General features: G+C 69.9%; 40 protein-coding genes (1 of these 40 running past the window's edge). 23 read left to right on the forward strand and 17 right to left on the reverse strand.

Annotation, left to right across the window (positions count from 1 at the left end; genetic code table 11):
* From ENSA5_RS38030 to ENSA5_RS22260, 7 genes are all read left to right on the forward strand, one after another.
* Positions 1–325 (forward strand): hypothetical protein (locus tag ENSA5_RS38030; protein WP_181198030.1); only part of this gene is annotated, 325 nt, incomplete at its 5' end.
* A 30-nt stretch (positions 326–355) separates the two neighbouring features.
* A complete protein-coding gene (locus ENSA5_RS22235) occupies positions 356–700 on the forward strand; it encodes a hypothetical protein (RefSeq protein ID WP_258182965.1) in 345 nt (114 codons plus the stop codon).
* A 320-nt stretch (positions 701–1020) separates the two neighbouring features.
* Positions 1021–1263: an acyl carrier protein gene (locus tag ENSA5_RS22240; RefSeq protein ID WP_106393700.1), complete on the forward strand. Its 243-nt coding sequence runs from the start codon at positions 1021–1023 to the stop codon at positions 1261–1263.
* A gap of 10 nt (positions 1264–1273) precedes the next feature.
* Positions 1274–2209, forward strand: a complete 936-nt coding sequence (locus ENSA5_RS22245; protein ID WP_106393701.1) for a sulfotransferase family protein — start codon at positions 1274–1276, stop codon at positions 2207–2209.
* Between the two features lie 140 nt (positions 2210–2349).
* Positions 2350–3939, forward strand: a complete 1590-nt coding sequence (locus ENSA5_RS22250) for a hypothetical protein (protein ID WP_106393702.1) — start codon at positions 2350–2352, stop codon at positions 3937–3939.
* A gap of 57 nt (positions 3940–3996) precedes the next feature.
* Positions 3997–5700 (forward strand): ABC1 kinase family protein, encoded by a 1704-nt coding sequence (locus ENSA5_RS22255; RefSeq protein WP_106393703.1) that lies wholly within the window; start codon positions 3997–3999, stop codon positions 5698–5700.
* Positions 5693–6511, forward strand: coding sequence for an alpha/beta fold hydrolase (locus ENSA5_RS22260; RefSeq protein ID WP_106393704.1), 819 nt, complete (start codon positions 5693–5695; stop codon positions 6509–6511). Before ENSA5_RS22255 ends, ENSA5_RS22260 begins: the two co-directional genes overlap by 8 nt.
* A gap of 415 nt (positions 6512–6926) precedes the next feature.
* Here the strand turns inward: ENSA5_RS22260 and ENSA5_RS22265 are convergent, their stop codons facing one another.
* The 6 genes from ENSA5_RS22265 to ENSA5_RS22290 form a co-directional block, all read right to left on the reverse strand.
* Positions 6927–7307: a hypothetical protein gene (locus ENSA5_RS22265; RefSeq protein WP_146155989.1), complete on the reverse strand. Its 381-nt coding sequence runs from the start codon at positions 7305–7307 to the stop codon at positions 6927–6929.
* A 543-nt stretch (positions 7308–7850) separates the two neighbouring features.
* A complete protein-coding gene (locus tag ENSA5_RS22270; RefSeq protein WP_106393706.1) occupies positions 7851–10241 on the reverse strand; it encodes an FG-GAP repeat protein in 2391 nt (796 codons plus the stop codon).
* Between the two features lie 153 nt (positions 10242–10394).
* Positions 10395–11672 (reverse strand): RCC1 domain-containing protein, encoded by a 1278-nt coding sequence (locus ENSA5_RS22275; protein WP_106393707.1) that lies wholly within the window; start codon positions 11670–11672, stop codon positions 10395–10397.
* Between the two features lie 153 nt (positions 11673–11825).
* On the reverse strand, positions 11826–13103 hold the full coding sequence (locus ENSA5_RS22280) for an RCC1 domain-containing protein (RefSeq protein WP_106393708.1): 1278 nt from the start codon (positions 13101–13103) through the stop codon (positions 11826–11828).
* Positions 13104–13430: 327 nt separating this feature from the next.
* Positions 13431–14234, reverse strand: a complete 804-nt coding sequence (locus ENSA5_RS22285) for a M23 family metallopeptidase (protein ID WP_106393709.1) — start codon at positions 14232–14234, stop codon at positions 13431–13433.
* Between the two features lie 863 nt (positions 14235–15097).
* A complete protein-coding gene (locus ENSA5_RS22290; protein ID WP_106393710.1) occupies positions 15098–17332 on the reverse strand; it encodes a CapA family protein in 2235 nt (744 codons plus the stop codon).
* 302 nt (positions 17333–17634) lie between these two features.
* Here ENSA5_RS22290 and ENSA5_RS22295 point away from each other — a divergent pair, with 302 nt between their 5' ends.
* Genes ENSA5_RS22295 through ENSA5_RS22310 form a run of 5 tightly spaced genes read left to right on the forward strand, consistent with a single transcriptional unit; the run spans position 17635 to position 22800 of the window.
* The gene (locus ENSA5_RS22295; RefSeq protein ID WP_106393711.1) at positions 17635–19086 is read left to right on the forward strand and encodes a flavin-containing monooxygenase; all 1452 of its coding nucleotides are present in this window, start codon (positions 17635–17637) and stop codon (positions 19084–19086) included.
* Entirely contained in the window at positions 19083–20702 is a 1620-nt protein-coding gene (locus tag ENSA5_RS22300) for an ABC-F family ATP-binding cassette domain-containing protein (protein WP_106393712.1), read from the forward strand. The genes ENSA5_RS22295 and ENSA5_RS22300 overlap by 4 nt, the downstream gene beginning before the upstream one ends.
* A gap of 57 nt (positions 20703–20759) precedes the next feature.
* A complete protein-coding gene (locus ENSA5_RS36250; RefSeq protein ID WP_146155990.1) occupies positions 20760–21395 on the forward strand; it encodes a hypothetical protein in 636 nt (211 codons plus the stop codon).
* The gene (gene ttcA / locus ENSA5_RS22305; protein ID WP_106393713.1) at positions 21278–22204 is read left to right on the forward strand and encodes a tRNA 2-thiocytidine(32) synthetase TtcA; all 927 of its coding nucleotides are present in this window, start codon (positions 21278–21280) and stop codon (positions 22202–22204) included. Before ENSA5_RS36250 ends, ttcA begins: the two co-directional genes overlap by 118 nt.
* Before the next feature lie 14 nt (positions 22205–22218).
* Entirely contained in the window at positions 22219–22800 is a 582-nt protein-coding gene (locus ENSA5_RS22310) for a histidine phosphatase family protein (protein ID WP_181198031.1), read from the forward strand.
* A gap of 36 nt (positions 22801–22836) precedes the next feature.
* Here ENSA5_RS22310 and ENSA5_RS22315 read toward each other — a convergent pair whose 3' ends face one another.
* Complete coding sequence (locus tag ENSA5_RS22315) at positions 22837–23316, reverse strand: sterol desaturase family protein (RefSeq protein ID WP_106393715.1); 480 nt, start codon at positions 23314–23316, stop codon at positions 22837–22839.
* A gap of 26 nt (positions 23317–23342) precedes the next feature.
* Here ENSA5_RS22315 and ENSA5_RS22320 point away from each other — a divergent pair, with 26 nt between their 5' ends.
* Positions 23343–23564, forward strand: coding sequence for a hypothetical protein (locus ENSA5_RS22320; RefSeq protein WP_106393716.1), 222 nt, complete (start codon positions 23343–23345; stop codon positions 23562–23564).
* 60 nt (positions 23565–23624) lie between these two features.
* Positions 23625–23852, forward strand: coding sequence for a hypothetical protein (locus tag ENSA5_RS22325; protein WP_106393717.1), 228 nt, complete (start codon positions 23625–23627; stop codon positions 23850–23852).
* Here ENSA5_RS22325 and ENSA5_RS22330 read toward each other — a convergent pair.
* Positions 23839–24549, reverse strand: coding sequence for a hypothetical protein (locus tag ENSA5_RS22330; protein ID WP_106393718.1), 711 nt, complete (start codon positions 24547–24549; stop codon positions 23839–23841). The genes ENSA5_RS22325 and ENSA5_RS22330 overlap by 14 nt on opposite strands.
* A gap of 87 nt (positions 24550–24636) precedes the next feature.
* Between ENSA5_RS22330 and ENSA5_RS22335 the strand changes: the two genes are divergently transcribed.
* The 5 genes from ENSA5_RS22335 (at position 24637) to ENSA5_RS22355 (ending at position 33569) form a co-directional block, all read left to right on the forward strand.
* Positions 24637–26169 carry an OmpP1/FadL family transporter gene (locus ENSA5_RS22335; RefSeq protein WP_181198032.1) on the forward strand — a complete coding sequence of 511 codons (1533 nt, stop codon included), beginning with the start codon at positions 24637–24639 and terminating at the stop codon, positions 26167–26169.
* Between the two features lie 216 nt (positions 26170–26385).
* Positions 26386–28194, forward strand: coding sequence for a hypothetical protein (locus ENSA5_RS22340; RefSeq protein ID WP_106393720.1), 1809 nt, complete (start codon positions 26386–26388; stop codon positions 28192–28194).
* Between the two features lie 12 nt (positions 28195–28206).
* Positions 28207–29952: an acetyltransferase gene (locus tag ENSA5_RS22345; protein ID WP_106393721.1), complete on the forward strand. Its 1746-nt coding sequence runs from the start codon at positions 28207–28209 to the stop codon at positions 29950–29952.
* Between the two features lie 52 nt (positions 29953–30004).
* Complete coding sequence (locus tag ENSA5_RS22350) at positions 30005–32998, forward strand: cupin domain-containing protein (protein ID WP_106393722.1); 2994 nt, start codon at positions 30005–30007, stop codon at positions 32996–32998.
* 88 nt (positions 32999–33086) lie between these two features.
* Entirely contained in the window at positions 33087–33569 is a 483-nt protein-coding gene (locus tag ENSA5_RS22355; protein ID WP_106393723.1) for a hypothetical protein, read from the forward strand.
* Positions 33570–33639: 70 nt separating this feature from the next.
* On the opposite strand, the gene ENSA5_RS36255 is transcribed toward ENSA5_RS22355, so the two are convergent.
* The 3 genes from ENSA5_RS36255 to ENSA5_RS22380 all read right to left on the reverse strand — a co-directional run bounded on the left by ENSA5_RS36255 (position 33640) and on the right by ENSA5_RS22380 (position 41547).
* The gene (locus tag ENSA5_RS36255) at positions 33640–38295 is read right to left on the reverse strand and encodes a VIT domain-containing protein (protein ID WP_146155991.1); all 4656 of its coding nucleotides are present in this window, start codon (positions 38293–38295) and stop codon (positions 33640–33642) included.
* Between the two features lie 143 nt (positions 38296–38438).
* Complete coding sequence (locus ENSA5_RS22375; RefSeq protein WP_106393724.1) at positions 38439–40211, reverse strand: hypothetical protein; 1773 nt, start codon at positions 40209–40211, stop codon at positions 38439–38441.
* A gap of 34 nt (positions 40212–40245) precedes the next feature.
* Positions 40246–41547 (reverse strand): glycosyltransferase family 87 protein, encoded by a 1302-nt coding sequence (locus ENSA5_RS22380; RefSeq protein ID WP_146155992.1) that lies wholly within the window; start codon positions 41545–41547, stop codon positions 40246–40248.
* 52 nt (positions 41548–41599) lie between these two features.
* On the opposite strand from ENSA5_RS22380, the gene ENSA5_RS36260 reads away from it, so the two are divergent.
* Positions 41600–43459, forward strand: a complete 1860-nt coding sequence (locus ENSA5_RS36260) for an LVIVD repeat-containing protein (RefSeq protein WP_146155993.1) — start codon at positions 41600–41602, stop codon at positions 43457–43459.
* Positions 43460–43471: 12 nt separating this feature from the next.
* Here ENSA5_RS36260 and ENSA5_RS22385 read toward each other — a convergent pair whose 3' ends face one another.
* The 4 genes from ENSA5_RS22385 to ENSA5_RS22400 form a co-directional block, all read right to left on the reverse strand.
* A complete protein-coding gene (locus tag ENSA5_RS22385; protein WP_146155994.1) occupies positions 43472–44623 on the reverse strand; it encodes a beta-propeller domain-containing protein in 1152 nt (383 codons plus the stop codon).
* Complete coding sequence (locus tag ENSA5_RS22390; RefSeq protein ID WP_106393745.1) at positions 44620–46344, reverse strand: N-acetylmuramoyl-L-alanine amidase; 1725 nt, start codon at positions 46342–46344, stop codon at positions 44620–44622. Before ENSA5_RS22390 ends, ENSA5_RS22385 begins: the two co-directional genes overlap by 4 nt.
* Before the next feature lie 149 nt (positions 46345–46493).
* Positions 46494–49454 carry a protein kinase domain-containing protein gene (locus ENSA5_RS22395; protein ID WP_106393727.1) on the reverse strand — a complete coding sequence of 987 codons (2961 nt, stop codon included), beginning with the start codon at positions 49452–49454 and terminating at the stop codon, positions 46494–46496.
* A 34-nt stretch (positions 49455–49488) separates the two neighbouring features.
* A complete protein-coding gene (locus ENSA5_RS22400) occupies positions 49489–50520 on the reverse strand; it encodes a M28 family peptidase (protein ID WP_106393728.1) in 1032 nt (343 codons plus the stop codon).
* Positions 50521–50826: 306 nt separating this feature from the next.
* On the opposite strand from ENSA5_RS22400, the gene ENSA5_RS22405 reads away from it, so the two are divergent.
* Both ENSA5_RS22405 and ENSA5_RS22410 read left to right on the forward strand, forming a co-directional pair.
* Positions 50827–52230, forward strand: coding sequence for a cytochrome P450 (locus ENSA5_RS22405; protein WP_106393729.1), 1404 nt, complete (start codon positions 50827–50829; stop codon positions 52228–52230).
* Positions 52231–52457: 227 nt separating this feature from the next.
* Positions 52458–53705, forward strand: a complete 1248-nt coding sequence (locus ENSA5_RS22410; protein WP_106393730.1) for a hypothetical protein — start codon at positions 52458–52460, stop codon at positions 53703–53705.
* A 91-nt stretch (positions 53706–53796) separates the two neighbouring features.
* Here the strand turns inward: ENSA5_RS22410 and ENSA5_RS22415 are convergent, their stop codons facing one another.
* Together ENSA5_RS22415 and ENSA5_RS22420 are read right to left on the reverse strand one after the other, a co-directional pair.
* Entirely contained in the window at positions 53797–55269 is a 1473-nt protein-coding gene (locus tag ENSA5_RS22415; RefSeq protein ID WP_106393731.1) for an MYXO-CTERM sorting domain-containing protein, read from the reverse strand.
* A 79-nt stretch (positions 55270–55348) separates the two neighbouring features.
* A complete protein-coding gene (locus tag ENSA5_RS22420) occupies positions 55349–57007 on the reverse strand; it encodes a zinc metalloprotease (RefSeq protein ID WP_106393732.1) in 1659 nt (552 codons plus the stop codon).
* Between the two features lie 166 nt (positions 57008–57173).
* On the opposite strand from ENSA5_RS22420, the gene ENSA5_RS22425 reads away from it, so the two are divergent.
* Positions 57174–57671: the 5' portion of an SDR family NAD(P)-dependent oxidoreductase gene (locus ENSA5_RS22425; RefSeq protein ID WP_106393733.1), read on the forward strand. 204 nt of this gene lie beyond the right edge of the window; only the first 498 of its 702 coding nucleotides appear in the window; its start codon is at positions 57174–57176; its stop codon lies beyond the right edge, outside the window.

Here is a 57671-nt window from a genome sequence, read left to right on the forward strand (position 1 = left end):
GTCGAGCTGGGGCCAGACGCTCGTGCTTCGGGCCACGATCGAGCAGCCGCAGGGCGACGCCTACGTCGGCCACGGCCTGGCTCCCCTGATCGTGTTCGCCGACCCGGGCGACGGCGACGGCGACGGCCAGTGCACTTACCCCACGGGCGCGGTCGAGCCGATGGCTCTCGGCGAGGTCCTGACGCCCTACTCATGGCCGAGCGCGATCCACGGTGACGGCAGGATCACGTCCCTCGATCTTCAGCACGTCCCGTGCGCGAGCGACGAGGTCATCGACTGGAGCCCGCACGAGGTCCTGGTCTTCATCTCGATACCCGCGTGGTGACCAGCTTGCGTCTCGCACACCAGTTCGGTCGTGCAAGTGGAGCAGCAGATCCTCGACGCGGGCGCAGAGATCGTCTGGGTCCTCGAGCAAGACTCCTTCTTGCAGCCCGGCACCGCCGAGGGCTGCCGGGACTTCCTCGACGGGGCCGGGAGCACCCTGGGTTGGTGCGTGGGCGACAGCGAGACCCAGCCGATGCCGGGCACCTTCGACAACTCACCGTTCAGCGTCGGCCGCGGCTTCGACATCATCGTGCCGCGGCAGACGATGGCGATCGCGTTCACGACCAACCACGGGACGCCGGGCGGCAACGAGAACATCAGCGGCGAAGAGCTGCTGGCCGAGATCATCGCGGTCATCGAGGGCCTCGACCCCTGACCGCGCCCTCTCGCCTCGCAAGACGGCGTGTGCGATCGACGACCGCGGCTCGCGCGGGCCCGGGACGCCGCTGGCGTGGCCCCTGGGTCGCGGAGCTGCGCAGCTTGCTCGGCGCCGCTGACTCCAGGCTCGCGGGGAGGCCCCGCGGGGACGCGGCGAAGCCTCCCAGGCTCGCGGCGAAGCCTCCCAGGCTCGCAGCGAGCCCGCTCAGCTTCGCTCGGGACGACTTCAGGCTCGCGGCGAAGCCCCCCAGCTTCGGCGCCCTGCCCGAGTAGGCGCCGACGACGGTTCCTGCTACGGTCCGCGCGAGGACACCAACTGTGGCGGTCACCCGAGAAGCACTCCTGAAGTACCTGAGCAAGAAGACCCGCGCCGATCTGAGCAAGATCGACGACACCACCGAGCTGTTCTCGAGCGGGATGGTCGACTCCTTCGCGATGGTCGACCTCCTGATGTGGCTCGAGAAGCAGACGGGGGCGCGGGTCAACCCCGACGACGTCAGCATCGACAACCTCGACTCGATCGAGCGCATCCTCGCCTACGCGGCGTCGCGCAAGCGCTGAGCAGGGCCACATGAGCGCAGCCTCAAGCTCCGGCACAGCCCCCGGTATCGTCGTGGTCGGCAGCCCGCGCTCGGGCACGACCTTGCTGCGCCGGGTCCTCGACGCCCACCCCAACATCGCGTGCCCGCCCGAGACCTACCTGTTCGGCGCCGCGGCCCGCTTCCTCCACGCCGACGAGTTCGCGGCCGGGCTGCGCATCGGCGTGGTCGACGGCCTGTCCTTCGCGGGCTTCCCCGAGGACGAGGTGCTCGGGCGCCTGCGTGGGCTGGTGTTCGGCTTCCTCGAGGACTACGCCAAAAAGATCGGCAAGCCGCGCTGGGCCGAGAAGACCGCGTTTGACGCGTTCCACCTCGACGCGATCCGCCGCCTGTGCGAGGGCCACGTCAAGTTCGTGTGCATTCATCGCCACGGCCTCGACGTCGCGCTCTCGCTCGGCGACCTGGTCGCCAAGACCGGCGGCTACGTCGACGAGCTCCACGCCTACATGCGCCGCTACCCCGAGCCGCTCGAGGCCATGGCGCGGGCGTGGGTCGACGCGGCCACCGCCGTGGCCGAGCTCGCCGAGGCCAGCGACGACGCGCTGAGCTTGCGCTACGAAGATCTGACCGCGGCACCCGAGGTCGAGCTGCGCCGGGTGTTCGAGTTCCTCGACGAGCCCTACGACGAGGAGCTCCTCGGTCGGGCGCTCGCGGGCACGGGCGGGGTCGGGTTCGGCGACTGGAAGACCTACGCCCGGGCCAAGGTCGATCGCTCGAGCGTCGGGCGCTGGAAGACCCTCCCGACCCCGGTGCAGGTCAAGCTCGCGGGGATCTGCAATCCCACCCTCGAGCGCCTCGGCTACGAGCCCGTCGAGACCGAAGACGAAGACGCCGAGGAGGCGCGCCGACGCTATGAGCTCGGTCTGCTGCTCAATCGGATGAAGCAAGACAAGGGCGAGGGCGAGTAGCGCCGGGCTCGGCGCTCAGTCCTCAGTCGCCGACGGCGCCGTCGCGAATTTTTCGTCCGCGCGAGGCGCGGGCGTTCCATCGTTGCGTTTTCACGCGCGCGCCATCGACATCATGTTGAGTCTCCTGCCGAGGCGAATGCATGAAGACGTCGATTGTGGTCTCTCTAATTGCCGCCGGGCTCACCGTCTCTTGCTCGACAACTCCCCCTGACGAGTTCAAGACGCCCGAGAGGACCGACGTCCGGGTCAGCGCCGCGGTCCAGGCTGACATCGAGGGGCTCGCGGGCGTGCGCCTCGCGCTCAACCCGACGATGACCTGTGAGGGCCACTGGGACGACGCCCAGGCCGAGGGGGTGGCCACGTGGGCGGAGGTCGTCGAACTCGATCGCATGGTCTGGTCCGACGGCGCGCGGTCGAGCGAGGCGCCCAAGGGCTACACCGAGCTCCTGGCCGAGACCGTGTTCGTCGACGTGGACCCTGGCTGCTACGAGCTCTTCGCCCAGCCGGTTGACGCCGACGGCGAGCTGCTGTCTCGCTGCGTCGACAGCTCGAGCGAGATCACGGTCGAGGACCACGCCTCGCTGGCTCTGAGCCCGCAGATCCTGTGTGGTGAGACCCCGCGCATGGAGCTGAGCCCGGCCGAGGTCGAGGCCAACCTCGCGCCGGAGATCGACGCCCTGAAGGTCGCGTCGGTCGTCTCGCCCTGCGAGATCGTGAAGATCTGTGCGACGGCCCGCGACCCCGACTTCGACATGGTCGAGTTCGCCTGGCCCGAGCCCCTCGGCCTCGACCAGGGCCCGGACGCGGCGTCGTGGCCGACGATCGTCTACCACGCGTTCAACGAAGATCGCTCGGTGACGCAGTGCATCGGGGTCCAGGCCGAGGCGGCCGGATCCTACGACGTGACGGTCAACGTCTACGACCTCGTCCGCCCGCGCGCCGATGAGCGACCGAGCCGGATCGAGGAGATGTACGGCGGTCTGTCGGTCGCGACCGAGTCCGTGGAGGTCGAGGCGAGCCTCGACTGCGCGCCGACCGGACGATCGGCGGTCATCCTCATGACCCTCGCCGACGCACCCAGCGCCCCGACCCTGATTGAGAACACCCTCGCGTGGCTGGTCGAGGACGGCCCCGCGGCGCCGCGGGTGCTCGTGGTCCTCGATGACAACCACCGTGGCGAGGACGAGGGCGAGGGCGAGTTCATCCTCCAGACCCTGCTCGACGCCGGCTACGCCAGCGACTACATGCTCGAGCCGCCGACCGGGCTCGAGTTCGAGAAGCTGAGCGAGATCTACTCCGTCGTGTGGTTGGTCAACCCGAGCCACGGGATGGATGACGTCGACACCCACACCGCGCTGCTGCGCTTTCGTCAGCTCGGCGGCGGCGTGGTCCTGCAAGGCGACGACATCTCTCGCTTCCGGGCCAACCCGCGCTTCATGGAGCCGCTGACCTACCTCCGCTACGAGGGCAACGGGACCGTCGCCTGCGGCGAGTCGATCGAGGAGGGCGGCGAGACCTACCGCGTGAGCTTCTTCGAGACCGAGGGGGCGCACCCGGTGCTCGCGGGCCTCGAGGGCCAGAGCTTCTCCTACGGGGGCGACATCGATCTGACCGAGCCCCGCGACCACGGCGAGCTGGTCCTGGCCTGGGCCAGCTACGAGTCGCCGGGCTGCGTCGTGCGCACGCCAGCGGTCGTCACCCTCGATCCCGACAAGCTGACTCCCTGGTAGCGGCTCGGCTCCGCGTGCTCTCGGCTGGCCCAGCGGCTATCATCGCCGAGCTCGCCCGTGTCCGTCCTTCGTACCATCGTCCACTCCTCGCGCGCGCTCGTGACCACGGCCAAGGACGCCGCGCGCTTCCGCGAGATCGCCCAGGTGTTCATGACCCACGGCTTCGGCTGGGTCGTGGCCCAGCTGCGGCTGCGGCGAGAGCTGCAGGTCGAGCACGAGGGCGAGGATCTCGGCCGCGCGGCGATGACCAGCCCCGACACGGGCAAGCGCCTGGTCAAGGCCCTGACCACGCTCGGGCCGACCTGGGTCAAGTTCGGGCAGATCCTGTCGACCCGGCCCGACGTGCTGCCCGCGGCGATCATCGCCGAGCTCCAGACCCTGCAAGACGACGTCGAGCCGGTGCTCTTCGAGGACATCGACGGGCAGCTCCAGCGTCACCTCGGCAAGGACTGGCGGACCAAGTTCGAGTCCTTCAGCGAAGCGCCGCTGGCGTCGGCGAGCATCGGTCAGGTCCACGAGGCGACGCTCAACGACGGGACCCGCGTGGTCCTCAAGATCCAGCGCCCCGACATCCGCTCGAAGATCGAGAGCGACGTCAACATCCTGCACACGACCGCGGGCTACCTCGAAGAGGCCTTCGAAGAGGCCCACATCATGGACCTGCGCGGGATGGTCCGGGACTTCGCCAAGTCGCTCTCGCAGGAGCTCGACTACCGCGTCGAGGCCAACAACATGGAGCGCTTCCGGCGAAACTTCGCCGACAGCGAGGACGTGCGGGTGCCCGAGATCTACCGCGAGCTCAGCACCGACTCGGTCCTGACCATGGAGTTCATCGAGGGCAAGAAGTTCGACGTCGTGATCGCCGAGGGCGAGGCGCCCGACGAGCTCGCCCGTCGCTACTTCAACGTCGCCTACAAGATGCTGTTCATCGACGGCTTCTTCCACGGCGATCTCCACCCGGGCAACGTGTTGTTGATGGACGACGGGCGCCTCGGCCTGCTCGACTGCGGGATGGTCGGGCGCCTCGCGCCGAGCCGCAAAGACAAGGTCGTCGACATCATCCACGCGGTCATCAACGAAGATCTCGAGCAGCTCACGCGGACCTTCTACCAGCTCGGGATCCCGACCGTGCCCGTCGACTATGCCGCGTTCGAGAACGACTGCGTGGCGATCGCCGAGCAGTACCTGATCGGCGTGCCGCTGTCGCAGATCGAGATCGGCGAGCTGTTTCAGCGCCTCGTCGAGGGCGCGTCGCGGCACTCGCTGCGGATGCCGACCGACTTCACGATGATGTTCAAGGCGATCATCACGACCGAGGGCCTGGCCAAGGCCATCGCCCCCGACGTCGATCCGATCGAGCTCGCCCGGCCCTTCATCACCCAGATGGTGACCGAGCGCTACAGCCCCGAGCGGCTCAAGGCCCAGGCGATCCGCGACCTCGTCGCGTTCTCGGGCATGGCCCGCAGCATCCCCAACACGGTGCCGATGCTGTTCGACGACCTGCAAGGCGGCAAGCTCGCCTTTGGGGTCAACGACAAGACCCTCGAGCTTCAGCACAAGGCCGCGGACTTTCGCGTCGGCCGAGCGATTCGGGCGGCGCTGTCGATCTCACTGTTGGTCTGCGGGACGGTGGTCATCGGCGTCGAGACCCTGCCGATCGCGTTCTCGGGCATCCCGTGGCTGAGCGTGGTGTTCTGGAGCCTGGCGCTGCTGTTCAACGCGACCCTGGTTCGACACAAGGGGCTGTTGCCGCGTGATTGAAGTCGCCAAGGTAAGCGTCGACGGCCTCGAGATTGCCTACCGCGAGTGCGGCGAGGGCCGCCCGGTCCTGCTGATCCACGGCTGGCCGACCTCGTCCTTTCTGTGGCGCAACGTGATGCCGGGCATCGCCGCGCACCGCCGGGTGATTGCGATCGACCTGCCGGGCTTCGGCGACTCGTCGAAGCCGCTCGACCGCAGCTACAGCTTTCGCATGTACGAGCGCGTGCTCGACGGCTTCCTCGACGCGCTCTCGGTCGACGAACTCGGGCTGTGCGTTCACGACCTCGGCGGTCCGATCGGGCTGTACTGGGCGAGCCAAAACAGCGCCCGGATCGAGCGACTGGCGCTCTGCAACACGCTCGCGTACCCGGAGCTGTCGTGGGCCGCGAAGGCCTTCCTGGCCGCGACCGTGACCCCGGGCTTTCGCCGGGCGCTCACGAGCCAGTGGGGCCTCGCCCAGGCCCTGCGCCTCGGCGTCAGCGACCGCTCGCGCCTGCCGCCCGACGCGATCGAGGGCATCCAGCGGCCGTTTCAAACGGCCGCGGCCCGCAAGGCCCTGCTCGCCGCCGGTCGGGGGCTGAGCCAGGACGGGCTCGAGACCATCGCGAGCTGGCTGCCGCGGGTCGACGTACCCGTGCGGATCATCTACGGGGCCCGCGACCGGATCTTGCCCGACATCCGCAAGACCGTGGACCGCCTGGTGCGCGACCTGCCCCAGGCCGAGGTCAGCGTATTCGACGATTGTGGGCACTTCCTTCAGGAGGAGCGGCCCGCAGAGCTCGGTGAGCTGCTCGGTCAATTCTTCGAGTAGGGGCCGCCCCCGCGCTTCGCGGTGGAATATGCTCGACGGACCCGTGCGTCCCGAGTCGAGCCGATGACCGCTGTCCCGCGCAGGTGTTCGGGCTCGGGGTCGAGGATCAGGACACCTTCTCGGCCAAGCTGACCTCGGCGAGGTGAGCCGCTCGGTCCGGCTGACGGCGGGGTTGATCCGCAAGGCCGCGCGCGAGCGTGACGCCCAATTGAAGAAGTTGCTCAAGGCGCAGGCGCGCAAGGGCAAAACGACCCTTTGACCGCGCCACCGTGCGCGGAGGGGTCGGTCCAGGCGTTCGCGAGCAACGCTTGCTTCGCGGCCTGCGACGACGCCCACCCCTGCGCGAGCGGTGTCTGTACGCCGTGGCAAGGCGGCGGCGTGTGCCTGGCTTCGGCCTGAGTCTGGCCCGCCGAGCTCAGGCCGAGTCCGCCAACCACGCCCGGGCTTCGTCGAGGTCGAGGAACACGCGGACCGGGAAGTCGAGGGTTGTCTCGGCGTAGGCCTGGTACATGCGCGAGATGCCGAAGTCGGCGGGCCGGGCGACGACGAGGGCGGTCTGGTCGGTGCCTCGAGCCCCGCGATGGGTGCGAATGAACTCGACGAATTGCTGGACCTCCCCGGGCCTGGGGTCGAGCTGGGCTTTTCTCAGGTCCCACAGGCTGGCCATCGGGGAGTGGTAGCCTGGCTCAGCGTAGAGCGCTGCGAGGGTCTCCCGGCCGATGGTGAGGGTCAGGGGCCCATCGACTCGGACGGTGGTCAGCCTCGCGTCTTCGTCGATGTTCCACTCCACAGGCATCGCCGAGGCTCAGGGCTGGATCGCTCGCAGGTCAGTGTTGAGCACGGAGCCAGGGTACACCATCCGAACCCGGATGAACGTGCCGGACCACACGGACGCCAGGGGAGGGGGCCCCGTGGCCGTCAGTGACTCTGTCACCCCCGGCCGCGAGCGGCCGGCCGGTCGGTCGCGGCGCTCTGTCCCTCGGTGGGCTGAGATGAGCTTCGCAATCGCCTGCGTGGACCCCTGGAAGGGGGCGTTAACGCAGTTTTGTACACCGCGGGCTGCCTGTGCTGAAACATGCACGAGTCGACCCCGACCGTCGTCACCGGATGCCAGCGGGACGCCCAGCAGTCGCAGGCCTCGGCCCAGGTTTGGCCGGGTTTGGCCGGGCACGGCGATCGAGGGCCAACCATCGAGCGAGACCATGGAGTCCCGCGCGACGATCGCCGCGGGACACCAAACAGAGCCACCAGCTGCGTCGTCTTCAAACGATCGCGTCTCATTGAAGAGGCCTGCCGGATCCCTCCGTGCGCCACCGAGGCCGTCGCCAACTCGAGTCACTCACAAGCTCGCCGCGCGACTGATCCGGACCGCGTGCAGTCGGGCGAGCTGCTCGAGGTCCCCCCAGCGCGCGGTCGACATCGACGTCCGCGCGAGCAGCTCGCACTCGCGGGAGCCGCTGCCGTGGTCCAGGCCCGCCTCACCGCCCGCAACCACGTGCCAGACCACGGCGGACTCGCTCCCCAGCTCACACGGCTCATTGGGCGCCAAGATCCGCAGCGCGTCGCCCGAGTCGCCCGGGACGACCTCGAGCCGAGCGCCGAAGCGGTCGTTCGCGCCGGCCAGATCCGTGAAGCCGTCGTGGCTGTGGATCAAGCTGGCGTCCGCGTATTGAGCCAGCCCGGCCGGGGTGCCGTAGAAGACATGAACCTGTCCGGCGTCCTCGGCCGGGCCCTCGTCGTGGTCGGGGACGCCGATCGCCAGGTCGGCGCAGCCGAGGTTGTCGAAGTCGCCCGCGGCGACGCTCGCTCCGAAGTGCCCCTCGGTCTGGACGAGCTCACCGACGCTGGCGCGGCCCTCGAAGTACGCCCCATAAAAGCTGCTCAGGCCGCCCTCGGTCCCGTAGAGCACGTGCACGGTCCCGGCCTCGTGGACCCCGTCGACCGTCGCCCGCGGGCTGCCGATCGCGAGGTCCTCGCGCCCGTCGCAATCGAAGTCGGCGCTGACGAGGGTCTCGGCGAAGAAGCTCCACGGCGCGGTCGCACCGCCGAGCCCGGGGGTATCCAGATCCATGATCTGGTCGCCCGACGCGGTCAGCCCGACGCTCGAGCCGTACAAGATGTGCAAGCTCCCAGCCCCGGCGCTCCCGCTGCGCGCCTCCCCGGGCGCGCTGACGGCGAGGTCGTCGTAGCCGTCACCGTCGAAGTCGCCAACCGCGAGGCCCGCCCCAAAGAAGTCCTCGCAGTCGGCCGCGCCGAGCACCCGGTCCGTGTCCGGCGACCAGATCACTCGCTCGCCTCCGCTGACGACGATCACCCGACCCTTGCCGCAGTCGTGGTCGGGATCCGAGAACACCTCGTCGTCGTACCCGTCGCCGTCGAAGTCCGCGAGCAGCCCGGCGCCGAGGTAGCCGCCGAGCCCCCCGGCCTGAAAGATGTCCGCCAAGAAGGTGTAGGCAGAGTCGAGGTAGGCGGCGTCGTACAGATGAGCCTGGACCGCGTCGACGTCGATCGGATCACCGAAGCTCCCCTGCTCGGCCAGCGCCAAGGCCGGGCCGACGTGGGCCTCGATCGCCGCGAAGCTGACCCAGAGGTGGTTGGGCATCGGGACCAGCCCCGCCGCGACATCGAGAGGTGGGCTCAGCCCCCAGCCGCCGCAGGTCGCCCCGCCGACGCTGTGCGCCGAGCAGCTGTTGGCCCAGTCTCCTCCCCCCGCTTCGTGCACGGAGGTCGGGAGGGCCCCGACACACTCGCCGGTCCAGACCAGCTCGTCCTCGCTGTTGAAGTCGTGGCAGGGCGTCACGTCCCGTTTGGCCTCTCGCTCGATCCAGTGGATGTAGGCCGGAGCCGCCTCGTACAAATTCAAACCGTGGAGGCCGCCGCCGTTGAGGTCGCCCACGACCCTCCAGCTGTCGTCGGGGAGGCGATACATGAGCGGGCCGCCCGAGTCGCCGACCTTGGTCCCGACGCCTGGGATCGGTGTGCCGTCCCACTCGAACTCGGACTGGGTCACGAGCTGTGTCGGGCTGCCCGGCTTCGTCGCACCAAACCCGCCGAGGCCCTCGTTGTCCACCTGCACGTAGAAGGTCGGGTTGAACGAGCGCTTGTGGCCGCTGTACACGCCGGACTCGTAGCCCATGCCGACGGCGGCCGTGTCGAGGCCCGGGTAGGTGTGGTCCAGCGGCGAGCCGATGCTCGGCGCGCAGCCGCTCCGCGACTTGGACTGGATGAGCTCGCAGCTCTCGGCCACCCACAGCTCCTCCCGGATCCAGTCCCGAATGCATCCGGTCGGGGCAATCAGCGGCACCGTCGGCACGCTCGCCAACCTTGGGTAATTGGCGTCGGTCGGGTCCAGCATACAATAGGCGAGGTCGACGCCGGCGTAGTGAGGGATGCTGTTGGCGAGAATGACCGAGTCTCCGTTCGGATGCCGCATACACCCCAATTCCAGGTCGACGCTGACTGTGAACCTGTCGATGTCGGTGTCGGCGTCGCCGAAAGTCACAAAGTTCGTCTTTCCCGGGATCACGCAATGTCCCGCGGTGAGGACGACGCCGTTGCCGAGGTAAGACCCGGTACATTGGGCCGAGACCTTCACCGTAGAAGGAAACGCGCACGTTGGCACCAGCGGCGCCGAGACCGGGTCCATGGCCTCGCAATGATCGGTCGACGCAAGCAAGAACACGACGCTCGACGCGAGCGTGACGACCACGCTACGAAACACACGCAACATGCAGGCAAGCTAGCAGTCAACGCGCGAGCGCCCAGGGGGCGCGCAGATCGAGCCGCCGAGACTTCTTCGCGGCGCAGCCGGGATCAGATCCAAATCGCGGACGACATCGCGCGGCTCGCCTCGCTCGGGTGAGCGGCGCGCCGACCGGCCGGCTCACTCTTCACAGCTGGGCCGAAAGGGCACGTCGACGGGAAAGGCGATGAACAGCGGGCTCGGGTTCGAGGTACCGAGGCCGAGCTGGCCGTAGTTATTGATGCCCCAGCACCGGATCCCTTCGTCGAGCACGGCGCAGGTGTGCGTCCGGCTCAACGCCACGCTGTGCACGGGGCCCCCGACCTCGATGTCTTCGTCCGGCGGGGTGTAGAGGCGCGAGACCGTGGGGCCGTAGCCGAGCTCCCCGGGGCTGCCGTTTCCCCAGCAGCGCAGGCGCCCGCCCGCGAGCAAGACGCAGGTCTTGTGGCCGCCCATGACCACGCGCTCGACCGGCTCGCCGACGGGAACCGGGCCCATGTCCATCGGGGTCTCGTCGTCGCCAAGCCCCTCGATCGCGGTGAAGATGTCGCCGTAGCCGAGCCCGCCGTAGGCGGCGTGCTGTCCCCAGCAGCGCAGGGTCTTGTCTTCCAGCAGCGCGCACTGCGATCCGCGACCGGCGACCAAGCTCGTCGCCCGCCCGCCGAGCGGCACGTCGCCTGCTTGCGCCGGGGTCTCGTCGTCACCGATCACCTCTCCGGTTCCGTAGCCGAGGCTCCTGGAGATGCCCCAGCAGCGGACGCCGCCCGCGGCCAGCAACGCGCAGGTGGAGTAGTCGTCGCTCGCTACGAGCGCGATCGCGGGGCCCCCGAGCTCCACGTCGGGAAGCGTCGTGAGCACCTCGCTCAGCACCTCGCGCTCCCCCCGATCGACGCCGTCCCCATAACCCAACAGCGCCCCCTGTCCCCAGCAGCGAACGACGCCGCCGGCCAAGAGCGCGCAGGCGTGATCGTTGCCGCCGGCGAGCTGAAGGATGTCGCGCTCGGCGGTCAGCGTCGTCCCTTGTCGAGGCAGCAGATCGGTGCCCTCCTGGTATCCCGCGGAGAAGCTCCACCCCCAGCATTGAGCCTGACCCGAGTCGAGGATGGCGCAGCGCTCCCCGTGGCTGATCGAGTACAGCGCGCGGACCGGCGCGCCGATGTCGACGGGGCCCATGTCGCAGGGGTCTTCGTCGTCGCCGATGGGCTCGAGCTCGCCGTAGCCGAGCACGCCCTTGTAGCCGTTTCCCCAGCAGCGCAGCTCGCCGTCGCTGCGGATCGAACAGGTCGAGTAGTCAAAGCCGACGAGCTCGAGCTCGAGTTCGGTCGGGTAGGGGACCTCGTCGTCCGAGCAGCCAACGAGCGCGAGCGCAGCCACGAACACCATGGTTGACCTTCGCAGGTCGCGGCAATCACGCAACATGCAGGCAAGCTAGCAGTCAACGCGCGAGCGCCCAGGGGGCGCGCAGATCGAGCCGCCGATACTTCTTCGCGGCGCAGCCGGGATCAGATCCAAATCGCGGACGACATCGCGCGGCTCGCCTCGCTCGGGTGAGCCGCGCGCCGACCGGCCGGCTCACTCTTCACAGCTGGGCCGAAAGGGCACGTCGACGGGAAAGGCGATGAACAGCGGGCTCGGGTTCGAGGTACCGAGGCCGAACTGACCGTAGTTATTGATGCCCCAGCACCGGATCCCTTCGTCGAGCACGGCGCAGGTGTGCGTCCGGCTCAACGCCACGCTGTGCACGGGGCCCCCGACCTCGATGTCTTCGTCCGGCGGGGCGTAGAGGCGCGAGACCGAGGGGCCGTAGCCGAGCGCCCCGGGGCCGCCGTCTCCCCAGCAGCGCAGGCGCCCGCCCGCGAGCAAGACGCAGGTCTTGAGGTCGCCCATGACCACGCGCTCGATCGGCTCGCCGACGGGAACCGGGCCCATGTCCATCGGGGTCTCGTCGTCGCCGACCGCCTCGAGCGCGGTGAAGATGTCGCCGTAGCCGAGCCCGCCGTAGGCGGCGTGTTCTCCCCAGCAGCGCAGGGTCTTGTCTTCCAGCAGCGCGCACTGCGATCCGCGACCGGCGACCAAGCTCGTCGCCCGCCCGCCGAGCGGCACGTCGCCTGCTTGCGCCGGGGTCTCGTCGTCACCGATCGCCTCGCCGGTGCCGTAGCCGAGGCTCGTGGCGGTGCCCCAGCAGCGGACCCCGCCCGCGGCCAGCAACGCGCAGGTGGAGTGGAAATCGCCCGCGACGATCGCGATCGCGGGGCCCCCGAGCTCCACGTCGGGAAGCGTCGTGAGCACCTCGCTCAGATCCTCGCGCTCCCCCCGATCGACGCCGTCCCCATAACCCAACAGCGCCCCCTGTCCCCAGCAGCGAACGACGCCGCCGGCCAAGAGCGCGCAGGCATGATCGCTGCCGCCGGCGAGCTGAAGGATGTCGCGCTCGGCGGTCAGCGTCGTCCCTTGTCGAGGCAGCAGCTCGGTGCCCTCCTGGTATCCCGCGGAGAAGCCCCGCCCCCAGCATCGCGCCTGACCCGAGTCGAGGATGGCGCAGCGGTCCCCGTGGCTGATCGTGTACAGCGCGCGGACCGGCGCGCCGATGTCGACGGGGCCCACGTCGCAGGGGTCTTCGTCGTCGCCGACGGTCTCGAGCTCGCCGTAGCCGAGCAGGCCCTTGTAGCCGGTTCCCCAGCAGCGCAGCTCGCCGTCGCTGCGGATCGAACAGGTCGAGAGGTCAAAGCCGACGAGCTCGAGCTCGAGTTCGGTCGGGTAGGGGACCTCGTCGTCCGAGCAGCCAACGAGCGCGAGCGCAGCCACGAACACCATGGTTGACCTTCGCAGGCCGCGGCAATCACGCAACATGCAGGCAAGCTAGCAGTCAACGCGTGAGCGCCCAGGGGGCGCGCAGATCGAGCCGGCGCGTCGCGCCCGGACTCGCGCGGGGCGACGGAGGTCGGCGCGCCCACTTTTGAGATGTCCGAATTTTTGGGGCAAGACCACACCACCCCGAAGTTAGTGCAAGGGGCCGTGACGCTGAGCAGGTGACAACGCAAACGACCGCTTCTGCAAGATGGTCGGCGTGCAGCTGTCGCCGCCGAGGGGGGTAGCGCAAGCTCCGCGTCGAGGCGGTTTTCTTGCATGCTGCGCAAGACGAGCATTGCGAGCTCGCAGCGCGTGGACTCCAAGCTGCTAGCGCTTCTCGTCGAGGACGAGCTCGCCGGCGTAGTCCTCGACGATCACCCGCTCGGGCGTGAAGTTGGCGGGGCTGGGGCGCAGCGTCAGCGTGAAGCGGCCCGGGTCGGACTCTCCGATCTCGAGGTGAAGGCCGAACTGTGTCTGGGTATCACGGTCGGGGTTGCCGACCGCGACCACGTCGGCATAGTCGACGGTCCGCGACTCGCCGCCGCCCTCGAGGGTGATCGCCTGGATGGTCATGGGGTGGTCGGGGATGTCGAGCACGACCGCGTTGCCGTTGAACTCGACCCCCGGCGTGGGCATGTCGGCGTGGGGCAGGAGCTCGAGGGGGTTGTGGGCCAGGCTCTCGTCGGCGCCCTTGTGCTCGACGCCGAGCATGTAGTTCATGTGGAGGTGCTCCGAGCTGGAGCCCGTGCTGCCGCTGCGCCCGAGCGTGGTCCCGGCGTTGACGGTGTCGCCAGCGTCGACCGAGATCTTGCTCAGGTGGAGGTACGCGGACTTCTCGCCTCCGCCGTGGTCGATCAGGACCCAGTTGCCGGGGCCGGTCTGGCCGTTCCACTCGACGGTCTTCTCGACGGTCCCGGCCTTGATCGCGCGGACCTTGGTGCCCTCGGGCACGGGGAAGTCGATGCCCGCGTGGAAGTCGTAGCTGCCGCTTTGATCACGGGGGCCGAAGGGGGCGCTGACTTGGTCGGCGTCGGACTCGGCGGAATTGGCGATCGGCCAGACGACCTCTTCGCTGCCGCAGCCGAGCGAGAGGGTCGTGAGGAAGATCGTCGCTGCGAGCTCGAGGCGCATGCTCGCAGGTTATGATACGGCCAGCGCTCGTGCCAGAGGGGAGCCTCGAGGTCCCGCGCGAAACTGGGACCCTCTGTTTTGGGGTTCGCGGTGGGTGAGGCTGAGTCTTGGCCGTTGGGGTCCGCGCATGGCTGGAGGAGGTCCGAGTTCGGGGCGGCGCCTCTCCATCGTTCGTTGATGAGGCTGAGCCTTGGCCGTTGGGGTCCGCGCATGGCTGGAGGAGGTCCGAGTTCGGGGCGTCGCCTCTCCATCTGGGGTGCAGAGGGCTCTTGGTGCGGCATCGCCATGTCGGTCGGGTGGGCGTCGAAGGTGCTTTTCGTACGGCGATACCCCGAACTCGGACCACCTCCAGCCTTTCTTGCGCTCTGCTCATTGCGGGGGGTGACCCCGCTCCGAAGCGCTGGGGGGCATCCGCGGTGGGGAGCTCGGGGTCGTTGATGAGGCTGAGTCTTGGCCGTTGGGGTCCGCGCATGGCTGGAGGAGGTCCGAGTTCGGGGCGTCGCCTCTCCATCTGGGGTGCAGAAGGCTCTTGGTGGGAAACCCCCATGTCGGTCGGGTGGGCGTCGAAGGTGCTTTTCGTACGGCGATACCCCGAACTCGGACCACCTCCAGCCTTTCTTGCGCTCTGCTCATTGCGGGGGGGACCCCGCTCCGAAGCGCTGGGGGGCATCTCGGCGGCCGTGCGTGGCAAAGTTGCAGACGCTTGGGGGCGCTAAAGGAGCCCCCTTTTAGGGGGCCACGGAGACCACGGCGAAGCTCATACCAGCCCACCGAGGGAGGGAGCGCAGCGACCGAGCGACCGGCCGCTTGCGGCCGTGCGTGGCAGAGTCGCAGATAGTCGGGGGGGTCTAAAGGAGCCGGGTCTAAAGGTAGCTCTCGTAGACTCGGTGGGTCAGGTTGAGCTCGAGCGGCCCGTCGGCGGCGGCGCAGCGCACGAAGTCCCAGGCGTTCGGCGTCGCAACGTTCACGCCGCTGCCATCGACTGCGTGGGTGCCGGGGTCCCACTCGATGAAGTTGATGTCGTCGAGGAACAGCTCGCCGTCGCCGCCGCCGGCCGGGGGGTAGTGACGGAAGTAGACCTTGAGCTTGTCGGCGTTGGCGGGGGCCGTGACGTCGATCGTGAACCGCGACCAGTCGAAGTCGCCGTCGAAGTTCTGGTACTGGATCGTGTGGGAGATTGTGGAGCCGCTGCTGGTCATCCAGAGCACGGTCACGCTGAACTCGCCGGCGTTCTCGCCCTTGTGCCAGCCGCTGATCGTCATGTCGCGGCCCGCGTTGATCTCGAGGCTGTTGCCCATCCACAGGCTCGTGCGGCTGGAGTAGGAGTCCTTGCGCAGGAGCACGGCCGCGCCGGTGCCCGTGTGGGTCTCGCTGCCCTGGATGTAGCGGCTGCTCGACTGGACCCACAGATCGCCCTCGAGGTAGGCGTTGTCGACGTCTGGGTCCTCGAAGTCCCCGATCCCGAGCAGATCGCGGCCGAGCTCGCAGGTCGCGGGGGCGTCGCTCGACAGGGCCGCGAGCGCGTCGGTGCTGGTGTAGGGATCGAGGGTCACGAGGCCGGTCGAGCCGTCGACGACGTCGACGTCGCGAGCGTCGAGGAGATCCGTGGTCAAGACCTCGCTCTCGTCAGCGGCGACGACCAGGCGGCCGCCCTCGGCGAAGACGACGGCGCGATCGAAGCCGCTGACCGAAGCCTCGGCGGTCGACAGGTGCGCGACGTGGCGGCCCATGTCGGCGAGCCCGGCACCGACGAGGGGGCGCGGGGCGTAGTCGTCGAGGCGGACCGGGGCGAGCCGAACGCGCTCGACGGCGGGGCCGCTGGGGCCCTCGGCGATGTCGACGATCGCGAGGTAGGACCGAAAGGTCTCGTAGATCTCCTGGTCGAACACGATGTTGCCGAGCGAGCCGAACACGAAGCGCGGTCCGTCGCCCGCGTCGATGACCGAGACCCCGTGGGTCACGTGGGGGTGATGGGCGACGACCAAGCCCGCGCCGTGCTCGACGACCCGCTCGAAGTCCGTGTGCATGCCCGAGCTCTGGGTGAGGGCGTACTCGGTGCCGCCGTGGATGACCGGGATCGCAAACCGGCCCGCGGCGACCTCGGCGTCGACAAAGGCGTCGAGCTCGGACGAGAACGAAGGCAGCGCCCCGCCCTTGAGCGGGGCGGGCCGGGTCACGACCTGCAGCTCGGTCCCGCCGTAGCTGTAGCCGATGAAATTCGAGAAGCCCTGAAGCGAGACCTCGACGCCGTTGATGTTGGGGCGGTGGACGGCGGCGCGGGTGCTGTCGGGGTCCATGCCCGCCCCGTAGGCGGGGAGGCCGATCGTGTCGAGGTGAAACAGGGTCTCGGCCAGGCCGAGATCGAGGTGGTCGTAGATGTGGTTGTTGCCGAGGCTGACCGAGTCGACCCCAACGCCCGGGAGCTCGGCGGCGCTCTCGGAGTGCGCGGCGAACACGTAGCTCTTGCTGGGGTGCGGCGTCGAGAGGTCGTCGGTCACCGGGGTCTCGAGGTTGATCGCCGTGTGATCGTCGGCCTCGAGCAGCGGCTCGATGTAGCGAAACAGCGCCTCGGTGTCTGACTCGAGGCTCTCGAGGTGGAGCAGACCGTCGTCGAACATCCGCCGGTCGAACATCGTGTCGCCCGCGAAGGTCATGCGCGCGCGGCCAAATTGCTCGGCCACGAGCTCGATGTCGCCGAATTCCACGGTGGTTTCGCCGAGCTCGACCTGAAGGTTGACCGGCAAGATCTCGCTGTAGTAGCCGGGCATGCTGACCTCGAGCAGCGCGTTGCGGCGCTCGAGGCCGTTGAGCTCGAAGTCGCCCCCGCTCCACGCCATCGTCGCTTCGCCGTCGTTGGCGATGTTGTCACCCCACGCGATCAAGCGCAGCTGCGCGCCCTCGACCGGCAGGCCCTCGCTGTCGACGACGCGGCCGTGGAGCGCGATCGGCGTGGCCAAGACCAGATCCTGGTAGGCTTGTTCCTCGTCGTCGAATTGGTACGCGTGAACCAGCGGGGCGGCGATCACGGAGGTGAGGGCAGCTGCGGTCAAGCCGATCCAGAAGGGGCAGCTGTGGGGGTAACGAGCGAAAATTGACATGTCGACAATATTTGGAGGTGTTCTGGATTGCTACTGAAACACCCTCCATCCTCAATCAACGATTACCATGGTCTGACCTTTTTTGAATAGTGTGTAGTTTTCATCATGTAAGTGTGCGAAAACGCTGGGGCGCTACGCCACAGTCACGTGGTACTATGCAAATAGTTTGAGGTTTGATGAAATAGGCTGAATGTGGGCGATGACATTACACGCGCGCACATTCCCACATAACAGTCTTGGAGACGATAAAGACAGCCTCGAGGCCGAGTCAGGTCGCGAGTTCCTGCTACCCTCGGCCGCAAGTGACGAGCGAGCACGTTCACATTGCGATCGTCGGCGCGGGGTTCTCGGGGCTCGGCGCGGCCATACGCCTCCGCCAGGCCGGCATCCACGAGTTCGTGATCCTCGAGCGCGACGAGGAGATCGGCGGGGTCTGGCGCGACAACCTCTATCCGGGCTGCGCCTGCGACGTCGAGTCGCCGCTCTATAGCTTCTCGTTCGCGCCGAACCCGGGCTGGTCGCGGATGTACTCCCCGCAGGCGGAGATCCTCGCCTATCTCCGGCGCTGCGCCGACGAACACGGGGTCCGCGCGCACTTGCGCCTTGGCCACGCGGTCAGCGAGGCGGTGTGGGATCCTGACCACAGGCGCTGGGCGCTCGAGACCTCGCGCGGACGCTTCACCGCCGACGTGCTGATCGCCGGGACGGGCGGGTTGAGCGAGCCGCGCGTGCCCGAGCTGCGCGGGCGCGAGCGCTTCGAGGGCCGCGCGTTTCACTCGGCGCGCTGGGACGCGGAGGCGCCGCTGAGCGGTCGCGTCGCGGTCGTCGGGACCGGGGCCTCGGCGGTCCAGATCGTGCCCAACATCGTCGACCGGGTCGGGCAGCTCAAGCTGTTTCAGCGGACCCCCGCGTGGGTGGTCCCGCGCAAGGATCGGGCCTTTAGCAGGCTCGAGCAGCGGATGTTCGCGCTCGCGCCCTTCACCCAGCGGATGCTGCGGGCGCAGCTGTACCTGCGTCACGAGAGCTTCCTGCTCGGGTTTCGCAACCCCGCGCTGATGAGGCTCGTCCAGCGTCGGGCGCTGCGCTACCTCGCCGACCAGGTCCCCGACCGCGAGCTGCGCGCGCGCCTGCGGCCCAACTTCACCTTGGGGTGCAAGCGCATCCTGGTCTCGGACGACTACTACCCGGCGCTCACCCGAGACAAGGTCGAGGTCGTCAGCGCGGGGGTCCGCGAGGTCGTGGGCTCGGGCCTCGTCGACACCGAGGGCCGGACCCACGAGGTGGACACGATCATCTGGGCGACCGGCTTCGAGGTCGCCGAGCCGCCCTTCGCCCGCTACGTGCGCGGGCGCAGCGGCGACAGCCTCGCGCAGGTCTGGCGCGGCAGCCCCAAGGCCTACCTCGGGACCACGGTCGCGGGCTTCCCCAACCTGTTCTTGCTGACCGGGCCGAACACGGGGCTCGGTCACAGCTCGATGCTCCTGATGATCGAGGCCCAGCTCGAGCTGATCCTCGGGGCCGTGCGCGAGCTTGGCCGCGGGGCGGTCACGATCGAGCCGGATCCGCAGGTCCAGGCCCGCTTCGTCGAGGAGATCGAGCGCGGCGGTGCGGGCACGGTGTGGACGGCCGGGGGCTGCTCGAGCTGGTACCTCGACGGGACCGGGCGCAACTCCACGCTGTGGCCGTGGTCAACCTTCTCGTACATGCGCCGGGCGAAGTTCGAGCGCGGCGACTACGTGATTGAGGACGCATGATCACCCTCGACAACATCTCCAAGCGCTACGGCTCGCAGCTGCTCTACGTCGACGCCTCGATGAGCGTGTTCCGGGGCGAGAAGATCGGGCTCGTCGGGCCCAACGGCGCGGGCAAGTCGACGATCTTCCGGTTGATCGTCGGCGAGGACGAGCCCGATGAGGGCGCGGTCTCGGTCGAGCGGGGCCTGACGATCGGCTACTTCGATCAGGACGTCGGCGAGCTCTCGGGCTGCTCGGTCCTGCGCGCGACGATGGCCGGGGCCGGCGAGGTCTCGGCCCTCGCGACCGAGCTCGCCGCGCTCGAGCAGGCCATGGCCGACCCCGCCCGCGGCGACGAGCTCGAGGCCCTCGTCGAGCGCTACGGCGAGGTTCAGCCCCGCTACGACGCGCTCGGCGGCTACGAGCTCGAGCCGCGCGCGCACGCGATCCTGGCCGGGCTCGGCTTCGAGGCCGATCGCGTCGCCGCCGACGTCGGTGAGCTCTCGGGCGGCTGGAAGATGCGCGTGGCCCTCGCGCGGATCCTGCTCATGGGCCCCGACGTCCTGCTGCTCGACGAGCCGACCAACCACCTCGACATCGAGTCGATCCTGTGGCTCGAGGGCTTCTTGCGCGAGTTCTCGGGCGCGGTCGTGATGACCTCGCACGACCGTGAGCTGCTCAACCGCCTCGTGACCAAGATCGTCGAGATCGACGGCGGCGAGCTCACGACCTACACGGGCGACTTCGACTTCTACGAGCAGCAGCGCGAGCTCGCGGCGGCCCAGCACGAGGCCCAGTACGCGCGCCAGGAGGCCGCGCTGGCCAAGGAGCGGGCGTTCATCGCTCGCTTCGCCGCGCGGGCCAGCCACGCCGCCCAGGTCCAGTCGCGGGTCAAGAAGCTCGACAAGATCGAGAAGCTCGATCCGCCGCGCCGCCGCAAGATCGTCGACTTCGAGTTCCCCAAGCCGCCGCGCTCGGGCAACGACGTCGTCCGCTTCGAGGGCGTCGACAAGCGCTACGGGGCCAAGGTGATCTACGAGGGCTTCTCGCTGACCGTGCGTCGGCTCGAGCGCTGGGCGATCATGGGCATCAACGGGGCCGGCAAGTCGACGCTGCTCAAGCTGATCGCCGGGCGCACCCAGGCTGACGCGGGCAGCGTGACGATCGGCGCGAGCGTGACCCTCGGCTACTACGCCCAGCACGCGATGGAGCTGCTCGACCCGACCCAGACCGTGCTCGAGGCGCTGCAGGTCGAGCACCCCCGGGCCTCGCAGGGCTCGCTGCGCAACCTCCTGGGCGCGTTCGGGTTCTCGGGCGACGACGTCGACAAGCCCTGCCGCGTGCTCTCGGGCGGCGAGAAGGCCCGGGTCGCGCTGGCCAAGATGCTCTACGTGCCGCCAAACTTCCTGGTCCTCGACGAGCCGAGCAACCACCTCGATCTCGACACCAAGCAGATGTTGGTCCGGGCGCTGAAAGACTTCGAGGGCACGATGGTGTTCGTGTCGCACGACCGGGCCTTCTTGGCCCAGCTGTCCAACCGCGTGTTGGAGATCGGCCCCGAGGGCGCGCGGAGCTACGGCGGCGGGTACCTCGAGTACGTCGCGCAGACCAGGCGCGAGGCGCCGGGCGCACGCTGAGATCGGCGAGAGTTGCACGAGTAGCCACGGCGCCCAGATTTGCCTAACGTCGAGCAGGTGACCGCCCGACGCCCGCTGATCATCGTGGCCGCGCTGCTGCTCGCGCCGGCCCTCGCCTGTGAGCCGGACGCGGCCAAGGACAGGGCCAAGGACAGGGCCAAGGAGGTCGGTGAGCAGGCCAAGGACAAGGCGGGCGAGCTCGCCGAGGACGCGGTCGACAAGAGCAAGGAGCTGTGGGCCGAGCGCAACGGCGAGCTCAGCGAGGGGGCCAAGAGCATCTTCGCCAAGGGCGCGAGCGCCTCGGGCGAGGGCGTCGAGGCGCTGCTGAGCAAGGGCCAGCAGGTCGCGCCGGTCGCCGTCGAGATCGGCAAGTCGCTCCAGTCGATGATCGACAGCGACGTCGACATCGAGCCGATTGTCCAGAAGCTCGACGATGACGACGCGCAGGCGCAGCTCGACCTGCGCATCAAGGACATGCCCCGGGTCGAGACGATCGACGGCGTCGACGTGGGGTTCAAGGACGTGACCCAGTGGGACTCGGGCGGGCGCGAGACCGAGTCGGCCTACCTGATTTTATGGCGAGCCGACGAGCGCCTCCTCGGCCTGGTCTACCGCTCGCGCAAGCGGATCAACATCGACAAGATGGTCGAAGAGGCGCCGCACCTGCTGAGCCTCGCGCAGGGGGTGCTGTGAGCCTCGAACGCCGACTGCTGCGTCAGATCTCGCGCCTGAACCGGCGGTTCACGCTGATCGAGCCCGGCGACAAGATCATGGTTGCGATCTCGGGCGGCAAGGACTCGTGGGCCATGCTCCACCTCCTGCGCGCCTACGCGCGGATGCTGCCCTTCGACTACGAGCTCGTCGCCGTCAACCTCGACCAGGGCCACCCCGGCTTCCCGGTCGAGGTCCTGCGCGAGCATCTCGACACCCACGGCTTCGCCCACCACCTCGTCGCGCGCGACACCGCGACGGTCGTCAAGGCCAACACCAAGCCGGGCAAGGCCTACTGCTCGCTGTGCTCGCGCCTGCGTCGCGGGATCTTGTACGACGTCGCCGCTTCGCTCGGCGCGACCAAGATCGCCCTCGGCCACCACCGCGACGACGTGATCGAGACCTTGCTGCTCAACATGTTCTACGCCGGTCAGCTCAAGGCGATGCCGGCCAAGCTGCGCTCCGACGACGGGCGCAACGTGATCATCCGGCCGCTCGCGAGCTGCGCCGAGGCCGAGATCGCCGCCTACGCGCAGGAGCAGGCGTTCCCGATCGTGCCCTGCGACCTGTGCGGCTCCCAGGCCCAGCTCAAGCGCCAGGAGGTCAAGCGCCTGCTCGCCACGCTCGAGCGCGACAACCCGCTGTTGCGCAAGAACCTGCTCGCCGCCGTCGGCAACGTCAAACCCTCGCACCTGTGGGATCCGGCGCTCGACCGCGCCGAGGGCGAGGACGAGCCCAACAAGGAGCTCGAGCCCGCGGGGGCCGAGCTCGTCTCGCTGAGGATCGAATGACAGCCTCCCAAACCATGACTCGTCGTCGGCTGCTGGTGGGCGCGCTCGGCATCGCGGGCCTGTTCGCGATCGGCTGCGGGGAGTCCTGCGCCTGCAACAACCCGGTGCCCGAGGCCGCCGAGGTCACGGTCTACGTCGTGCGCCACGCCGAAAAGCAGCAGCTGCCCGGCGACGCGATGGGTGCAAGGGACAAAGACCCGCCCTTGTCGCGCGAGGGGCAGCTGCGGGCGATGAGCCTGACCGAAGACATCCCCGTCAACGAGCTCGACGCCGTCTACGTGACCAAGACCAAGCGCAGCGAGGACACCGCCTCGGCCGTCGTCGCGCTGATCGGCGTCGATCCGATCCACTACCCCCCGCGCGACGTCGAGGGCCTCGTTCAGCGCCTGCGCAAGCGCCACGGACAGAGCGTCCTCGTGGTCGGACACTCGAACACGATCCCGCCGCTGCTGAAGGGCCTCGGGGTCGAGGACGCCGTCGCGATCCCCGAGGATCAGTACGGTGACCTGTGGGTCGTCAAGCTCGCCGGGGGCGAGGCCACGCTCGAGACCCGGAGCTTCGGCGAGTCGGCCGAGCGCTTCGACCCCGGGCGTTGAGCTCGGCGCCAGCGCGAGCCCGAGCCCCGCCCGCGTTCAGGCCGAGGGCTCGGCCGCGTCCGGCTCGGGCGGCCGCCGCCAGAACAAGGGCCGCTCGGTCACCGCTTCGTAGCGCTCGGCGTAGTCCGGGTGGATGGTCCCGAAGATGCGATCCCACCAGGTGAAGTAAGCGGCGAAGTTATAGGCGCCGTCTTCGTGGTGCATGTTGTGAAAGACCGAGGTCCCCAGGTACTTCCCGATGCGGCTGCGCGCGACCCAGCGAGGGAGGATCTCGAAGCCGAGGTGGACGTAGGCCTCGACGAAGGTGAAGAAGAACACGAACACCCACAAGACCACGCGGTTGATCGGCACCACGAGCAACACCAGCGGTAAGTACAGCCCGAGGATCAGGGCCTCGAGGATCGCAAAGCTGTAGCCGGCCAGCGGCGAGGGCTGGGCCGGAGCGAGGTCGCGACGTCGGCGCGGTCGAGCTCCTGCGCGCGAGCGTCGAGCTCGCCGACGCCCAGGTCGAGGCAGCCCGCGAGCACGCGATCAAGGCCAAGGTGATCTGCGAGGTCGAGCTGCTCGAGGCCGGGGAGGGGGGCGATCCCGAGCTGCTCCGGTCGAACCGGCTCGACCTCGGCGACGCGCTCGTGATGCGGGCCGGGCCCGATGACCGCGCGCGGGCGGCGTCGGTCTACGAGGCCGCGCTGGTCGGCTGTGGGGCGGACCCGTCGCTGTGCTCGATCCTCGCAGCGAAGCTCGCGCAGGCGCGCAGTCATTGACCGAACGGCCGTCCCGCGCCACGATGCTGGTATGCAGTGGCCCCGGCGCGCGGAGGATCAATGAGCAGCGATCACGACGGTGGCGTGGGTGAAGCTCCGACAGCCGACCCGGGCGAGGGGGCGATCGCCTTTGTCGACGCGGCGACACGAGTCAGCCGCCCGAGCGCATTTGATGGCTGGTACTACAAGATCGAAGACACGATCGGGCAGGGCACGATCGGGATGGGCGTGTGCTTCATCGTCTTCATGGTGATCTTGCTGGCGGCGATGTGGTTCAGCCCGATTTGAGCTCGGCCCGCCGTCGACACGCGGCCGCCGTCTCTTCGTCGTCGCGGGCCGTGAACACCTGGGCCAGACGCTCCCAATCTTTGGCCTCGAGCGTCAGGTGTTCGCGCTCGAGCTCGTCGACCTCGCGGTAAATTTTGCCGGCCAGGCGGTTCATGCCGCCGTGGAGCGCGAGCGAGATCGCCGAGGCGGCGGCCTTGCGACGCTCGCTCTCGTGCCCCTCCTCGCCCGCGAGGATCCGGGCGATCTCGGCCGGGACGGCGGGCGAGCGCGGGTGCTCTTCAGCCAGGGCGCGGAGCTTGGCCAGCGCGCCGTCGAGGTCGCCGCCCTTGAAGCGACTGCGAGCCTTGGCGATCTCTCCGAGGAGGCCGCCGCTGAGCTCGAGCTTGGTGTACGAGCCGCTGGCGCTGGCCGTCATCAGCGCCGACAACACTTGCATGGCTTGATCAGGCGGAAGCTCGCGGACGTCGGGCGCCGGCGGATCGGCGAGGCGCTCGGCCGAGGCCCGGACCCGGATGATCGTGAACGCCAGGGCACCGATCGCCGCGCCGATCAGCACGCCGAGGAGGCCGCCGAGGGGCCCCGCGTAGCTCCAGCCCAACAAGCTGCCGCCGCCGAGGGAGATGACGACCAGCGTGATGGCGAGCGCCGCCGGGCGCCCGCGCAGCTCGAACGCGTCTCCTCGTTCATGCTCGTCCATGCCCGGTCAATGTAGTCGATCGCCTGGGGTCCTCGAAAGCACCGATTGGCTGGCGCCTGCGGACGTGGCCGTGCGAGCATGGTCGACATGCGTTTTCGCGCCGGTCGCCTCGGAGCCCTCAGAGCCCTCGCTGGGGTCGGGTCCCTCGCGCTGCTCCTCGGCCCGGCGTCGGCCCAGGCCTCGGGGCTCGACGTGCCCCAGATCGGCACGACCTTCTCGAGCCCGACGACCAACGACGCCGCCGCGCTGTACTGGAACCCGGCGATGCTCGGCTTCTCCGAGCGGGGCGAGGTCATGCTGACCCTCGGGGTCGTGGCCGGCGCGGTCGGCTACCAGCGCGATCGCCTCGGCGTCTACCAGCTCGAGGACTCGCTCGAGTTCGCCGAGCCGATCGATCCAGCCTACCTCGACGCGAGCAAGACCGGCGCCTACCCCAAGGTCAGCTCGCCGATCTTTTCGCCCAACTTTGGGACCTTCGTGTCGGCCCCGGTCATCAAAGACCGCCTGACCCTCGGGTTCGGCGCCTACGTGCCCTACGCCGCGCCGCTGAGCTTCGCCGAGGACGGGCCCCAGCGCTTCGCCCTCCAGGATGTGTTCATCGCGGTCGCGCGGGTCTCGGCCGGGCTCGGGGTCAAGGTTCACGATCGGGTCTCGCTCGGCGCGAGTGGGTCTTACGTGTTCGGTGTCGCGGCGCTCAAACGGATCCAAGACTTCGCCGCGGTGCCCGTGTTCGGCGACGCGCTCGAGAACCCGCCGATCAACCAGCCCAATGACTTTGGCGACGACGCGCCGTCGACCGTCCGCGAGCTGTCGGTGCTCGCGCGGCCCTTCGCGCTGACCGACGCCTACTCGCACAACGCCACCTTCAACGTCGCGCTCGCCGCCAACCCGATCGACCCGCTGTGGCTCGGGCTGACCTACGACCACGGCTCGCGGCTGAACTTCAACGGCCAGTTTCAGCTCGACATGGACGACGAGTTCTTCACCCAGGACCTCGCCGGTCAGGGGCTGTCGTTCCCGCCGCTGGTCACGGGCGACGCCAAGCTCAGCTTTCGCCTGGCCAAGCGGATCATGCTCGGCGTCGCCTACGACATCAGCGAGCGCCTCCGCGTCGACGGCAATTTCGCCTACGTGTTCTGGTCGGATCTCGACGCCTTCGAGATCACCCTCGACTCGCCCGATCTCGCCCAGCCCGCGATCGGGCTCCCGGCCAAGACCACGGTCGCCCTGCGCCGCGACTGGAAGGGCACCGTCCACGCCGAGCTCAGCGTCCGCGCGAGCGTGGGCGCCCGCGAGCGCGTGCGGCTGTCGGGCACCGTCGGCTATCACTCGGGCGCGAGCCCCGACGCGACCGTCGACGTGGCCTCACCCGACGGCCACCGCCTGCTCGGGGCCCTCGGCGTCGCCGTGCAGATCAACGAGCGGATCGGCGTTCTCGCCGATGGCGAGGTCCAGGGCATCTTGCCGCGCACGGTCACCAGCTCGGCCTTCGACCTCGGCAACGGCACCTACGAGATGGTCCTCGGCGGCGTGCACTTGCACCTGGTCGTCAAGTTCGGCAAGGGCGGCAAGGTGCTCGGGGCCAAGGCCGAGGCGGCGCCGGAGCCGGCCGCGGAGTGACCCGTGAGCGAGACCGAGCAGTGGTCCGTCAAGAACGGACATTGCTCCGCATCTTTGCGAGCGGCGCTCACCGCGCTGCGCTGACTCTTCCGTGACCCGACTCTGAATCTGGCCCCGAACCAGCCTTCAGGGGTGGTAAGTTGGGTCGTCCAGGAGTTTGTCGCTTTGCACCTACCTCGCTCGTTTCGTCTCGGATCTCCACTGGTCTCGCTCTGCTTGCTGACCCCGGCCTGTGGTGACGACGACGTCGGAGGCGGGAGCGCAGACCTGGGGGAGGAGGGCGCGGGCACGGGCGAGACCGGGGGCGAGACCGAGGGCTCGGAGGGCGAGGGCGAGTTCGGCCCCGAGACCGAGCTGACCTTGCGCATCAACGACGAGGCGCCGCCGGACCTGGTCCTGCAGATGGGCCGCGACGAGGTCGCGGAGCTGTTCGGCGAGGTCGCCAGCGAGATCGAGCTGCTCGAGCTCGACTCGACCCCGCTGCTGACCAACACCCTCAACGCGATCAAGTACGCGTGCGGCGACGACTGGGAGCTCGACAGCGAGGACCCCAACCACGACTGCTCGCAGACGGCGCTCGGTCAGAGCTTCGGCGGCGGCAACTGGCAGACCTCGCCCGAGTTCTCGATGGTCCGGATCCTGACGATGACCCCGGCCAACTCGGTCGTCAAAGGCACGAGCCTCGAGAGCGTGCAGGGCCTGACCGACTTCCTCGCCCTGTTCACGGGCGGCTTCTCCGAGCTGATGGCCGAGTCGCTGAAGATCCCCGTGAACGAGGAATTCCTCGACACCGAGTCGGTCGTCGCCTCGCTCAAGGTCAACCTGCTCGCGACCCACCCCGAGATCTCGGACGAGGGCAAGATCACCGTGACCTTGCAGGACGCGCTCGAAGACATGGCCACGATGGCGACCCGGCTCGGGCCCGTCGGCGATCACCCGGGCGTGCTCGTGCCCGACTACCCGACCCACGGCGAGGTCTTTGGCCCCGACTTCGAGATGAAGGTCACCGCCGCGTCGAACCTCCGGGTGCTCGACGGCGCCGACCTCTCGGCCGGCAAGGACTTCATCTCGGTCATCGCCGACGTGACCGGGCCGAGCTACGACGACGAGGCCGAGTTCGACTTCAACGACCCCGACAAGTTCTCGATGACCGGGCTGGCGTCCAACCCGAGCCTCGACCTGCGCTTTGCGATCTCCGAGCACCCGGGCTTCGTCGTCTCGTGCACCGAAGACATCAGCCCGGCCTGTGTCAACAACGCCCCGGACCTGCCGATCGGCGACAGCCTCGTCTGGACCCTCGATCCCTGGGACCTCGAGTACATGGTCGCCTACGCGGGCCGGCTCCGCTACGGCGGGCTCGAGAGCGTCGTGACCAAGCTGTTCACCGACGTGGTCGAGGTCGGCCAAGACGGCAACCCGGGCGGCTGGGCGGTGTTCAACGTGCCGCTCGGCTGGCTGTTTGGCGAGCCGCCCGCGCAGTACGTGTGGGAGATGATCAACGAGGTCGCCCAGCACGATCTGCACCACCTCGATCCAGACGGCCCCGCGACCTTCGAGGAGGGCGCCGCGAACGTCGAGTTCACCCTCGACGACATCCCCTGCGGCCTCACGGGCGAGCAGGCCGAGGCCGCGGTCCGGCCCTTCCTTCAGGCCCAGGCCTCCGACATCGCCGGCTACCTGCTCGGCAACTACAAGCAAAACAGCGGCCCCGTCGACTTTTACTTCCGCCGGGCCGAAGACGGCGCGCCCTACCTGTTTTGGGTCGCGCCCGAGGACCTGCTCGACGGGCTGGACTACGGCTGGGACACGCCAGGCTTCTTCGCCGACGCGGCGCTGACCACCAAGCTGTCGGCGACCGAGCTCCCCGGCGTCGGCGACTCGAGCCACGAGAAGCTGCGGATCGAGCCGGGCGAGACCACCGTCTACGCGGCCGACGACGAGGGCGCCTCCTACCGAATTCGGATCGTCGCGCCCGCGGGGGACCCGAGCGAGATCACGGCCTACGTCGCCAAGCGGACCAACTGAGCCAACTCGATCATGCACGCCCCTCGCTTCGCTCTGCTCGGCACCCTCTCGTTCGGCCTGTTCGCCACGGGCTGCATCGAGCCGCTCGAGCTCGAGCCGCCCGCGCCCGCGCCCGAGCTCTCGGTCAGCGAGACCCGCCACATCGAGCTTCGCTACCTCCGCTTCGACGTCGAGGGCTTCGAGCAGCACCTGAGCCTCGACGATCTGCGCGCGCTGCCGCAGTCGACCCTCGACGGGGTCTGGCTCCTCGATCTCGAGCTGACCCCGCTGGTCCAAAACGCGCTCACGCAGCTCAAGCAGCTGCCCGCCGACGAGGTCGTGGAGCTGCCGCTCCCGGCCCAGAACATGCGCACGCTGCTCAACATCACGCCCGACAACGTCGACCTCTCGGGGACCTCGCTCGACGAGCTGATCGGCCTGTCGTCGGCCGTCGGCCTGCCCCCGGCCAAGGCCCTCGGCGACATCTTCGAGATCGGCGTGACCGATAATTTCATCCCGATCGAGGCCAACACCCAGGCCGTGGTCGAGGGCCTGATCGGCAGCCACCCGGCCACGCAGCTGCGCGAGGGCCCGGTCGACGCCGAGCACCCCGAGGGGCTGTGGCCGGTCGCGCCCAACTCGCTGCCGATCACCCTCGGCGACGTGGTCTCCAACTTCGACGATCTCTCGGCCCGCTTTGGCCCGATCGAGACCGAGTTTGGCATGCACCCGGGCTTCATCGAGGAGGCGGCCGGGCTGTCGGTGGTCGAGGACGAGTTCGAGATGACCGTCAAGGTCAACCTCAACGCCTTGCCCTACAAGGGCGCCGACCTGACCGATCTCAGCGGCGCCAGCGTCAACAGCATCGCCAGCCAGATCGCCACGGTGTTCCCGGTCGAGGATCCCGACTGGATGCGCGTCGAGGGCCTGGTCCCGAGCCCGTCGATCTCGCTGATGACGGTGGTCATGGTCGAGAACGATCAGTTCATCGCCAGCGGCACCGCCAAAGATCCGCTGCCAGGGGGCAACTCGCCGGCCTGGGAGCTGCCGCCGTGGGAGTTTGAGCGGGTCGTGGCCGAGATGACCATGCTCGCGGCGAAGAGCATCTCGGACCACTGCACCGAGTACGAGCTCGGGACCGGCGTCCAGGCGTTCTCGGCCTGCATCGACGCCAGCCACTGGGTCGAGTTCGAGACCTTCAACGACGTCGGCAACCCACCCCCGCCGAGCTACGCCTGGGACGTGGTCCTCGAGCTCGCGCAGGTCCGGCTCCACGACGGCGGGCTCAAAGAGGGCGACGCGGACATCGCGTTCACGCTGACCGACGTACCCCTCGGGGTCGAGGCCGACGAGATCGTCGACGAGATCCGGGCCAACATGGCCGCCGACCCCCTCGCGCTCCAGGAGCTCGCCGAGAACCTGAGCGCCAACACCGAGGGCTTCGCCGATTTCTACTACTGGAAGCCCGCGCCCGGCGGCCCGGTCGAGTGGGAGGGGGACTGGCTGTTCTTCGTCACCGCCGACGACATCCCGGTCGACGACAGCGGGCCCGCGCGGGCCTACGGCTACGAGAACCCGGGCTTCTTCGCCGACGAGGGCCTGAGCCAGAAGCTGTCGAGCACCGCCGAGGTCGACGGCGACGACTCCCACGAGAAGCTCCGGATCCAGGCCGGGGACACGGTCTACACCGAAGATGACGCGGGGCGGGTCTATCGCATCGACGTCACCGACAAGCCCAGCCCCAACCGCGTGGGTCTCGACGTGACCAGGGTCAGGTGAGCGCGAGCGCCCGGGCGCGGACGCAAGGCCGGGGTCGCGGTACCCTTGGCCGATGCCGAAGGACCGCGCCGACCTGCCCCCGTCCGACGAGTCGACCGCCGCGATCGAGGACGAGCTGAGCGCGTCCTACGACAGCGGCGGGCTCCGCAAGCTCAACCGTGGCGAGGTCAAGGAGGTGCTCGCGCGCCTCGCCTCGGAGCCGCTGCGCCTGCGCTCGGACAACCTCGTGCCCCGACCGTGGGGCGGGCGCGGGCTGATCGCCTACAAGGGCCTCGAGGGCGCGACGCGTCCCGGTCGCCACGGCGAGTCGTTTGAGGTCGCGGCCTTCCCCGCCGACCCCGAGGCCGCGCGCTACCCGAGCATCGTCGAGTTTGGCGACGGCTCGTCGATGCGCCTGAGCGAGCTGCTCGGGCGCGCGGGCGAGACCGTGCTCGGGCCGGGCTTCTTCGCGGCCTACGGGCCCAACATCCCGCTGCTGCCCAAATTCCTCGACATCGAGGGCTTGCTCTCGGTCCAGAGCCACCCGGCGGGCAACCCCGAGGCCTACGTGATCATCGACTGCGAGCCCGGGGCGACCCTGCAGATCGGTTTTGCTCGTGACGTCGATCCCGAGCGCATGGCCGAGGCGCTCCGAGCAGGTCGCGGCGATCAGGAGCGCCTCGCCTCGCTGCTGTGGGTGTCCGAGGAGCACTACGCTCCGATGTTCGCCGAGCTGCTCGGCACGCCCGACGCGGCCCGGCGCCTCGGCGAGCGCCTCGGGCCGATGCTGCGCAGGGCCGAGGCGCGCCCGGAGCTGCTCGAGGTCCTCACGCGCCTCGACGCCTGCTACCGCGAGACCCTCGCCGCGCTCAACACGATCGAGGTCGCGCCGGGCATGGTCCTGTTCAACGCCGACCCGCCCGGCGCCACGGCCGAGCGCACGCCCTCGGCCCAGGTTCACTGCCTCGGCAACCCCGAGGGCCGCGCGCTGCTGCTGCTCGAGGTCCGCCGGCCCGGGCCCACGCATCGGGCCTGGGATCACGTCCGCTTCCCGCTGCGCGAGCTCGACATCGACGCGGCCTTCGCGGCGATGAGCTGCGCGGCCACGCGGCCCGAGGACTTCGTGGTCGAGGCCCGCCCGGTCGAGCGACGGCCAGGCGTGTTTCGCTCGGTCGAGTGCCCCGCGTTCATCATCGATCACCTGCGGCCGCGGCCGGGCCTGTCGGTCCACGCCGCCGCCGAGGGGCTCCCGACCACGGTCCACGGGATCCGGGGCTCGGCCCGGCTGTTCGGGCCCAAGGATCGGAGCTGGGGGATCCTCCGCGCGGGCGAGTCGATGGTGCTGCCGGCCGGAGTCGGCGGCCTCCGCCTCGACGCCCAGACGCCCGACGCCGAGTTCGTCCAGGTCACGATCCCGCTGCCGCCGCCGGTCGAGGCCGAGCTCCTCGAAGACCCGCCGATCGAAGCCAAGCGCGACAACCTCGGGCACATGCGTGGGCTGGTCGAGGAGTCCCGGGGGCCGACGCAGGTCCTCGCGATCGTCAACGGCGGCGACGGTCCGCAGCTGTGCGCGCGGCTGCGGGACCTGGCGTCCGCGATCTTCCGGGCCGAGGGCGACACGCAGATCTACGCCCACGAAGAGCCCAGGCGTCGCGGCCAGCTCCTCGGCCTCCTCGACGCCCTCCGAGGCCAGCGCGAGCAGCACGGCGGCCTCGACCAGGGTCGCGTCGCGCTGGGCATCATGCTCCCGGGCAAGGGCACGCGCTCGAGCCCGCTGACCCAGCGCCTGCACGGCATCAAGCCGCTGTTCCCGATGCCCGTGCGGGCTCAGGGCGGCCTCGGCCCCGTGTGGCTCGACGGCGCGACGGCCTCGCTGTGGAGCTGGACCCTGATCGCGGCCACGCTCGAGCGCCAGGGCTTTCGCGGGGTCGCGTGGAAGTGGGGCGACGAGGTCCAGATCGCCGGGCGCCGGCTGTCGGCGATCGACTACGATCTGTCCGACGTCGACGCCGTCCGCTTCGGCGCGCGGATGGAGCTCAGCGAGGATATCGCCCGCAACAAGGAGCTGCTCTTGGTCGACCCCGAGACCGGCGAGCTGGTCGTCCAGCTCCGTCGGCGCGAGCGCGGCGAGCTGCTCGAGCGGATCCGCGGGTACGCGAGCGGGCCTCGGCTCGACCGCCTCGTCCACATTGGCAGCCCGGCCTTCTCGCATCTGTTCCTGCGCCACGCCGCCCAGGTGTTCGCCGACTGCGAGGGCTGGCTCGACGTCGACGGCTACCTGTTCGAGGCCCTGACCCACGATGCGGACGCGTGGGCGGCCGAGCTCGCCCGCGACCCTGGGCTCGCGGCGGTGCTCGAGCAGTGCCCCGACTTCTACGCCCGCGTGCGCGAGCTTCGGCGCCGGATCGAGGCCGAGCGCGGCCACCCGCTGCGGATCGCCGTGCTCGACTTTGGCTCCGATCCCTACTGGGGCGACGTCGGTCAGCTGGCCAAGGCCCGCGAGGTCTGGGCCGCGCTCGCGGGGGAGGGCGAGGCGGCCGCGTTCGCGCGGGTCCTCGCGGGCCTCGACGCGGTCGAGACCGACCGCCACGGGAACTACCTGCTCGGTCAGTCGCGCGTGCCCGACGACGGCAGCGTGCGCGGGTGCGTGGTCATCGAGTCGATCGTCGATCGCGGTCGCGCCGAGGGGGCCGTGCTCCTGCGCTCGAGCCTCGGCCTCGCCGGGCTCGAGCGCGGCTCGGTCGCGATTGACTGTCACGTCGACGCGCTCCGCCTCGGTCGTGACAGCCTCGCCTTTGGCTCGATCGGCGAGTACCTGCGCGTGCCCGACGAGCAGGTCCACACCAGCATCGTCGCCGACCCGCTCGCCGAGGATGTGCGGGTCGAGAGCTGGTTCGCGGCCATGGGCGAGAGCCCGGGCGAGGGGGCGAACTACGAGCAGCCGCGCTACGGCAACCCGTGCAGCTTCGCCGACAAGTTCGCGCAGATGCGTCAGCGCGAGGTCGAGCCGGCCGAGATCGAGGCGCGGATCGAGGCCCTCGCGCGGCGCTACGGGGCCAAGGGGTAGCTCAGCGACCGCGGCGCTCCAGTTGCCTGAGCTCGGTGCATTGTTTGCTGTGGGACGCTCGCGCGCTCGGAGGGATCATCCCGCCGACATGGGGGCCAAGAAACGACACGTCTACGCTCTGTTCGAGGACCGCGAGGCGGCGGAGGCCGCGTTCGAGGAGGTTCAGCAGCGAGGTTGCCGAGGCGAGCATTGCAGCGCCTTGATGCAGCGAGACCTGCTCGACGACGAAGAGCTGACGATGAGCGAGACGGCCGCCAAGGAGGGGGCGAAGAAGGGCGCGCTCGCGGCCGGAGTCGCGGGTGCGTTGGTCGCGGGGGTGGTCGCGCTGCCCGGCGGCTTGCTCGGGTTCGGACCGCTGGTCGCCGCAGCCTTCGGCGCCGCCTGGGGCGCGACCTTTGGCGCGATGCTCGGCTCGATCTCGGGCGCGTCGGATCCCGACGAGGCCCTGCGCAAGATCGAGGCCGAGGTCAACGCAGGCAAGATCCTCATCGCCGTCGAGACCGACGCCGACGAGCTCGAGGAGGCCGCGGACGAGGTCTTCGCCTCGCACGGGGGCCGGAAGGTCGAGTGAAGGGCCGAGGCGAGCGAACAGCTGTAGCGCCGCTCGACGCCATCGGTCGCGTGGACCCGTCGGAGCTCGATCAGGGATCGACGCGCACGAGCTCGTCGGCAGCCTCGTCGCTGTCGTCGCCCTCGTCGCCCTCGTCGCCCTCGCGGGCTTGCTTGGCGGCGATCGTGCCGAGCTGCCGGTCGACGCTGAAGTGCTCGCCATCCCAGCGAAGCGTCAGGCGCTCGAAGCTGACGGCCCGCGCGGGCACGGACCCGCGGTGGCGGACGACGAGATCCTCGAGCCCGCCGGCTTGGATCGCCCACAGCCCGGTGTCGCCGACGACCCGGCCCGCGCGAGTCCGGAGCGCGGCCTTTTGCGCCGCCGCGATCGTGGCCTTGTCGGCGTCGGGCGCGAGCGGCTCGACGCCGAGGGTGAGCTCGTGCTCGAGGTCGCGCCAGCTGACGAAGGTCCAGGTCGTCGGGGCGTCGAAGAGCTGGAGGCGCTTGAGCTCGCGCTCGAGCTTGTCCTTCGGCAGGCCCTCGTCGCTCGCGAGCATCTCGCCGATCAGCGCGGCCGCGTGGAGCCGGGCGAAGCGGCGCGGATCGTCGACGCCCGGCCGGCCCTCGCCGCCCGCGACCTTGCGCAGCAGCCTCAGGCCCTCGTCCACGCGCCCGGCCCCGGCCGCGGCTCGGGCCATGCGGATCGCGTCGGTCGGCTCGGCCGTCAGCGAGACCAGATCCTGATACTGGCGGTACGCCTCCTGGAACCACCCGTGGCGCAAGAAGATGTCGCCGAGCAGGCGCCGGGTGTACTCGCCGCTGGGGTCGTACTCGACGATCTCCGAGAACACGCGCTTGGCCTCGTCGTCCTCGCCGGCCGCGACGAGGAGCTCGCCGAGGCGCTGGGCCAGCAGCGGCGTGATCAGGCCCTGGGCCCGAAGCTTGCGCCCGGCCGCGATCGCGTCGTCGACCCGATCGAGCTCGAAGAGCAAGTCGATGCGCAGCAGATCCAGGGGCAGGCGCTCGTCCTCGCTGACGTCCGCGTGCCTGGTCAGCGCCTGCTCGACGATGTCGAGGGCCGCGCTCGCGCTTGTCGCTCGGGCGGCGGACTCGGCGACGGTCTCCCAGTCGAGCGAGCCGCCGTACATGCTGCGCTCGACCGCGCCGGTCAGGCCGGGCTCGACCAGGCGGCGGAGCAGCGAGCGGGCCACGAAGGCCTGGGCTTCGGCCTCGGCGCGAAAGTGGGCGAGGAGCAGCTCGATCTCGGCCTCGGTCGCGGCGCCGGCCTGGAGCAGCTGCAAGAACACCCGCTGCTGCTTCCAGTTCTCGAGCTCGCAGCTGGCGGCCGCGTTCTCGTAGGCGCTCAGGCGCGCGACCATGTCGGGCGCGCGCTCGAGCCGTTGCTCCCACAAGACCTTGCGCTGGGCCAGCGAGCGGGCCGAGGCGTCGCTGCACGGGCGCTTTTGATTGCGCGCGACTGGGGACACGACCTGGCTACGTTGGCGGCGCGAGGCGGGCCGCTTCTTGGCCGACTTCTCGGCGCCACCGCTGGGTCGCAGCTCATTCTTTTTTGCGAGCGTGCTCTCGCTCCGCTCCTTGTCGACGTCCTTGCGGCCACCGTAGCCCGCGGCGCCCTGCTCAGCGACGAGGTCGTCGATGAACGCGGGGTCGTCGATGAACGCGGGGGAGTCTTCGGGCATCGGCTCGGGCTCGGACTCGGGGGCGGACGGCGCGATCGAGCCATCCATGTCGCCGAGACCCGCGCTCCCGCTAGCAGGCCTGCTCCTGCGACCTTTGGCGAGCGAGCCAGAGCCACCGCCGCTGGGCGCAGCCGAGGGCTTGGGCGCAGCCGGGGGCGCCTCGGCCGGGGCCTCGTCGTACTCGGGCGGGGCCTCGACGTAGTCTTCGGCCATCTCCTCTTCGGCCAGCTTCGGGGTGGCCGACGACGGGCCCTTCATCGCGTGGAGGCCAGACTTGGACTCGCTCGTGGGTGTGTCCATCCGGCCCTCCCCGCCCTTGGGGCGCTGGCTCCTGGCCGTGGCGTCGCGGGAGTCGTCGGCATCGGACGCGGGCGCCTCCTCCCGGCGCGCGGCCGAGTCGGGGGCGGCCTCGCTGCAGCCCATTGGCGCGGTCAGGGCCCCGAGCAGGAGCTCGCCGGGGGTCGGCGCGTCGCTCAGATCGTGGGCCCGATTGGGCTCGATCTCCCAGTGGTTGGGCAAGACCGCGCCGAGCAGCTGGAAGTCCCAGGGGCGTTCGCGGCGCTCGACGCCCTGGCGGGCGTAGGCGCGCTCGCTCTCGAGGGCCAGGAACGAGGTGAAGGGCGTCATCAGCCCGTACTCGAGCCCGAGCGACAAGACCTTGCCGCGCACGGCCTCGGGCCCGCGGCCGTCGCCGAGCAGGCGCTCGATCCGGGCAGCCGCCCACAGCTTGGGGACGACGAAGTCGAGCGCGCCCTTGCGCCGGGTCAGGGGGTAGTCGCGCTCGAAGGCCTCGCCGCCGAGGCGCCCGCGGACCGTGACCGTGTCGGGCAGCTCGGCGTGGGTCCGGGCGAGCACGACGAGCTCTTGCCCGCGGGCGAGCTTGCCGGTCGCGTTGTCGAAGCGATCGTCGAGCCCGGCCCCGAGGTCGATCTCGAGGTCGGTGATCGTCGGGGTCTTGAGCGCGCCCGAGAGCTCGAGCGCGCGCACGACCGCCTCGTCGGGGGTCTCGACCCGGAGGCTCTCGCCGCCGCCGACCCGGGCGAGGCGGGCGAGCAGGCGATCTTCGACGGCAGGCCCGACGCCGACCGTGAACAGCCGGGCGCGCGAGCCCGACAGGGCCCGACGGAGGCGCTCGGTCAGCTCGTCGGCGCCGCGCTCCCCGGAGGTCGCGAGCCCGTCGCCGACGTAGACGAGCGCGGGCTGCTCGGCGTCGTGGACCCGGGTCAGGGCGCGCTCGAAGATCGCGCCCAGATCCGTCGCGCCGCCGGGGCGGTGGCTCTGGAGGGTCTCGAGCGCCTCGCTGATCGCCTCGGGGGTCGCGGGGCTGAGGGCCTCGGCCGGGTACAGGACCTCGGCGGTCAGATCTGCGGCCATCAGCGCGAAGCGATCGTCGCTCGACAGGCTGCGCAGCAGGGCCTCGGCCACGGCGACGCGGCTCTGGTGTTCGGCGTCGTCGCCGAAGGCCGAGGTGTCGACGACCACGACCACGTCGGCGCGCGGGGTTGCGAGGGCGGCGAAGTCGAGATCCGGGAGCCAGCGGACCATGACGAAGCGGGCTTGATCGCTGCCGCCCTCGTACTGGCTCAGGCGCAGGGGCGAGGCCGGCTCCTCGTCGGCCTCGCGGGTCAGCTCGAGCTCGAAGTCCGCGCGGGGGGTGAACCCGGTCCGGCGCATGGTGATCAGCGCGTCGTCGTTCGAGACCTTGGCCTCGTCGAGGGTCGAGACCGTGTAGTGCTGGCCGAGCTCGCCGCGCAGCTCGACGGCGAGGGCGAACTCGCCGATCGTCGGGGCCTCGCGGCCGCCGGCTCCGGCCAGGGGGTAGCTGTAGCGCAGCTTGCCGCGGCTCTCGCTGAGCAGCTGCTGGTAGCGCACGACGATCCGCCGCTCGCCCATCGAGGGCACCGGGTAGATGCGCGCGCGGACGGTCCGCTCGTCGATCCACTCGAGCAGGGCGGGGTTGTCGTTGCTGACGACCGCGCGCTCGTAGGTGGCGGCGGCCTTCTTCTTCTCGACGATCTCACCCTCGACGAGCTCGCCGTTGGTCTCGAGCAAGAACCCGACCAGGGTCGCGCCCTCGGGGACCGTGAACCAGTACCAGCCCTCGACGTCGCGGTCGGAGGGGTTGAAGAAGCGCTGGTCGACGCGGGTCTCGGCGAGGCCGCCGTCGATCGCAATGTCGACGCTCTGACTCGAGATCTGCAGGGGCAGGGCGGGGGTTCCGGGCGCGGCGTGGCGATCGACCGCGTAGAGCGAGCCCGAGCCGCCGCCGATCCGGCCGCCCGCGCGGCGATCGGCCATGCCGCCGGTCCAGTCGTCCCAGAACGCGACCGGCTCGACCACGGTCGCGCCGCCGGACTTGACCCGGGCTTGCTCACCGGAGCGGACCTCCTTGGGCCCGCTCGGGCTGGTGACCGTGGCGACGCCCTCGGCCACGTAGACGGTCGCGCCCTCGTCGGTCAGGGTCAGGCTCGCGCCGCCGTCGGTCAGCGCGAGCGAGGCCGGGCCGACGCGGTGCTGGAGGGGCTCGCGCTTCTCGTCGAGGGGCGGGGTCTCGAGCCAGATCTGGCCGGCGAGCACGGTCACGCCCGTGTCCTCGCCGAGCTCGATCGAGGTCGCCTCGTTGAGGAAGATGCGGCTGCCGTCGGACAGGCGGATCAGCGCGCGCGCGCCCCTGCCCGTGCGCAGCTTGGCGCCGAGGGGCAGGGGGGTGCCGGACAGGAGGCGGTCGCTGTCTTCGGAGTCGGACAGCAGCACGACCTCGCCGGCCGCGAGCTCGAGCTTGGCGCCGATGCTCGCGGCGCGCTCGGGCGGCGGCTTGGCCGACCAGCGCTGGTACGCGAACAGGGCGCCGATCGCGAGCAGGGCCACGGCGACAAAGCCGAGCACGCCGAGCAGCTTCGACGGCGGGGCGCCCTCGGCGGGCGCGGGCTCGAGTTCGGGCTCGGGCTCGGGCTCGGGCTCGGGCTCGGGCTCGGGCGGCGCGATGAGGGCCGCGTCTTCCTCGAGTTCGTCGTCGTGCTTCGTGGTCCGGACGTTATCGTCGGTCATGGGGGTCCTGTCGGCGGCCAGGCGGCGGCGCGTCGGGCACGCATGGTACCGCAGAATCGACTCGCCGCACGGAGGGCCAGGCATCAGCCCTCGCCGCACGAGTCGCGATCACAGCCGCACTCTGCCCGGTCGTCGAGCGCCGATCACCGACCCCAGAGGTCTGAGCTGCCAGCCTCGCGGGCGGCCGCGACCAGCTGCTCGTCTGCGGGGCCGAGCTCGGCGACGATGCTCGGGGTCGCTGGGGCGACGACGCCGCCATCGGCGAATTGCTCGATCGTCACCACCCCACGGGCGCCTCGCTCGGCGCTGATCCGAACTGTGGTGCGACCAAAGAGCGGCTCGCCGAGCTCGGCCTCGACACCCTGGGCGTCCCGCAGGCTCCAGCCACGCGCGAGGATCACCCACCGGTAGCCACCGTCGCCAGCGGTCACGGACAGCCGCTGGGCCCAGGTCTCGACCGGGCCTGCGCCCGTGAGCTGCTCATCCTCGACGACGCGGGGGTAGCCCATCGGTCGATCGAAGCGCGGATCATCGACCTCGACGACGACACAGGACTCGCGCTGCTCGAAGCTGGACGCGCAAGCCTCGAAGCGAGCGGGGTCGATCCACGGGGCGCGGTTGATCGACCACGCCGCGCTCGACCTCCAGCCCAGCGCGACGCAGCGCCAGTCGTCGCCGAGCTCCGCACACGCGGCGGGCGGCAGCGGCAAGATCCTCGTGGTGGTCCCATCGCCAGCTCGACTTGGGGCCTCGGGCCCGAGCACACGCGCCATGTTGACCAGGTTTTGACCGTCGGGGGCCCGAATCGACGTGCCGAGCTGTGCGAGGGGCAGGCCTCGATGCTCGCGCAGGTCGCGGTCGAGGCGCTCGACGTCGGCGAGGGTCCACATGCGGTCGAGGTCGACGCCGAGGTCGAGGCGCGAGACGACGACGAGCACGGCGAGGGCGCTGATGATCGGACGGGCCCGCGCGGGCGCCCACTCGAGCGTGAGGCCGCCGAGCACCGCCAACGCGGGCAAGGCCGCCGCGAAGTACCGGCCTTCGATCGGCATGTCGGCGACGACCGAGCCCAACCCGAGGGCGAGGGCGGGGGCTCCGGCGAGACCCGCGAGCACCAGCCGGGGGCGCCGCGACTCCGGTTGCGCCACGAGCCGGTGCCGCAGCCGCATCCCAACGACGAGGCCAGCGGGGATCGCGAGCGGGAACATCCAGCCGATCGGTGAGCCGAGGATCGTCGCGCAGTTGCTCACGAACACCGCGGTGTCGAAGGCGAGGAGCCCGGCCGCGGGGCCGAGCACGACGATCGCCTGCGCCGCGCGCCTGTTTGTGGTCATGCCCGCGAGCGTGGCCGCGACCGGCCAGGTGACCAGGTTCACGACGTGCCCGTGATACGCGGCGACGATCCCAACCACGACGCCGAAGGCCCAGCGAAGCTGCTCGGTACGAGCGAGCTGCACACAGCTCACGGTCACCAGCGCGAGGGGCAGGCTCGCCAGGGTTGGGTTCCACAGCAGCGGGTGGTCTGCCGCGGCGGGCAGCGCCCAGACCGCGAGCGCCCCCGTGACCAGCCCCGCCCACATCCCCGCGAGCGAACGGGCGAGCTCGGCGAGGACCACGACCGCGACCGCCGTGAGCGCCATGAGCAAGAGGTGCTGCGCATGGACACTGACGCCGACCCGGAGCGAGGCCGCGATCAGCACCAGCAGCAGGCGGCCCTGGCTGAGCCCCTCGATCGAGGTGCCGTGGGCGTAGCAAGCTCCACCTTCGGCGCACTGTCGGGCCAGGCTGAAGTCTTGGATGGAGTCGTCTTGCAGCGGCGGCGCCGGTCCGCTGAGCCACAGGTACGCGAAGGCCAAGGCCAAGCTCAGCGAGATCCGGAAGGCATCGTGCTTCCACCACGCAGCGGTGCCCTCCATCTGTGCATGGTCTAGCAAGAGAAATTGTCGGCTCCTAAAATTTTTGCGGCCCCGGCGGCCAAACCAGCAGCGCCGCGCTCGTGAGCCACAGCGAGAGCAGCAGCAGCGTCGGGCGGTAGTCCTCGTTGGCGATGTCTGGACGCTCTCGCGTGAGCAAGACGAGGAGCGCGAGCACGGCGGCGATCCCAAGCTTCGGCGCCCAGCGCCCGGGGTGCGCCGAGAGGCGCGCGATCGAGCTCGCCGCAGGCGGGATCAACACGATGAAGCTGTAGTCCTTGAGTCGTGGCCAGGCGAGGGTCAACGCCAAGATCGCAACCATCAGCCGCTCGCTCAGCGGGCGCTCGCGGGTCCGCCACAGCAGCCAGGTCGAGCTCGCGAGCACGAGGGCCACCGCGAGCGCGCTCGCAGTGGAGCCGGCTCCGAGGTGACGCAGCGCGGCGACGAGCGAGGGCGAGTGAAAGCCTCCCTCGCTCAGCGCGGCGCCCTGCGCCATCGTGTACCAGGTCACGCTCGGTCCGGGGAACGCCCCCACGCCGATCAGCAGGTAGGCCGACAGCCCGCCGAGCGCGACGCAGACCGGGCGCCAGCCGTGGCGCGGGTCGACGACCAGCGCGAGCGCAGCCATGCTGATCAGCTGGATCTTGAACACCGCCGCGCACGCGATCAGCACGGCGAAGGCCAGGCGGCGATCTGCGAGCAGCGCCCCGACCCCGGCCCACAGCAGCGCCTGCTCGAACACCGATACGTTGCCGCTGCCGAGGTCGATCTGGATCGCGTAGAGCCACAGCGCCGCGGTCACGACCACGACCCAGGGCCCGAGCTGGCGGGTCCACGCCCAGATCATGCCCCCGAGCAGGACCAGCTTGAGCCCGAGCAAGGCCCGGCCCGCGATCGCCAAGTCCACGCGTGAGAGGGGCGTGAACGCGGCCACGGTCAGCGGCGGGTAGTAGCAGCTCAGCAGATCGTCGCGGCCAGAGGCCGCGGCGAGCTGTACCGCGTCGTAAGGATCGAAGCCTGCGAGCAGCGCGGGGCCGGCGTGGTAGTAGACCGCGAGGTCCCAGTCACGGACCGCGCCGGCCTCGAACAGATCGGCCAGCTCCCCGAACGCCGCGCGCGCGAGCAACAACAGCCCCACGATCAGGATGACCCGCTGCCTCGGGCCCTCGGGCCTGGCCCGCGGCGCGAGCGAGGCAGACCCTCGGGCTGGCTCGCGCAACTCGACGAGCAGCGCCGCCAAGCCGAGCACGACGAGGACCGCGAGCGCGGCCACCATCATCGAAGGCGACGCAAGAGGCGCGCTGGACTCGGCAAGCAGCGAGGCGCGAGGCTCGAGCACGGAGGCAGGCTATCAGCAGCCTGGGGCCCGTGGCCCGTGCTATCGTCTTGGCTTGAAGTGCGCGAGCTGGCGAGACCTCGGGCTGGCTCTCGGGCTGGGATGCAGCTTCGGCTGTGTCGCGCCCGAGCCCGAGCCGACGACGCAGCTCGCCAGTGAGACCGTCTTGGGTCTCGAGCTGCTCGGGACCGAGCGCGCGACGCCGATCGACCACTTCGTCGAGCTGCTCGTCCACGAGGGCCACGTCTACGTCGCCAACAGCGGGTTCGGGATCGCGGTCATGCGTTTGGAGGAAGACGGCGGGCTCACGCTGACGGAGGCCGGCAGCAACCCCGACAACCTGCCCCAGGAAGAGTGGGTCCGCTGCACCACCCTCGCCCTGCACGCGTCCTCGGACACGCTCTACTGCGCGTCCGACTCGCCGATCTTCAACCCCGACCTGCTGGTCTACGACGTCTCGGTTCCGGGCGCGCCCGTGCTCCGCGAGCGCATCTTGCTCGAGCAGTGGACGATCCGCGACCTCGAGGTCGTCGGTGACACCTTGGTCCTCGCGGCCTTCGAGGACGGGCTGTGGAGCGCCGAGCTGGATCCCGGGGGCGCGCCCGCGCCGCTCGAGCAGCGCGCCGAGGGCAACGCGCGCCTCGTCGCGAGCGTGGGCGAGCGGATCGTGCTCGGCGTCGCCGACATGCAGGGGCCCGGGACCCAGCTGCGCGTGCTCGATCCCCAGACCTTCGCCGAGCTCGATCGCCTCGAGCTCGAAGGTCCGCTGATCGGCCTGAACGCCGACAGCTCGGGGGCCTCGCAGGTGGCGGTGGCCCAGGGGTCCCTCGGTGTCGCGCTCGTCGATCTAAACGGCGACACGCTCGCGCTCAACCGGACCCTCGAGGCCCCGGGAGTCGCGACGGCTGCGGTGATCTCCAAGGCCGACGACCTGGCGATCGTGGTCACCCTCAGCGGCGCGTTCGCCCAGACCTTCGAAGGCGAGCGCCTGTTTGGCTTTGGCCCCGAGAGCGCTGGCGCCTACGAGCGAACCGGCAACATGCTCCACGCGGTCTTGCACGAGGGGGAGCTGCTGACCTCGGACTGGACCTGGGTCGAGCGCTGGGCGATCGAGCCCGAGGGCGAGGCCGCGAACCTCGACTTCCCGCGCGGCGTCTACCTTCGGGCAGGAGAGCCCGCCCGCTGGCGCATGCGCAACCCCGGGGTCGTCGATCTGCGCGTCGAATTTTGGTTTCGCGGCGAGCACCGCTTCGAGTTTGTGGTCCCCGCCGAGTCCAGCGAGATCTACTCGCTCGACGCCGACGCGCTCGCCGAGCACATGCCGGGCGACGATGTCGTCTTGCCGCTGGCGGTTCGGATCCACGACCCGGCCGTCGCCCGCGAGGGCGAGCCCCTGGCGATCAGCTCCTTTGTCATCGCCCAACCCGAGCCCGGCGCCGAGACGCCGCCGCCGCCCGGCGAGCTCTTGCCGCCGGTCATGCTGGCCGCGACCGACTACGAGCTCTTCGATCTCGCCGGGCGCGGGCAGCCGACGCGCGCCGTGTTCTTCAGCCCCGGGTGCCCGCTGATGTGGCCCGAGCTCGAGGACCTCAGCTGGCAGCAGGTCCACGGCCGCGACGACCTGCTTGGCGGGCGGCCGCTGTTCGTGACCGACACCGACGCCAACACCAACAACGCGGCGCCCTGGGCCGCGCTCGGCGTCGACTTCGGCCTGTTCGGGGTCGAGGCGCCAGCCGAGGTCAACGACGCCAACAGCCCGCGCTACGGCGACGACCTGTACAACGCCTTCGTGGTCCATGTGATCCCGGGCGACGCGCTGGCCTCGGACTACGAGCTCGACGCCGAGGGCCGGGTGCGCTCGGTCGAGCGGACCTATCGCGGACCCTGGTCGCTGGTCGTGCCCTGGGATGGCTAGCCCGGAGCCGACTTAGCCCTGGCCTGCGTGGGCGGGCGCGGGCAGGGCTGGCTGCGCGCGGGCACAGTCGGGGTCGGCGACCCAGCGCGGCAGCCAGTAGCTGCCCTCGCCGTCGGTCAAGCGCGCGAGCTCGCTGGCGTCGGCGCGCATGCGGAACAGATCCGAGCGCTGGCCGTGGCCACGGGTGAAGACCAGGTGCGCGCCGTCGGGTGACCACGCGGGCTGCTCGTCGATCCCGGGTCCGCGAGTCCGGGCGATGACCTCGCCGCGTTCGGGGTCCACGATCGCGATCACCGCGCCGCCGCCCGCGGGCGTGAGCTCGGTGAACGCGAGGCGCGTGCCGTCGGGGGACCAGGCCAGATCGTTGGCGATGATCGAGCCCTCGCGCGAGCCCTCGCGGACAGCGGGGCGGACCTCGCCGCCATCAATTGCGAGCACGAACACGTCGATGCCGCGCGCGCGCTCGCGCGCGCTGGTGAACGCGAGCGCGCGGCCGTCGGGCGACCAGGTCGGCGAGGCGTCGTCGCCCCGGCTGTCGGTCAGCCGCTGCGGCGCGCCGCCGTCGGCGTTCATGACGTAGATCTCTGCGTTGCCATCGCGGCTCGACGCGAACGCGATCCGCTGGCTGTCGGGGGAGACCGCGGGCTCGAAGTTGCCCTCGGGGTTGTCGGTCAGCCGCAGGAGCTGACCCGAGCCAAGCTGGAGGCGATAGAGGTCGCGGAAGCTCTCGGCGTCGCTCTCGAACACGATGAAGCTACCGTCGGGGGACCACGCCGGGTTGCGCAGCTGGGCCCCGGTCGGGCCGATCTCGCTGGCCTCGCGCGGGAGCCCATGCAAGTCCACGAGCGCGAGCTGATCGCGGGTCCTGCCGTCGGGTTGTGGGCTCGAGCTCAGCAGCAGCAAGGAGCGGCCATCTGGCGCGACCGCGGCGGGGAACAGCGAGCGTTGCCCGGCCGGGATCACGGGGCTCGACGGGCCCGCGCCCGCGGCCAGGATCTCGATCGAGGTGCGCTCGTCCGCGCCGGTCGATGCGAACACGACGCGGCCACAGACATCGGCGGGTGCAGAGCGGGCCGCGCCCGCGCGCGCGCGCTCGGAGTCTGGCTTCGAGCACGCGCAGGCGAGCAAGGCCAGCGCGCAGGATGACGCTCGGGTCCGGTTCACGGGGTGTGCACGCGGACCGCGTCGGCGATGACGACGGAGCCGCCCGGAGCCCAGACCGAGAGGTCGACGTAGTTCCAGCCGGCCTCGAACTGGTAGGTGCCCAGCGTGTTCCACTGCCCGCCGCCCTCGCGCTGGTCGACGTAGACCGTGTCGAGCAGATCGGGGCTCGCGTCGTAGATCAAGAAGGGCGCTGAGGCCGAGCGGTTCATGCCCGAGGTCCACCAGGCCTCGACGGTCAGCTCGGCTGGGGCCTCGAGGTAGAACGCGAACTCAGCCGCGTCGGAGATCGCCTGGGTCGAGTGCCACCAGTAGCCGGTCTCCCAATCGGTCGGCCCGCTCGCCGAGGTCCACGCGTTCGACACGAAGATGCTGGCGTTGGCCCCGTTGAGGCTGTTGTTGCTGTCGATGATGATCTCGATCGGGTCGGGATCGGGGTCGGGATCCGGATCGGGGTCGGGCTCGGGATCGGGATCGGGCTCGGGATCGGGATCCGGCTCGGGCTCGGGATCCGGGTCGGGCTCGGGCGCCGGGTCGTCGCCGCAGTAGCTGTCGATCAGCGCGAGGTAGTCGTTCCACGGCCAGTTCGGCCCGGGGTCGATGCGGTTGTAGGGCTGGAGCTGGCCGTGACCGACGATGTGATACTGGTCGCGCGGGATGCCCTGGTCGTTGGTGATGTCGCAGACCAGCTCGGCCGAGGCGTCGATCATATCGTCATCCCAGGACTCCTGGTTGGCGTAGCCCGCGTGCTCGATCCCGATCGTGAAGTTGTTGCTGCTGTAGCCGTTCTTGCCGCAGTCGACGTTGGAGTTGCGCGTGCAGTCGTAGGACGCGCCGATGTGCCAGGCCTTGCGGCTCTCCTCGACCAGCTGCGAGATCTCAGACCCGGTGTTGTTGATGACGTAGTGGGCGCTGACGCCCGAGTTGCTGTTCTTGAGCCAGCTCCAGCAGCCGCTGTAGGAGCCCTCGCAGGTGTGGATGATGACCATCGCCGGGTCGCCGATCGAGCCGGCCGAGCGGGCGCTGTGGTTGGGCGAGGGACGCCACACTGATCCCTCGTAGTCGGGGCCGGCGGCGAGGGTCGGCGTCGGCTCGCCGTTGCCAGCGTCGACGGCCAGCGGCGTGTCGCCCGGCGCGGCGCCGACGGGCCGCCCGTACGCGGCCGGGAGGACCTCGTCGAACACGTAGGCGTCGCGGCCCTCCTCGCTCTGGATGCCGCTGTAGGTCCGGAGCACGGGCTCCCACGCGCTGAGGTCGTCGCGGTCGGCGACGCCGTGCTCGTCGGCGAGCGCCGACAAGAAGGCCGCGCCCGCGCGGATGTTGGACAGCGGGTCGTTGCTCGCGTCCGCGATCGAGACCCCGGCCAGCGCCGCCCCCTCGCTGAGATCGGCCCCGCGCAGGGCCATGATCCCGGTGCCCACGGCCTGCCCCTCGAACTCGACCGTGCCCCGGACCATCTGCCACTGGGTCTCGATCTGGGCGACCGCGGTGAGGATCGTGGCGGGCACGTCGAACTCGACCGCGGCGGCGTCGAACATCTCGACGAGATCTTCGGGCGGGCTCGGCTGCTCGTTCTCGCCCTCGCCCTCGTCGGAGCCGTCTTCACCCGCGTCGGCGATCCCCGGCTGGCCCATGTCCCGACCGTCGGGGTCGAGGCAGGCCGAGAGCGCGAGCAGCGGCAAAAATAGCGAGATATGGACAGTGAGGCGGGTTTGACGAGACATGTGGATCACCGTTGAGCACTTCGACCTACGTGTAGGTCCAGGTGTTCAACTACCATGAGTGCCAGGCGCCGCGTCAACGATCTTCTCAATTTTATCGAGATCGAGTGGCTCAACCCACATTGATTTCGCGACTGGTCGAATTCGCGCGACTACTCGTTTGCGATCCAGTCGCGAACCTCGTCGGCGAGATCGTCGTCGCCGCCGTGGTCCTCGAACGCGGCGATCGCCTTGTCGGCCCAGGCCCGGCTCGCGCTCGGATCGTCGCTGAGCTTGGCGAGGCCGAGATAGAGCTGACCCTGGGTCCGCAGATCGGTCTCGTGGTCCGCCTCCATGTGCGCGCGGGCCCGCTCGTACGCTTTGGCCGCGCCCTCGCGCTGACCCTGCGCGAGGCGACACGCGCCCTCGTCGGTCCAGATCCGGATCAACAGCCCGTCGCGCTTCTCGGCCGCGCGCAGCTCGGCCGCTCGCTCGAAATCGATCAGCGCCTCGTCGTGGCGGCCGAGGGCCAGCAGCGCCTCGCCGCGATGCATCACGAAGCGCGCGCGCAGCCACGGGACCTGCTCGTCGGGGCCGAGCTCCTCGCGGTGGCGGTCGAGGGCGTCTTCGGCGGCCTCGAGCGCGCGCTCGGGTCGACGCAGGCGGAGCAGTACCTGCGACTCGAGCCGCAGGATCTCGCTGGTCGGGTCGGCGTTGACCGCTCGGAGGCGCCGCGACTCGTCGTAGATCGCGAGGGCCTGCTCGTAGCGACCGAGGCGACGCATGATCCTGGCCTTCTCATTGTGCGGCTCGACCAGGCCCGGGGCGTTGTGGCCGTGGTGGCGGCGGCCGAGTTCGATCACGCGATCGAGGTGGGCGATCGCGTCGGCGAACTCGCCCTGCTTGACGGCGATCCTCGACAGCGTCCGGTAGGGGTACATGAGGTTGGGGTGATCGAGGCCGTAGAGCCGGGCCCGGATCTCGATCGACTCGCTCACGTGAGCCTTGGCCTCGTCGATCTTGCCGAGCTCGACCTCTTCGAGCGCGGTCGCCTGCAGGACCTTGGCGAGCTCGAAGGCCGAGCCCTCGGCGCGGACACCCTCAATCGCGATCAAGCTCTCGGCGAGGGCCTCGTCCCAGCGAGAGTGCTGGATGTGGAGGCCGCCGCGCAGATAGTGGAAGTACCAGTCGCCCCGGCGGCCGCCGGGCTCGCGCTGGTACTTGGCCTCGGCCAGATCGAGGGTGCGCTCGGCGTCGTCCCAGCGCCCGCGCAGATCCTTGGTCGTCATCGTCAGGCTGGTCAGCGCGTCGATCGAGAGGTCGTGCTCGCCGTGGCGCTCGGCCAGCAGCACCGCCTCGCTCAGGAGCTCCTCGGCTCGCTGCTGTCGGCGAGCGGAGCCGACCATCTCTCCGCCGTGGGCGAGGACCAGGGTGAGGGTGTGGGGATCGCCGAGCTCGCGGGCGCGGGCGATGACCGGGTCGAGCTCGTCGAGGGCCTGCTGTTCGCGGCCTTGAGCGGCGGTCAGGCGGAGACCAAAGAGGTCACGCTCGATCTGCGCGCGCAGCTTTGGATCGACGCTGGCGTTGTCCGCATACTCGACGATCTCCGCGCACGGCGCGATCTTGGGCAGGGCCGAGAGCACGTCGACGGTGTGCTCGACGAGGGTCGCGTCGGCGTCGCGGAGGCGCTCGACGACGGCCCCGAGCTGCTCGCGGCGCTCGTCGAGGCAGCGCATGCGCGCGGTGGCGATCGAGCCCTCGAGCGAGCCGCGATGTTCGTCGAGGCACAGCTGCGCGCGGGTCTGCCCGAGCTCCTGCGCGTAGCCGTCGAGCTCGGCGTGGACCTGCGCGAGCGCGGTCGCGGCGTAGGGGCGATCGACGGCCGCGAACGCGGCCTCGACGGCGCGCTGAGGAGCCGGTCCCCAGGCCTCGCCGATCCACCCGGACTGATCTTCGCAGGCCGAGACCGCGTGGCGATTCCACCCGAGCCCGGCCGCGAGGATCGCCGCCAGCGTCGTGACCACGCCCGCGCTGGCGAGTCGTCGTCGTCGCCGGATCGAGGGATCGTTGTCGAGCGCTCGCACGAGCGCGCCCATGTCGGGGAAGCGCAGGTCCGGCTTGGGGTCGAGGCCGCGACGCAGGGCCTGCTCGACGTGGTCGGGCACGCCCGGCCCGTCCCAGTCGTTGATCCCGGCCTCCTTGGCGGCCGCGAGCAGGTCGAGCTTGCGCTCGTATCGCTCGAAGGGGCGCTTGTTGTAGAGCGCGATGTAGAGCGCGAGGCAGAAGCTGTATTGATCGCTGCGCGCGTCGACGACGCTGGTGCGATGCTGCTCGGGCGACATGAAGCGCGGGGTGCCCATGATCGCGCCGTGGCGCGTGAGCGGCCGCGACAGGAGGTCCGATCCCGCGCCGACGACCGAGCGCGCGCCGGAGCCCGGGACCGTGCTCGGGCTGACGGCCGAGCGCGAGCGCGAGCCGGAGTCCGCGGTCTGGAAGGTGCCCGAGTCCGAGCTTGGCGACTCGCCCGAGCTGAGCGTCGTCGCGGCTTCGGGGCCCGGGTCCTCGCGCGGCGGAGCGTCCTGCTCGACCCCGCGGGCGAGGCCAAAGTCGAGCACGTGGACGCGGCCACGCCTGTCGATGAGCACGTTTGAGGGCTTGAAGTCGCGGTGGACGACGCCCTCGGCGTGGGCCGCCTCGAGCCCGCGACCGGCCTGGGCGAACACCCCGATCACCTCACGCCAGGTCCGCTGCTCCTGTGTGACCCAGGCGTCGAGGTCGAGGCCGTCGATGAGCTCCATGACCATGAACACGCCGAGCTTCGGGCCAAACTCGAAGTAGCCGACGTCGTGGACCGAGATCACGTTTGGATGGTGGGAGACCCGCGCGATCGCCTGGGCCTCGCGCCGGAGTCGATCGGCCGAGCCGCTCGCGTACATCAGCTTGATCGCAACGGTGCGCTCGAGCTCCGGATCGAAGGCCGAGTAAACCGTGCCCATCCCGCCCTCGCCGATCTGCTCGAGCAGCAAGTAGCGCCCGACCGAGGGTGGGGTGCCCGGATCATCTTCGTCGGGCGCGTCGGGATCGACGACCAGCGTGACCTCGTCTGACGGCTGCGCCTTGTCTTCGCCAGTCATCCGAGGTTGTCAGGCTATCAAAGCGCGCCGGGGATCAGCTACCCGCGAGCTCGCGGATCGTAGCCTCGAGCGCCTCGGTCACGAGCGCGAGCCGGCGGTAGTCGAGGGTCTCGGGCAGGTCGCTCATCTCGTGATAGTTCGGGTTTCGATAGGTCGCCGTGTCGGTGACCATCACGGCCTGCGCCCAGCCCTCGCGCCAGAAGCTCCAGTGGTCGCTCCAGTCGATGCCCGTGATGCTGGCCGGCGCGGCGATCGACTCGACCGGGATCGGGCCGTGGGTCTCGAGCCCGCGCACAACCCGACGGACCAGCGGACGCGAGCCGTTCTTGCCGACCACGGCCACGAAGTCGCCGGTCTCGGGGTAGAGGGGGGCGAGGATCGCCGGGTAGTGCTGGCTGCCGCGGACATCGCTGAAGTAGCCGATGCTCTCGAGGCTGAGCATGGCCTCGACCTCCTCGCCCTGTTCGCGCAGGGCCCGGGCATGGACGGCGCTGCCCATCGTCTGCGGATCTTTGAAGTAGGGCGGCTCCTCGTTGGCGAACGCGACCAGGTGCAGGGTCCGCTCGGGCTCGGTCGCGGCGAGGCGGCGCGAGAGCTCGAGCAGCGCGGCGACGCCCGAGGCGTTGTCGTCGGCGCCGGGGTTGCCATCGCAGGTGTCGTAGTGGGCGCCGACGACCACCAGCGCAGGCGAGCGACCGGGCACGCGTACGAACAGGTTCTCGACCTGCTGCTCGCCGACGGTGTAGGCCTGCGCGTGGACCTCGTAGCCCTGCGCGGTCCACTGCTGGCGCAGGTAGGCCGCGGCCGCGTCGAGGGTCGAGGTCCCGGCGTCACCCGGGCCGATCCCGCGCCCGCCGATCTCCCCGGCGAGCACCTGCACGTGGCCACGCAGCGCGGCGACCAGCTCGGGATCCGGCGCGCGCTCGCGCGGCTCGGCGACCGTCGGCTCGGCGACCGTCGGCTCGGCGACCGTCGGCTCGGCGACCGTCGGCTTCGGGGGCTGGCCCTCGGCATGACAGCCTCCACTCATCAGCGCGCCAGCGAGCAAGAAGAGGGCTGTGCGCATCGCCTCGGATGATAGCGTGGCCTGGCAGCCCGGGGTGCAATCCCTCGCGCCGCCTCGCTTGGCCTTTTCGCCGATGGCTTTGTCGCCAAAACTTGCAGTACGCCCGGTACAGCGGCGTTTTGGCTTCGCGCCCTCGGCGAAAATTCCGGCGCGAGGCGACACGATGGATTGCACCCCGGGCTGCTGGGGGCCAAGCCCGACGAAATTGGCACCGAGGGCACGAGCGGCTGAGCCCCGCGAATTCAGCGGGGTCAGACTCGACGCCTCGGAGTTGACCTCACAGCGTGGGCCCGCGAGGATCTGAACATGGCCTGGCCAGCAGTCCTCGCAACCTGCCTCGCCATCCCAGCCGCGTATCTCGGCAGCCTCCGCGCCTTCAACGGGAGCCGACGGCGGGGCGAGCCGCCGCTGCTCCGGGGCTCGCTGCCTTTTCTGGGCGTCGCGTTGCCCTTCGGCCGCGACGCGATGGGCTTCCTCGCCCAGGCCCGCGAGGACCACGGCGACGTGTTCACGCTCTTGGTCGGCGGTCGGCGCATGACCTTCGTGCTCGACCCGATGGGCGTCCCCGAGGTGCTCAAGGCCAAGCCGCTCAGCTTCGAGCCGATCGGCGACGAGGTCATGGCCAGCGCGTTCGGGCTGCCCGAGATCCGCGACCTCGACGGTCAAGAGCCGCTCGAGAAGCTGGCCCGGGTGTACCTCAAGGGCCAGCACCTCGGACCCGTGACCGGGCGGATGGAGGCTCGGCTGCGTCGCCTGCTGCCCGAGCTGCTCGGCGAGCGGCGCGAGCTCGAGCTCTATCGCTTCATCTGGGAGCTGATGTTCGCGGCCGGTACCGACGCGCTGTTCGGCGACGCGCTCGCCGATCCGGAGCTGGCCCGGGCCTTTGAAGACTTCGACCGCGACTTCCCGCTGATGGTCGCGGGCATGCCCGACTTCATGGTCAAGCAGGGCGTGGTCGGTCGCGAGGCGCTCGTCGGGCGGCTCGGGGCCAACATCGAGGCCGGCGCCCCCGAGCTCAGCGAGTGGATGAAGCGGCGTCGCGAGATCATCCGCGCGTGCGCGCTCGAGCCCGAGCAGATCGGCTGCATGCAGGCGGCGGTGCTGTGGGCCGCCCACGCCAACACGATCCCGGCCGCGTTTTGGGCCCTGGTCCACCTCATCCACGACCGCGAGGCCGGGGCCGCGGTCCGGGCCGAGCTCGCCGCTTGCGACACCTTCGACACCGAGGCGCTCGACTCCTTGCGCTTGCTCGACAGCGCGATCCGAGAGGCCCTGCGCCTGAGCAGCGGCTCGCTGACCGTGCGCCGGGCCATGCTCGATTTCGAGCTTGGCACGCCCTCGGGCAGCTGGGCCCTGCGCGAGGGGGATCGGGTCTGCATCGCGCCCTACCTCAGCCACCGCGACCCCGAGATCTTCGAAGAACCCGAGCGCTACCGCCACGATCGCTTCTACATCGAGCGCGGGGTCAAGCAGTTCTTCAAGGGCGGCGAGCGGGTCCCGATGCCGCTGATGCCCTTTGGGGCCGGGGTCAGCATGTGTCCTGGGCGCTTCTTCGCGATCAACGAGGTCAAGCTGCTCGTGGCCCTGATGCTCTCGCGCTTCGAGCTCGAGCTCGCTGCGCCCGGGCCGCTTCCGGGCTTCGACCTCAGCCGCGCGGGGTTGGGCATCTACCCGCCCTCGCACGACGTCGTCGTGCGGCTCGCGCGGTAGACCCTGGCGGCCGCGCGCCCACGCGGCGCTCATTCGCGAATACCCGCGAATGAGCGCTCATCACCGTCCCACGAACCGAACTCAATATGCACTTTCGGTTTTTTTTGTCGCCTAGTGACAGGAATGTGACCAATCGGACAATCGGCCAAGGGGCCGGTGCCATTGTGCTCAAATGTATGCATAAAATATGTATTGAATAAATAGAGGTATTAAATAGGATGGGGCGCATGGAAAACGCACCGATCGATCTCCGTGGAGCCCGCCGTTGGGCTCGTCCTCTGTTTGCAACCCTCGCCCTGGTTGGCCTGTCCAGCTCCTGCGCCGTCGAGGACGGCGTTGAAGATCTCGACGCCGAGCTCCAGATTGACGGGCAGCCCCTCTCGGAAGTCGGCGAGGTCCTGTCGCCCGAGACCCCGGCGCCCTCGCCCCACGAGGGCGAGGCGTGCACCTACAACGCGGACTGCCCGGCTGGAGCCCCGGCCTGCGTCGACAACCTGTGCTACGACGGCAGCGACGGCGATCCCTGCGACTACAACTCCGACTGTGCGGGGGACAACCGGTGCGCGGCGGGGACTTGCTACGACGGTGGCGTCGGCGACCCGTGCACCTACAACTCGCACTGCAACGAGGACGCCCCCTATTGCTCGGATGGCGCCTGCTCGGCCGGAGAGGCGGGCGACGCCTGCGTGTTCAACGATGACTGCGCGAGCGACAGCTGCGTCAGCGGCGAGTGCTCGGGCGGAGGCGTCGGGGACCCGTGCGGCTACGACGGAGACTGCAGCGCCGAGGCGCCGTTCTGCGCCAGCGGCTCGTGCTCCGCGGGCGGGGTCGGCGACAGCTGCGCGAGTGACGCGGACTGCAGCGAGTCGAGCCCGCTGTGTGCCTTCGGTCAGTGCTCCGAGGGTGGGGTAGGCGACTCCTGCAACGGCGACGCCGACTGCGCCGCGGGGTCGCCCTACTGCTCCGACGGCTCGTGCTCGGCCGGCGACCTCGGCGACGCCTGCCTCTACAACGACGACTGCTCGCCAGCGGCCAACTACTGCGCGTTCGGCTATTGCTCCGAGGGCCTCGCGGGCGACGACTGCGAGATCAACATCGACTGCTCTCCGTCGGCGCCGATCTGCAACAACAACGATGTCTGTTCGGCCGGGCAGGTCGGGGACGCGTGCGGCTACGATGGAGACTGCGCCGAGGAGGCCCCGCTGTGCTCGCAGGGGCTGTGCTCCGAGGGCGGCGAGGGCGACGCGTGCGACTACGACAACGACTGCGCCGAGGAGGCGCCGCTGTGTTCCGTCGATGTCTGCTCGGCGGGCGAGGCCGGCGACGCCTGCGCCTACGACTCGGACTGTTCGGCCAGCGCGCCCTACTGTTCGAACAAGAGCTACGAGTGCACGACCGGCGAGGTCGGCTCTCCGTGCACGCTCAACGCCGACTGCATCAACGGTTGCCACGCCAACCTCGAGCAGTGTGTCTGAGCCAAGCTGGCTCTGCGACGACGCCCACGCCCGGCACTGCCGGGGTGGGCGTTGTCTCGTTGGGCCTGTTGGGCTCGCTGGACTCGAGCGATCAGTCGTCGCGGCGGCGCCGGACGCCGCCGAGCAGCGCGAGCCCGAGCAGACCAAACAGCGCCCCCGCGCCCCGGCTGTCGGTCGAGCAGTTGCAGCCCTCGTCGAGGACATCGTCTCCGCCGAAGGTGTTGAACCCGGTCCCGCCCGTGTCCCCGCCGTCGTCGCTGCCCTCGTCGCCGCTGTCGCTGCCCTCGTCGCCGCTGGTCTCGGCCGTATCGCCGTCGCCGTCGCCGGAGTCGCCGTCGCCGTCCCCGGGATCGCCGTCACCGTCCCCGGGATCGCCGTCGCCGTCGCCGTCGCCGGAGTCGCCGTCGCCGTCGCCGGAGTCGCCGTCGCCGTCGCCGTCGCCGGGGTTGGGATCGGGGATGCAAGAGTTCGAGCCCAACAGGCAGATCTCACCGTCGGCGCAGTCCTCATCCGAGATGCAGCAGCCCATCTGCCAGTCGAAGCCGCAGCCCATCATCGGATCGCACGATGCGACGGTGCACAGGTTCATGTCTTCGCAGACGACGTCGTCGCCGTCGCATGAGCCGTTGCTGCACACGTCGTTCTCGGTGCACGCGTCCATGTCGTCGCAGGGGTTGGCGTTGTCGGGGTGGGCGCACTCGCCCTCGACGCACATGTCGTCGGTGCACTCGTTGCCGTCGTCGGGGCACTCGCCGTCGGGGTTGTTGGGGTGGACGCAAAAGCCGTCTTGGCACTCGTCGAAGGTGCAGCTCTCACCGTCGTCGGGGCACACGCCGTTGTCGTCGGGCGCGTGGACGCAGGCTCCGTCGACGCAGGTCGGCGGCGCCGTGCAGGGGTTCATGTCGTCGACGCAGTCGTTGTCGTTGTTGCACGGGGTCCCGACCGCCCACATCCAGGTGTCCGAGATGATCGTCGAGCCGCCGATGCCGTAGGAGCCGCCGCCCCACAGGTCGTCGTTGCCGTAGGCGACCATGCCCACGGGCACGCCGTTGGTGTCGATGCCGATGAACGCCGCGTCGTTGGACGGCTGCCAGCGGACCTGACCGATCATGTTGCCCATGGTGTCCCACGCGGTCAGGTACTGGGTGCCGTTGCGGCTCGCGGTCAGGCCGACCTGGGTGATCGGCTGATCGAAGGTCACGACCCCGGCGTGATAGGCGAAGGTCCCGTCGGCCACGCCGCCGCCGGCGATCGGTTCGGGGAAGTAGTCGCCGTTGACCTGATAGCTGGGGATGCTCGCCGAGCCCCCCGTCGCGGAGCCCGGCAAGATCACGGTCAGCTGCCCGGACTGCCAGGTCATGCCCTGGCCCGCGTAGACGTTGGCCGGGACGCCGCCGCCGTTGCCCTCGTTGAAGTCGCCGGTCCCGACGATCCCCTGGAGCTGGTTGACGTTGTCGAGCGCCGTGACGGCGCCCTCGCTGGAGATGTTGCCCGCGGCGGCGAGGCCGGTGAAGGCGAAGTAGGGGGCAGAGCTCAGGACACAGATACGAAGGGCGCGGTTCATGATAGGCCTCGGGTAAAGGTTAAAGACGCGGGGATCATACCCGGCTTGGGGTCGGCCGGTCGTGACAAATGGTGGTGGCTCAGAGGCCGAGCTTCACGCCGCGGTCGACGTGGATGGACTCGAGCGCGATCGGGTGGCTTTCGCCCTGCTCGTCGACCCGGACGATCGCCTCGACCTCGGTGACCGGGACCGTCAGCGCCGCGGTCACGACGACGGTCGCGTTGTCGCTCAGGAGCGAGACCGAGGTGTAGAGCTCGTCGACGAGCTCGCCGTCCTGGCCGAGCGCGATCCGATGCTCGGCGCCGATCTCCTCGACGCTCGGGGCCGGGCCCATCATCACCCACCAGTCCTCCGTGCCGTCGGGGAACAAGGTCCCGACGAGCAGCGGGACATTCGGGGCGAGCGCGCCCTCACCTCCGGGAGCGCCTTCGTAGTCCCACTCCGTTAGGATCCGGATGCGGCGGTAGGTCTTGTTCCAGGTCCAGTCCGAGACCCACGCGTTGCCGCAGTAGGTCATGTAGTCGTGGGCGGCGGTCGGGGTGTAGAGCTTGAAGCTGCGGATCCCGAACCCGTAGACCCCGATCTTCCCGCCCTCGTGGGGGTAGTTTGGATCGGGGCTGGCGGCCTCGGTCGCGGCCTGGGGGCAAAACACGTGCTGGAGCCCCTGGTTGTGGCCGATCTCGTGGACGATCGTGCCCGAGCTCCCGACCGGCGGGGTGTCGGGCGGGCTCTTGAACCACACGGTCGCGGCGACGCGCGAGCTGGCCCCCGACTTCGACTCGCCCGTGAGCTGGGCGATGCCCGCGACCATGTTGACCGCCGGACCGTTCACATCGACGAGCGCGTGATAGTAGACGTTGGGATCGGCGGCATCGTTGGCGCGCAAGGCCGCCATCGGGCTGAGCAGCGCGCCGAGGTTGGTCAGTTGGTTGTCGTACTCGTAGACCTCGTGGAGCTCGTAGCTCACGCTCTGGAGCGGGTTGTTTTGGAGCAGGTCGTCGGACACGTACTGCAGGTCCTCGTCGGTCGGCTCGACGAGGGTCGGCGGGTCGATGTAGGTGTAGTGGATCGGCACGAACATCACCTTCATCTCGAGCGGCGTCTGCTCGTAGCCGACCAGCTCGTAGTCTTCGGGGGTGACGTTGGTGCCCTCGCTCAGCTCGGACGCGTCGACCTCGCTGGTGTCGATCAGCTCGACCCAGTACGACAGCCCCGGCTGGGCCTCATCGGCGAGGATGCTGAAGTAGAACTCGCTGCCGAGCGACTTCGGATCCGAGGGGCCCTCGACGAAGAGCTCGCGGGTCCGGACCCCGAGCTCGACGCCGTCGGCGTCGCGCAGGTGGAGGACACCCGTGATCTCGCGGGGGATCCAGTCGTCGTCGACGACGTGCTGGGTCCGGATCAGAGTGTCGCGATCGCGGATCATGAACGCGTTGCGCTCTTCGGGGCCGACCCAGGCGCCGTCCTTGCCGATCAAGATCGCCGTGCCCTGGTTGGCCTCGACCTCGGTCAGGTGGATCCCGCGGGCGCGCTTGCCCTGAGGTACCTCGGTGGTGTCGCCGTCGCCGTTGCCGTCGCCGCCGCCAGCGCTGGTCTCGCCGGAGTCGCCCTCACCGAGGGTCTCGCCGTCGTCCGCGACCGGCCTGGTGGCGCAGCCGAGGGCCAGGGCGAAGCAGCTGCTCAGGGCGAGCGTCGTCAGTCCAAGCGAAGCGTAGTTTGAGGAGAAAATGTCACGCACTACAACTCCAACATTCCATGATCGGCGCCGAGACTCAATAACTAAACGGCCCAGAACGAGGTTGTGCGCGAGCAGCGGAGATTTTGATTGGCCCATTGGTAGAAAGGCAAAATACAATTTTGAGCGCTGCTAATATGAATTCTTCGTGCTCCCGTAGACTGCGCCCATGACTGGATCTCTCGAGGATCGGGCGGTGGTCGTCACGGGCGGGGCAGGAGCGCTCGGGCAGGCCGTGAGCGCTGCGTTGGTCGAGGTCGGGGCTCACGTTCACATCCCGCTGCTCGAGGCAAAGCCGCCCGCGAGCTTCGGGCTCGCCGGCCACGCCCAGATCCACACCGAGCACGGGGTCGATCTCTCCGATGAGCGCGCGGCCGTGGACTACTTCGCCGGGGTCCCGCGGCCGTGGGCGACGATCAACCTCGCGGGCGGCTTTGCGATGGCCCCGCTGGTCGAGACCTCGCTCGCGGACTTCGAGCGGATGTGGCGGATGAACGTGGTCTCGTGCTTCTTGTCGTGTCGCGAGTCGGTCCGACGGATGCGCGAGGCCGACGAGGGCGGGCGCATCGTCAACGTCGCCGCCCGACCGGCGTTGATCCCAACGCCGGGCATGATCGCCTACACCGCGGCCAAGAGCGGGGTCGCGGCCCTAACCCGGGCCCTCGCC

The organism is Enhygromyxa salina (assembly GCF_002994615.1).
GTDB lineage: Bacteria > Myxococcota_A > Polyangia > Nannocystales > Nannocystaceae > Plesiocystis > Plesiocystis salina_A.

Bases quoted from the DNA above. Each gene is read 5' to 3' on its own strand.
- ENSA5_RS22245 (WP_106393701.1), top strand. From the start codon at position 1,274: ATGAGCGCAGCCTCAAGCTCCGGCACAGCCCCCGGTATCGTCGTGGTC.
- ENSA5_RS22250 (WP_106393702.1), top strand. From the start codon at position 2,350: ATGAAGACGTCGATTGTGGTCTCTCTAATTGCCGCCGGGCTCACCGTC.
- ENSA5_RS22265 (WP_146155989.1), bottom strand. From the start codon at position 7,307: ATGCCTGTGGAGTGGAACATCGACGAAGACGCGAGGCTGACCACCGTC.
- ENSA5_RS22270 (WP_106393706.1), bottom strand. From the start codon at position 10,241: ATGTTGCGTGTGTTTCGTAGCGTGGTCGTCACGCTCGCGTCGAGCGTC.
- ENSA5_RS22275 (WP_106393707.1), bottom strand. From the start codon at position 11,672: ATGTTGCGTGATTGCCGCGACCTGCGAAGGTCAACCATGGTGTTCGTG.
- ENSA5_RS22280 (WP_106393708.1), bottom strand. From the start codon at position 13,103: ATGTTGCGTGATTGCCGCGGCCTGCGAAGGTCAACCATGGTGTTCGTG.
- ENSA5_RS22285 (WP_106393709.1), bottom strand. From the start codon at position 14,234: ATGCGCCTCGAGCTCGCAGCGACGATCTTCCTCACGACCCTCTCGCTC.
- ENSA5_RS22290 (WP_106393710.1), bottom strand. From the start codon at position 17,332: ATGTCAATTTTCGCTCGTTACCCCCACAGCTGCCCCTTCTGGATCGGC.
- ENSA5_RS22300 (WP_106393712.1), top strand. From the start codon at position 19,083: ATGATCACCCTCGACAACATCTCCAAGCGCTACGGCTCGCAGCTGCTC.
- ttcA (WP_106393713.1), top strand. From the start codon at position 21,278: ATGGCGAGCCGACGAGCGCCTCCTCGGCCTGGTCTACCGCTCGCGCAA.
- ENSA5_RS22310 (WP_181198031.1), top strand. From the start codon at position 22,219: ATGACTCGTCGTCGGCTGCTGGTGGGCGCGCTCGGCATCGCGGGCCTG.
- ENSA5_RS22325 (WP_106393717.1), top strand. From the start codon at position 23,625: ATGAGCAGCGATCACGACGGTGGCGTGGGTGAAGCTCCGACAGCCGAC.
- ENSA5_RS22330 (WP_106393718.1), bottom strand. From the start codon at position 24,549: ATGGACGAGCATGAACGAGGAGACGCGTTCGAGCTGCGCGGGCGCCCG.
- ENSA5_RS22335 (WP_181198032.1), top strand. From the start codon at position 24,637: ATGCGTTTTCGCGCCGGTCGCCTCGGAGCCCTCAGAGCCCTCGCTGGG.
- ENSA5_RS22345 (WP_106393721.1), top strand. From the start codon at position 28,207: ATGCACGCCCCTCGCTTCGCTCTGCTCGGCACCCTCTCGTTCGGCCTG.
- ENSA5_RS22350 (WP_106393722.1), top strand. From the start codon at position 30,005: ATGCCGAAGGACCGCGCCGACCTGCCCCCGTCCGACGAGTCGACCGCC.
- ENSA5_RS22355 (WP_106393723.1), top strand. From the start codon at position 33,087: ATGGGGGCCAAGAAACGACACGTCTACGCTCTGTTCGAGGACCGCGAG.
- ENSA5_RS36255 (WP_146155991.1), bottom strand. From the start codon at position 38,295: ATGACCGACGATAACGTCCGGACCACGAAGCACGACGACGAACTCGAG.
- ENSA5_RS22375 (WP_106393724.1), bottom strand. From the start codon at position 40,211: ATGGAGGGCACCGCTGCGTGGTGGAAGCACGATGCCTTCCGGATCTCG.
- ENSA5_RS22390 (WP_106393745.1), bottom strand. From the start codon at position 46,344: ATGTCTCGTCAAACCCGCCTCACTGTCCATATCTCGCTATTTTTGCCG.
- ENSA5_RS22395 (WP_106393727.1), bottom strand. From the start codon at position 49,454: ATGACTGGCGAAGACAAGGCGCAGCCGTCAGACGAGGTCACGCTGGTC.
- ENSA5_RS22400 (WP_106393728.1), bottom strand. From the start codon at position 50,520: ATGCGCACAGCCCTCTTCTTGCTCGCTGGCGCGCTGATGAGTGGAGGC.
- ENSA5_RS22405 (WP_106393729.1), top strand. From the start codon at position 50,827: ATGGCCTGGCCAGCAGTCCTCGCAACCTGCCTCGCCATCCCAGCCGCG.
- ENSA5_RS22410 (WP_106393730.1), top strand. From the start codon at position 52,458: ATGGAAAACGCACCGATCGATCTCCGTGGAGCCCGCCGTTGGGCTCGT.
- ENSA5_RS22415 (WP_106393731.1), bottom strand. From the start codon at position 55,269: ATGAACCGCGCCCTTCGTATCTGTGTCCTGAGCTCTGCCCCCTACTTC.